The following is a 57,020-nucleotide window of genomic DNA, read 5'->3' on the forward strand; positions in this document are numbered from 1 at the left end:
TCACCGGTCGTCGCAGGTCAACGGCTCAGTGCGCACACAGCGCAGTCACACGGGAGTGCTGTGTCATCAGATGTGTGGAACCGACGGCCCTCTCGCTAATGGTCCGGACGGACCAGGCGAATTCAGGGGCAGAACGGCCGCACGGCCGTCGCGGACCGAGGAGGAACCCATGAGCGTCACGCCCGAGACCCCCGCCACCAGCACCGCCACCACCGCCGGCTCGGCGATCCCGGCTCCGCGGGCCGCCGCGGAGGACACCGTCCTGCCGCCCGTCGCGGCCACCCCGGTCGCGGTCGACCTGTGCCGCTGCGGGCACGAGCGCGACGCCCACGACCACTACCGCGCCGGCACCGACTGCGGTGTCTGCGGCACCGCCTGCCGCGCCTTCCACGCCCGCACCGGCTCCGCCGCCGGCCGCTCGGCCGGTCGCGCCGCCCGCCTCACCTCGGCCCTGCTGCGGCGCCGCTGATCCCTGCCCTCCGTCCCCGGACGGTCCGCCGGGAGACGTTCCACGAACGCCCCTGCCTCCTTCCTTGAGGCGGGGGCGTTCGCGCGTCCACCGTCAGGCCGCGGCGCCGAGCCAGGGCTCCCAGGCGGGCAGTGGCTCCACCGCCAGGACGAGCACGCCCGCGCCGTTCCTGGCGGGCGGCGCCGGGGTGGTCCGCAGGGCCCACCCCAGCTCCTCGATGAGGCGGTCCGCCTTCTTGGAGTTGCAGGCCTTGCAGGCGGCGACACAGTTCTCCCAGCTGTGCGCCCCGCCGCGGCTGCGCGGGATCACGTGGTCGATCGTGTCGGCACGCTTGCTGCAGTACGCGCAGCGCCGGGCGTCCCGGCGGAGCACGCCGGCCCGGGTCATGGGCACCGACCGGCGGTAGGGGACGCGGACGTAGCGGGAGAGCCGCAGCACCGACGGTGCGGGGAGCGCGAGGCTCTCGGAGCGGAACTCCGCCCCCTCGAGCGCCTCCTGCAGACACTCGGCCTTGCCGGAGAGCAGCAGGCAGATGGCGCGCTTGGACGTGACGACGGCCAGCGGTTCGAAGCTGGCGTTGAGGAGCAGGACCCGCGACCCCGACGGGATCCGAGCTGTGGTCGGCAGCTCGTCCCCCGGCGCCGGGACAGGATCGTCGGGAAGCGGGTCGACCGCTCTCAAGTCGCCGGGGACGATCATCTCGACACCATGGGGGACGGGTTGTCGGTACGGCACGCGACCACCTCCGCGAACGCTCGAGGTCCGTGATGTAGTCGACCATACGGAAGCCGGGTTACGCGAGTGTGATGGCGAGGTCGACGTCCGGTGGACGCATCGTGCGGGGCCGGCCGGGGTCAGATGCCGCGAAGGGCTCCCAAGACGTCGGCGAGGAGGTCGTCGGTGTCCTCGACGCCGCAGGACAGCCGCACCAGACCGTCCGGCACGGCGTCGCCCCAGCGGGCCCGCCGGTCCGCGGCGGTGCGCAGCCCACCGAAGCTCGTCGCCGAGTCGACCAGCGTCGCGGCGGCCAGGAAGTCCGAGACGGCGTGGGCGTCGGCCAGGGTGAACCGCAGGATCCCGTTCCAGCGCCGCATCTGGGTCCGGGCGAGCACGTGCGACGGGTCGTCGGCCAGCCCGGGCCAGCGCACGTCGTGCACGCCCGGGGTCTCCCGCAGCGCGACGGCGAGCGCGCGGGCGTTCTCGGCCTGCCGGGCCAGCCGCAGGTCCAGGGTGCCGAGCCCGCGCAGCGCCAGCCAGGTCTCCATCGGCCCGGCGATCGCGCCGCCGCGGGTGCGGAAGGCCCGGACCCGCTCGTGGTGCACCGGGTCGGCCGCGGACACGTGCCCGAGCAGCAGGTCCCCGTGCCCGGACAGCGCCTTGGTGTCGCTGGCGACGACGAGGTCTGCCCCGAGTGCGAGCGGCTGCTGCCCGAGCGGGGTGCACGTGGTGTTGTCGACGGCGACGACCGCCCCGGCCGCGTGTGCGGCGGCGGCGACCGCGGCGACGTCGCAGACCTCCAGGCCGGGGTTCGACGGCGTCTCCAGCATCACCAGCGCGGGCCGGTGCCGGGCGATCGCCGAGTCCCAGTCGCCCGCGGTCGCGCAGTAGGCGACCGGCACCCCGAGCGGGGCGAGCTCCTCGTCGGCGAGCAGACGCGCGACGTAGTAGCCGTCGCTGGGCAGCAGCACGCCGCGCCCGGTGCCGGTGAAGGCGCGCAGGACGGCGGCGACCGCGGCCATCCCGGACGGGAAGACCGTGCACGGCCCGCCGTCGAGCTCACCGACGGCGGCCTCGAACTCCCGCCACGTCGGGTTGTCGGCGCGGGCGTAGAAGTCCGCGCCCTGGTCGGCCTCCTCCGGGCGCCCGAGGTGGTACGTGCTGGTCAGCACCGGCCCGCGGTGCACCGGCTCGCCCACGGCGTGGGCGTCGTGCTCCCCGCCGCGCACGCAGCGGGTGCCGTCTCCGAGCATGGGGTTCACTCCGGCTTCGGGGCCCGGGAGATCAGTTCCTTGGCCATCTGGTGGGCGGTCATGCCCTCGTGGCAGACCCGGCGCACCGCGTCGGCGATGGGCAGCTCCACCCCGGCGCGCTCACCGAGCTCGCAGATCGACAGGCAGGACTTCACGCCCTCGGCGACCTGGCCGTGGTTGGCCTTCTCCGCCTCGGCGAGGCTCGCGCCGCGGCCCAGCTGCTCGCCGAAGGTGCGGTTGCGCGACAGCGGGGAGCTGCACGTCGCCACCAGGTCGCCCATGCCAGCCAGACCGGCGAAGGTCAGCGGCGAGGCACCGAGCGCCATCCCGAGCCGGGACATCTCGGCCAGCCCGCGGGTGATCAGCGAGGCCCGCGAGTTGTCGCCCAGCCCCATCCCGGACGCGACGCCGACGGCCAGCGCGATGACGTTCTTGCCCGCCCCGCCCAGCTCCGCCCCGACGACGTCGGTGTTGGTGTAGGCGCGGAAGTAGCCGGTCGCGCAGGCGGTCTGCAGCGCCACCGCACGGTCGTGGTCCTCGCAGGCGATGACGGTGGCCGTCGGCTGCTCGTGCGCGATCTCCGCGGCCAGGTTCGGCCCGGACACGACGGCGAGCCGGTCCACCCCGACGCCGGTGACGTCGTCGATGACCTCGGTCATCCGCTTGAGCGTCCCCAGCTCGACGCCCTTGGCCAGGCTGGTGAGGGTGACCCCGGCCGGGACCAGGTCGCGCCAGCGCTCCAGGTTGTCGCGCAGCGACTGCGACGGCACCGCGAGGATCACCGCGTCGGCCCCGTCGAGGGCCTCGGCCGCGTCGTGGGTGGCCCGCAGCGTGTCCGGCAGCGCGACGTCGGACAGGTAGTCGGGGTTGCGCCGGTCGGCGTTGATCGCCTCGGCCACCTCGACCCGGCGGGCCCACAGCCGCACGTCGCGGCCGGCGTCGCCGAGGACCTTCGCGAACGCGGTGCCCCAGCTGCCCGCGCCGAGCACGGCGACGCGGTGGATCGAGTGCACGGGCTCGTTGACCGGACGCTCCCCGAACGACGGGGCCGGGGGGACGCTCATCGGCCCGCCTCGCTCTCCGGGCGGCGGCGGTAGAACTCCTCCGGCGCGTCCTCGTCGCGGACCTCGGCGAGCAGCTCCCGCACCCGTCCCATGATCAGGTCGGTGACCTCGCGCAGGACGTGGGCGTCCAGCGGGCGCCCGCGGTAGGCGCTCAGGTCCACCGGGTCCCCCGCGCGCAGCACGACGTCGGTGCGCGGCAGCGGGCGGAACTTCTTCTCGTAGCCGTCCAGGACCTCGCGGGTCCCCCAGTGCACCATCGGGATGACCGGCACGTCCGAGGCCAGCGCCATCCGCGCGACGCCGGTGCGCGAGCGCATCGGCCACCCGTCGGGGTCGCGGGTGATGGTGCCCTCCGGGTAGATGATGACGATCTTGCCGTCGGCCAGGGCCTGCGTCCCGGCGGCCAGGCTCTGCTGGGCGTCGGCGGAGTCGCGGTAGACCGGGATCTGCCCCGAGCCGCGCAGCACCTGCCCGAGCACCGGCACCTGCCACAGGCTGCTCTTGGCCAGGAACCGGGGCACCCGCCCCGCGCTGTGCACGTAGGTCCCGGTGTGGATCGGGTCCAGGTGGGAGATGTGGTTGCCGACCAGCAGCGCGCCGCCGCGGGCCGGGAGGTGCTCACGGCCCTGGTAGCGCGGCCGGCCGGTGAGCCAGCCGATCGAGTAGAAGAACGGGACGGCGAAACCGACCCAGAATCCGCCCTTCTCGCGTGCCACCGGCGGCCTCCTCCTGCCCGCCTCCGGGGCGGGTCGTGGGGTCGTCGCGGATCGGGATGATCCGGATCTCGTCCGTGGAGTCTCCCCACAGAGGCCCCACGGTGTCACGCGGGGTGCCAGACTGGGGCCTGTGACCCTGCGGGTGGACCTGGTCGTACCGGTGAAACCGCTGCCGCGCGCCAAGACCCGGCTGCGCGGTGCCGCCGACGGCGGGGTGGGTGATCTCGACGCGCACCAGCGGCTCGCGCTGGCCCTGGCCCGCGACACCGTCGCCGCCGCCGTCGCCGCGACCGCGGTCCGGCACGTGCTGGTGATCTCCTCGGACCCGGCGGTGGCGATGGAGGTCGGCGCGCTCGGTGCGGAGGTCGTCACCGACCCCGGCCGGCGGCTCAACGGCGCGCTGCGCCACGGTGCCGCGCTGCTGCGCTCGCGCGACCCGCACGTCGCACTGGGGGCACTGCAGGCCGACCTGCCCGCGCTGCGCCCGGCCGAGCTCGACGACGCCGTCGCCGCGGCCGCCGTGCTGTTCGCCGCCGGCGCGACCCGCGCCTTCCAGCCCGACGCCCCCGGCGAGGGCACCACGCTGCTGCTCGTCGCGCCGGGCCACGACCTCGACCCGCACTTCGGCCGCGGGTCGGCCGCCCGGCACGGCGCCTCCGGGGCACGCCCGCTGCCCGGTGACCGTCCCGGCCTGCGCCGCGACGTCGACACCGCCGCCGACCTCGACGACGCCGTCGCCCTCGGGGTGGGCACATGGACCCGGGCCGTGGTCGACGCCCGGCACGGGCCGCCCGCCGCACCTCACCCACCCGGATGTCCCCCGCCCGGTGACGCCGTCGCCCGACGGTGTGGCACACCACGTACGTGACATCGCCGGACGGGGCCGTGTCCACGTGGACGGTTGCGGAGCGGTACGAAACAATCGCGACGTGAGTGACGACTCGGCGACCCCGGACGGACGGAACGGCACCTCCGCGCACCCGGGAGGCCGTCCCCGTACGGCGGCGCGCCGTGCCCCGCGTCCGGCGTCGCGGCGGCTGCACACCGCGAGCCGCAGCGTCGCCGACCAGGCACCGTCCGCGGACATCCCGGCCCAGCAGCACGTGCCGCCGGGCCCCGCGGCGCCGTCCGCGCCGCCGGCCGCCGCGCCGTCGCAGGTCCAGGGGGCCGCCCCGATCGCGCCGCCCGCGGGGGCGACCACCCCGGCGTCGACGATGGCCGAGCTGCTCCCCGAGGACCGCTACCTCAACCGTGAGCTGTCCTGGCTCGACTTCAACGCCCGGGTGCTGGCCCTGGCCGAGGACTCCAGCCAGCCGCTGCTGGAGCGCGCGAAGTTCCTCGCGATCTTCGCCTCCAACCTCGACGAGTTCTACATGGTCCGGGTCGCGGGCCTGAAGCGCCGCGACGAGACCGGCCTGTCCGTGCGCAGCGCCGACGGCCTGACCCCGCGCCAGCAGCTGGCCCGGATCACCGAGCGGAGCCGCGCGCTGTCGCGGGCGCACGCCGAGGTGTTCATGGACGAGCTGCTCCCCGAGCTCGACGCGGCCGGCGTCCACCTGCGCAGCTGGGAGGACCTGACCGACGCCGAGCGCCTGCGGCTGTCGGACTACTTCACCGAGACGGTGTTCCCGGTGCTCACCCCGCTCGCGGTGGACCCGGCGCACCCGTTCCCCTACATCTCCGGGCTGTCGCTCAACCTCGCGGTGACCGTCCGCGACCCCGAGGGCCGGACCGAGCGGTTCGCCCGGGTCAAGGTGCCGAACAACGTGCCGCGGCTGGTGTCGGTCGACCCGCCGGACACCGACACCCGGGCCGGGAACCGGCAGTGCACGTTCCTGCCGATCGAGGACCTGATCTCCGCACACCTCGGTGACCTGTTCAACGGCATGGAGGTCACCGAGGTCCACCCGTTCCGCGTCACCCGCAACGCCGACCTCGAGGTCGAGGAGGACCGCGACGAGGACCTCCTGCAGGCCCTGGAGCGCGAGCTGGCCCGGCGCCGGTTCGGCCCGCCGGTCCGCCTCGAGGTGCTCGACACCATGTCCGAGCACGTGCTGGAGCTGCTGCTGCGCGAGCTCGACGTCGACCCGAACGACGTCGTCACCGTCCCCGGGCTGCTCGACCTCACCGGTCTGTGGCAGGTGCACGGGGTCAACCGCCCCGACCTGAAGGACGAGCCGTTCCGCCCCGCGACGCACCCGGCGTTCGCCGAGCGGGAGACCCCGCGCAGCGTGTTCGCGACCCTGCGCGAGGGCGACGTGCTGGTGCACCACCCCTACGACTCGTTCTCGACGTCGGTGCAGCGCTTCATCGAGCAGGCCGCCGCCGACCCGAACGTGCTCGCGATCAAGCAGACCCTCTACCGCACCTCCGGCGACTCCCCGATCGTCAACGCCCTGATCGACGCCGCCGAGGCGGGCAAGCAGGTCGTCGCCCTGGTGGAGATCAAGGCCCGGTTCGACGAGCAGGCCAACATCCGCTGGGCACGCGAGCTGGAGAAGGCCGGCGTGCACGTCGTCTACGGCCTGGTGGGGCTCAAGACACACTGCAAGACCTGCCTGGTCGTGCGCCAGGAGGGGTCGGAGATCCGCCGCTACTGCCACATCGGCACCGGCAACTACAACCCGAAGACCGCCCGGCTCTACGAGGACGTCGGCGTGCTCACCGCCGACCCGACCATCGGCGCGGACCTCACCGACCTGTTCAACTCCCTCACCGGCTACTCGCGGCAGACCTCCTACCGGAGCCTGCTCGTGGCGCCGTACGGGATCCGCCGCGGCATCGTCCGCCGCATCGACGACGAGATCGAGGCGCACCTGTCCGGCGAGTCCGGCGCGCGGGTGCAGATCAAGGCGAACTCGCTGGTCGACGAGGCCATCATCGACGCCTGCTACCGGGCGTCGCAGGCGGGCGTGCCGGTCGACATCGTGGTGCGCGGCATCTGCGCGATCGTCCCCGGGCGGCCGGGACTCAGCGAGAACATCACCGTCCGGTCGATCCTCGGGCCGTTCCTGGAGCACTCCCGGGTGCTGCACTTCGGCTCGGCCGACGAGTACTGGATCGGCTCGGCGGACATGATGCACCGCAACCTGGACCGCCGGGTCGAGGTCATGCTGCGGGTCGCCGACCCGAAGCTGGCCGACCAGCTCGGCGCGATGTTCGACTCCTGCCTGGACCCGGCGACGCGCTGCTGGACGCTCGGGCCGGACGGGACCTGGTCGCCGTCGCCCGCGCCGGGCTCGGAGAACATCCGGGTCCGCGACCACCAGGTCGAGATGATGAACTCCCGCCGCGGCAGCAGCGAGGACTGATGCTGTCCGCACAGCTCCGGACCGACGGCGCCGAGGTCGACCCGGCGGGGATCGCCGACGTCGTCGCGGCCGGGACGGTGCCGTGGCGCCGCGCGGACGACGGCACCGTCGAGGTGGCGCTGGTCCACCGCCCCCGCTACGACGACTGGTCCTGGCCCAAGGGCCATCAGGACCCGGGCGAGGCGCTGACCCTCACCGCGCTGCGCGAGACGGCCGAGGAGGCGCACCTGGGGTGCCGCCTCGGCGCCCGGCTCGGCCACACGGCGTACAGCGTGCCCGGCAAGGGCCACAAGGTCGTGCACTACTGGGCCGCCGAGGCGGTCCGCGACCACGGCTTCACCGTCACCGACGAGACCGACGACCTGCGCTGGCTGCCCCGCGACGAGGCCGCCGCGCTGCTCACCCGCCCGACCGACGCCGACCTGCTGGACCGGCTCGACCGGGTGGGGCCGCCGTCGTCGACGGTGGTGCTCGTGCGGCACGCCAAGGCGGGCAGCCGGACCGCCTGGGAGGGCGACGACGACCTGCGCCCCCTGTCCGGCACCGGGTTCACCCAGGCCGACCGGCTCGCGGACTTCCTCGGCCGCTTCGGCCCGGACCGGCTCGCGACCGCCCCGCCGCTGCGCTGCGGCCAGACGATCGAGCCCTACGCCCACGCGTCCGGCGCGGGCGAACCGGACGTGGAGCCGCTGCTCGGCGAGCACGGCTACTGGGTCTCCCCCGCCAACGGCCTGGCCCGCTTCCGCACCCTCGCGGCGCAGCCCGGCGTGACGCTGCTGTGCAGCCAGGGCGGGGTCATCCCGGACGTCGTCGGGCACCTGCTCGCCGCCGCGGGCCGGTCCCCCGACCCCGACCTGCCCTCGCACAAGGCCAGCACCTGGGTCCTGGGCTTCGGCGACGACGGCGCCCTGCTGTCGGCCGACTACTACCGCCGCCCGCCCTCCTGACCCGCCGCGCCGTCCCGGACCCGGCGGCCCCGGGTCCGGGCCGCTCGTCGATCAGTACCCGAGTGCTGTCCGACCCCGGGCGGGCAGCACTGGTGCACTGATCGACCGGGTCCCGGAAGCCCGCTCCCGGCGACGGCGTGTGCGATCGCGAACGGGCGCACCGGTTCCGGCCCGCCGGGCGTGGGCCGGGGTGCAGGGTGCGCGGGTGGAGGAGCCGTTCCGGGGGTCGGAGGCCGTCGCGCGTGGGACCGTCACGCCGGGGCGGCTGCGCGGGCCACGGTTCGTGCGCCTGTTCCCCGACGTGTACGTCTCCGCCGTGGTCCCCGTGACGCCGCTGCTCCGGGCCCGGGCCGCATCGATCCACGCCGGGCCCCTCGACGCGCTCGCCGCCCGGAGACGGGACCGGCCGGTGTTCGTCGCGGTGCGGGGCACACCGGCCCCCGAGCAACGGACGCTGTCCCGGATGACGGCGCCGTGCCCCGGCTTCGACCCCGCCGACCTGCTGGTCCGGCGGTCGCTCCACCCGCACGTGCGGGGCTCGGCCCGGCTGGACAGGGTCGTCGCGCTCGCCGACCCGCGCGCGGAGTCCCCGCCCGAGACCCGGCTACGGCTGTTGCTCGTGCTCTCCGGGCTCCCCGTCCCCCAGGTCCGGTTCCCGCTGTACGACGGCCGGAGCCGCCCCTGGTTGCGGTTCGACCTCGCCTACCCCGACGCCCTGCTCGCGATCGAGTACGACGGCGCCCACCACGACGACCCGCTCGACCGCATCCGCGACACCCGCACCGCGGCGCTGGGATGGCAGACCCTCCGGATCACCGCCGACGGCCTCACCCGCAACGCCGGTCGCACCGTCGGGACGGTCCGCGCCCTGCTCGCCCGACGGACCCGCCTCGCGCCCTACCGACCCCGACCGCACCCGGCTGCGTCACCGATGCCGCGATCCCCGTCGATCAGTACATGAGTGCTGTCCGCACCCGCTCGAACAGCACTCATGTACTGATCGACGCGCCCGCAGGCAGCGCCGGGCGGCGCGACGCGGGCAGCGCGGAACACCGTGGCGCAGCGCGGGGCGGCGCCGACCGGGGGCAGTGCGGTGGCGCGGCTACTTCTCCGCAGCGGCCTTCCGCCGGGCCGGCTTCTTCGCCGACGCGGCCGCCTTCTTCGGGGCAGCCGCCTTCTTCGCCGGTGCCGCCGCGGCGGCCGGAGCGCCCGCGGTCTCCGGCGGGATCGTCTTGCGGGTCGCGGTGGTGCGACCGTTGCCCGTCGCGGCCCGCTCGGTACGGCGGGGGGCGCTGGTCGCGTTCGCGGCGGCGGCCTCGCTGGCGGCCACCCGTTCCTTGAAGGCGGCGCCGGGCCGGAACGACGGCACCACGGTCTCCCCGACGGGCACCGTCTCCCCGGTCCGCGGGTTGCGGGCGGTGCGCGGTGCACGTCGTCGCGGCTCGAAGACCCCGAACCCGGTCAGGGTGACGGTCTCACCACGCCCGACGGCGTCCACGATCACCTCGACCATCGCGTCGACGGCCGATGTGGCGGCACGACGGTCTCCGAGCCGGGCGGTCAGCGCATCGACGAGCTGAGCCTTGTTCATGGTCACGAAAGGTAAGGCTGCGCCCCTGCCCCGCACCAGATCCCGACGCGAGTCCAGGTCGCATACCATCCATCAGTACAGGTCCGAACGGGTGATCACCACGACATCTGTCGGAGCATGGTGACCACCCGTGTTCGGATCAGGCCAGAGTGCGTGGCATCCGGGCGGGCCGGGTTCCCTCGAACGCGGTGATGTCGGCCTCGTGCCGCAGGGTGAGTCCGATGTCGTCGAGACCCTCCAGCAGCCGCCACCGGGCGTAGTCGTCGATCTCGAACGGCACGGTCAGGTCGCCGGCCTGCACGGTCTTCTCACCCAGGTCCACGGTGATCTCCGTGCCGGGCTCGGTCTCGAGCTTCTTCCAGATCAGCTCGACGTCGGGCTGGGCGACCTCGGCGGCCACCAGACCCGCCTTCGCCGAGTTGCCGCGGAAGATGTCGGCGAACCGCGACGAGATGACGACCCGGAAGCCGTAGTCCATCAGCGCCCAGACCGCGTGCTCACGCGAGGAGCCGGTACCGAAGTCCGGGCCCGCGACGAGCACCGACCCCCGGTCGAAGGGCTCGTTGTTGAGCACGAAGGACGGGTCGTCGCGCCAGGCGGAGAACAGGCCGTCCTCGAAGCCGGTGCGGGTGACCCGCTTGAGGTAGACGGCCGGGATGATCTGGTCGGTGTCCACGTTGGACCAGCGCAGCGGCACGCCGATCCCGGTGTGGGTGTCGAACTTCTCCATCAGTCCAGGTCCTCCGGGCTGCTCAGCGTGCCGCGCACGGCGGTCGCGGCGGCGACCAGCGGCGACACCAGGTGGGTACGGCCGCCCTTGCCCTGCCGCCCCTCGAAGTTGCGGTTCGAGGTGGACGCGCAGCGCTCACCGGGCGCGAGCTGGTCGGGGTTCATGCCCAGGCACATCGAACAGCCCGCGGAGCGCCACTCGGCACCGGCGGAGGTGAAGACCTTGTCCAGGCCCTCCTCCTCGGCCTGGAAACGCACCCGCATCGACCCCGGGACGACGAGCATCCGCACGCCCTTCGCGACCGAGCGCCCGTCGAGCACCTCCGCGACCGAGCGCAGGTCCTCGATCCGGCCGTTGGTGCAGGAGCCGACGAACACCGCGTCGACGGGCACCTCCCGCAGCGGGGTCCCACCGGTGAGGCCCATGTAGGACAGCGCCTTCTCCACGGCGGCGCGCTCGCCGTCGTCGGAGATGGCCTCGGGGTCGGGCACGGACTCGCCCAGCGGCAGGCCCTGGCCGGGGTTGGTGCCCCAGGTGACGAACGGGGTGAGCTCGTCGGCGTCGATCCGCACGACCCGGTCGAACTCGGCGCCGTCGTCGGTGCGCAGGGACCGCCAGTCGGCGACGGCGGCGTCCCAGTCGTCGCCGACCGGGGCGTGGTCGCGGCCCTTGAGGTAGGCGAAGGTCGTCTCGTCCGGGGCGATCATGCCCGCGCGGGCACCGGCCTCGATCGACATGTTGCAGACCGTCATCCGGGCCTCCATCGAGAGGTTCTCGATGACGTTGCCCCGGTACTCCAGCACGTGGCCCTGCCCGCCGCCGGTCCCGATCCGCGCGATCACGGCGAGGATGACGTCCTTGGAGGTGACGCCCGGGCGCAGCGTGCCGTCGGCACTGGTCACCTCGATCGCCATCGTCCGGAACGGCTTGAGCGGCAGCGTCTGGGTGGCGAGCACGTGCTCGACCTCGGAGGTGCCGATGCCGAACGCCATCGCGCCGAACGCGCCGTGGGTGGAGGTGTGGGAGTCCCCGCAGACCACCGTGGTGCCGGGCTGGGTCAGCCCCAGCTGCGGTCCGACCACGTGCACGATCCCCTGCTCGGGGTCGTTCATCGGGTGCAGGCGGACGCCGAACTCCTCGCAGTTGCGACGTAGGGTCTCCACCTGGGTCCGCGAGACCTCGTCCGCGATCGGGGCGAGGACGTCGAGGGTCGGGACGTTGTGGTCCTCGGTGGCGATGGTGAGGTCCGGACGGCGCACCGGACGGCCCGCGAGCCGGAGCCCGTCGAACGCCTGCGGGCTCGTGACCTCGTGCACCAGGTGCAGGTCGATGTAGAGCAGGTCGGGCTCGTCGCCCTCGCCCTTGCGGACGAGGTGCCGGTCCCAGACCTTCTCGGCCAGCGTGCGCGGCTTCTCTGCGGTGGTCACGCCCGCCTCCTCTGTGATCTGATCGCGGTGGACTTCCCAGATCGTGGGAAGTTAGTATCGGAACGTGGGACAGTCTAGCGGGATCGGCGTGCTCGACAAGGCCGTGGGGGTTCTCCGGGCGACGGCGGAGGGGCCGTGCGGCCTGGCGGAGCTCTGTGAGCGCACCGGCCTGCCCCGGGCGACGGCCCACCGGCTCGCCGTCGGGCTCGAGGCGCACGGGATGCTGCTGCGCACACCGGACGGGCGCTGGCACCCCGGCCCGACCCTCGGCCAGCTCGCGGGCGGACGGCCGGACCCGCTGCTCGACGCCGCGGCCGCCGTGCTGCCCCGGCTGCGCGACATCACCGGCGAGAGCGTCCAGCTCTACCGGCGCGACGGGATCCACCGGATCTGCATCGCACACGCCGAGCCGCCGTCCGGCCTGCGGGACACCGTGCCCGTCGGCTCCCGGCTGCCGATGACCGCGGGCTCCGGGGCGAAGGTGCTCGCCGCCTGGTGCGACCCGGCCACGCAGCGGCTCATCCTCGCCGACGCGAGCTTCTCCGAGCGCGTGCTCGTCGACGTCCGCCGCCGCGGCTGGGCACAGAGCGTCGCCGAACGCGAGGCCGGGGTGGCGTCGGTGTCGGCCCCGGTGCGCGACGCGGCGGGCCAGGTCGTCGCCGCCGTCTCGGTGTCCGGGCCGGTGGACCGGATCGGGCGCCGTCCGGGGGTCCGCTGGGCCGCCGACCTGCTCGCCGCGGCCGACGCGCTGCAGCACCGGCTCACCTGATCGGCCCCTGCCTGCGGTACCGACGCGACTGAGGTGACGGTTCCGGGCTCCACTACCGTGTGGAGGTCCGGCACCGGGCCGGACCCTTCGGACATGGTCGGCACACCGGGGAGACGATGGGTTACCTGCTGGGCATCGACGTCGGCACCACCCGCACCGCGGCTGCGGTCATCGGCTCCGGCACCGTCGAGATGGTCACGCTCGGTGACCACTCGGTCGACATCCCGTCCGTGGTCTACGTGGCGCCCGACGGCGGTCTGCTGTTCGGCGAGGCCGCCGAGCGCCGCGCGCTGACCGAGCCGGACCGCGTCGCCCGCGAGTTCAAGCGGCGCATCGGCGACCCCACGCCGATCCCGCTGGGCGAGCAGTCCTTCGCCCCCGAGCAGCTGTCCGCGCTGCTGGCCGAGCACGTCGTCGACGTCGTCGCGCGCACCGAGGGCGGCGCGCCCGAGCGCATCGCGGTGACCCACCCGGCGTCCTGGGGCACGCACAAGTGCGACCTGTTCGCCGCGGCCCTGGCCGAGCGCGGCCTGACCGTCACCTTCCTCACCGAGCCGCAGGCCGCCGCGCTGCACTACGCGACGAACGAGCGGGTCGAGCCCGGCGCGACCGTCGCCGTCTACGACCTGGGCGGCGGGACCTTCGACGCCGCCGTGGTGCGCAAGGAGGCCGCGGGCGGCGGGTTCACGCTGCTCGGCAGGCCCGAGGGCGTCGAGCAGCTCGGTGGCGCCGACTTCGACCAGGCCGTCGTCGACCACGTGCGCGACGCCGTCCCGGCCGCCTTCGAGGGGCTCGACGAGACCGACCCGAACGTCCTGTCCGCGATGGCCCGGCTGCGCCGCGACTGCCGCGAGGCCAAGGAGGGCCTGTCGGCCGACACCGAGGTCTCGATCCCGGTGTGGCTCGGCGAGGTCCGCACGACGGTGCGCCTGCACCGCAGCGACTTCGAGGAGCGCATCCGGCCCCGGCTGGAGGAGTCGGTCGAGGCGCTGCAGCGCGCGATCGCCTCGGCCGGGCTGGCCGCGTCCGGGCCGTCGGTGGTGCTGCTCGTGGGCGGGTCCTCGCGGGTCCCGCTGGTCGCCGAGCTGGTCTCCACCGGGCTCGGGCGTCCCGTGCAGGTCGACGCGGATCCGAAGAACACCATCGCGAAGGGCGCCGTCGTCGCGCTCGGGCCGGCCGACCCCGTGCCCGGCACCGGCTCGGGCGGGTTCGGCGCGGTGTCGGCGAGCAGCGGTCTCGCCCTGGCCCCCGACCCCGGCCCGCTGCCCTGGGAGAACCCGGACCCGGTCACCGACCGGATGCCGACCGGCGGCACGACCCAGCTCGACGGCGACCGCACCGCCTACCTCGAGGGCGCCCGCGCCGACCCGCCCACCGACCGCTTCCCCGTCGTGCCGCCGATGGGCTACGACCAGACCGCCGTGCACGGCTACGGCGGGTACGACGGCTACGACGACGGCGAGACCACCGTCGCCCCCGGGCCCGCACCCGTCCGCCGCTCCCCCGCGCTGCTCATCGGCGCCGGCGGGGTCGTCGCGGCGCTGGCCGTGCTGGGCACGGTGTTCCTCTGGCCGCAGGACCACTCGATCGGCAACGCGATCCCCAACCTCCCCGCGACGCCGACGACCACCGAGGCCCCGCCCCCGACGACGGTCGAGGAGCAGCCGGTCCGTCAGCCGGAGCGGACCCGGGAACGCACCACCGAGGCCGTCCCGACGACGACCGACGCCCCGATCCCCGTGCCGCCGCCGGTCGTGACCACGACGACGACCGCCCCGCCGCCGCAGAGCTCGACGTCCTCGTCGTCCTCGACGCCGCCTCCGCCGGACAGCTCGACGCCCAACCCGCCGGAGGGGAACCCGGTCCCGCCGGGCACCTGAGGCAGCCGACAGATCGACAGTCCGGATTGATGAATCCGGACTGTCGACATATCGTGGGTTGCATGCCGCAACCGAGCACGGGGACCGCCGCCGCCACCACCGCCCGCGCGGTCCGGATCGGCGTCGGCCGGCTGCGCCGCCGCATGCGCGAGCACTACGACCGCGACCAGCTGACGGCGTCGCAGACCGCGCTGCTCGGCCGCCTCGACCGCGGCGGCCCCAGCACCGCCGCCGCGCTCGCCGCCGCCGAGGGCGTCCGCCCGCAGTCGGTCGCGATGTCGATCGCCGCCCTGGAGGAGCGCGGCCTGGTCGAGCGCCGCCCGGACCCCTCCGACGGGCGCCGTCAGATCGTCTCGGTCACCGACCCCGGCCGCCGGTTCACCGCCGACGCCCGGTCCGCCGGGGAGGACTGGCTCGCCGGGGTGCTCGCCGACCGGCTCTCCCGGGACGAGCTGCGCACCGTCGACGAGGCGATGCGGCTGCTGGAACGGGTGACCGAGCCGTGATGCTGCACCGGAGCCGCCGTACCGGCCCGCCCACGTTCGACCGCCGGCTGCTCGTGCCCATGATCGGCGGGGCCGTGCTGAACCCGGTGAACTCGTCGCTGATCGCGGTCGCGCTGGTGCCGATCGGGCTCGCCCTCGGCGCCCCCGCGACCGAGACCGCCTGGCTGGTGTCCGGCCTCTACCTCGCGACGGCGGTCGGCCAGCCCGTCACCGGGCGCCTGGTCGACCTGTACGGGCCACGCCCGCTCTACCTGGCCGGCGCCGTGCTGGTCGGCGTCGGCGGGGCCCTGGGTGCGCTCGCCCCGGACGTCTGGTGGCTGGTCGCGGCGCGGGTCGTCATCGGGCTCGGGACCTGCGCGGGCTACCCGGCGGCGATGGCGCTGATCCGCGGCGAGGCCGACCGCACCGGCACCGACAGCCCGGAGGGCGTGCTGACGGTGCTGTCGATCGCGACGTCGACGATCGCCGTCGTCGGGCCGAGCCTGGGTGGGCTGCTCCTCGGGGTCGCGGGCTGGCGGGCGGTGTTCGTGGTGAACATCCCACTGGCCCTGCTGTGCCTGGCGCTCGGTGCGCTGCGGCTCCCCCGCACCCCGGTCGCCCAGCGGGGCGTGCGGGCCGCACTGCGCCGGGTCGACCCGCCGGGGATCGTGCTGTTCGCGGTCACCGTCGTCGCGCTGCTGCTCGCCCTGCTGCACCCCGACGCCGGCGCGGTCGCCCCCGCGGTGGTGGCTGTCGCCGCCGGGGCGGGGCTGGTGGTGCGCGAGCTGCGGACCCCCGAGCCGTTCCTGGACCTGCGGGTGCTCGGCGGGAACGTGCCGCTGCTGCTGACCTTCGTCCGCGCGGTGCTCACCGCGACCGTCTCCTACTGCGTGCTGTACGGCTTCACCCAGTGGCTGGAGCAGGGCCGCGGGCTCACCCCGGCGACGGCCGGACTGGTCCTGCTGCCGATCTTCGTCACCGGGATCGGGGTGACCGCGCTGACCGGCAGGCGGCGCGCGGTCCGGGGCAAACTGCTCGTCGGCGGCGCGGCCCAGGTGCTGCTCGCCGCACTGCTGTTCACCCTCGGGCCCGCCAGCCCGGTCTGGGTCATCGTCGTCGTCGCACTGCTCGCCGGGCTGCCGCAGGGCCTGAACAACCTCGCCGTGCAGAACGCGGTCTACCGGCAGGCCGACCCGGAGCGGGTCGCGTCCTCGGCCGGGCTGATGCGCACGTTCTTCTACCTGGGCGCCATCGCCGCCTCGGCCGCGGGCGGGATCGCCTTCGGCGGCGGTACGGCGGGCGACGGCCTGCCCGTCCTCGCCGCGGTGATGCTCGTCGCCTCGACGCTGTTCGTCCTGCTCACCCTCGCCGACCGTTCACTGGCCCGGCTCGCCGGACCGGAAGGAGCACCCTCGTGACCGACCAGCTCGATCCCACCCGCACCGTGGTGCTCGTCATGGACTACCAGCGCTCGATCGTCGACGCGGCGGCCGAGCGCACCGGGCACCCCGCGCCGGTCGACGCCGCCGCGCGCGCCGTCGCCACCGCCCGGGCCGCGGGCGCCCTGGTGGGGCACGTGCGCGTCGCCCTCACCGACGAGGAGGTCGCCGCGGCCCCCGCACACAGCCTGTTCGGCCGGGCGATCGCCGCGCGGCCCGCCGGGTCGATGCACCCCGACCACCCCGGCACCGCCTTCGACGAGCGGGTCGCCCCGGAGCCCGGGGACGTCGTGGTCCGCAAGTCGCGGGTGGGGGCGTTCTCCACCACCTACCTCGACGCGCGGCTGCGCGCGGCGGGCGTCACCACCGTGGTGCTCGCCGGGCTGTCGACCAGCGGGGTGGTGCTCACCACGGTGCGCGAGGCCGCGGACCGGGACTTCCGCGTCGTCGTCCTCGGCGACGCCTGCGCGGACCCGCGGGCCGACGTCCACGACGTCCTGCTGTCCGCGGTGTTCCCCACCCAGGCCCTGGTCACCACGACCGACCGGCTCCCCGGGCTGCTCGGCGCGACCTGACCCGGGCACGACGAAGGCCCCGCTCCGTGGAGCGGGGCCTTCGTGGAGTAGTCCCGACGGGATTTGAACCCGCGCTACCGCCTTGAGAGGGCGGCGTCCTAGGCCGCTAGACGACGGGACCAGGACATTCGGCTCGATCTCGATTGCGGACCCCCTGCGAGGGAGTCCGTGGTAGTCCCGACGGGATTTGAACCCGCGCTACCGCCTTGAGAGGGCGGCGTCCTAGGCCGCTAGACGACGGGACCTTGGACGAGACCGTGCCGATTGTCAGAAATCATCATTCCGGAGAATTCGTGATTTCCGCTGGGGTACCAGGACTCGAACCTAGACTAACTGAACCAGAATCAGTCGTGCTGCCAATTACACCATACCCCATCGAAAAGCGGGCCCCGTTCCGGAGCGAGGCCCGCTCTCCGTTGATGTAGGTACTCTAACCCATGCCCTGGGAGCGTCTGACACCGGCCCCCAGGCGGGCGAGCGACCGCTCGCGGCCCAGCAGCTCCATGCTCTCGTAGAGCGGCGGGGACACCGTGCGCCCGCTGATGGCGACGCGGACGGGGGCGAACGCCTTCCGCGGCTTGAGCTCCAGACCGTCCACGAGCGAGGTCTTGAGCGACTCCTCGATCGCGGCGGCCGACCACTCCGGCAGGTCCGTGAGCCCGGCGACGGCGGCCTCCAGCACCGGGGCCGCGTCGGCGCCCAGGTTCTTCGCGGCGGCGTCGTCGTCGGGGGTGAAGGTGTCCTCGTCGCGGAAGAGGAAGGCCAGCATCCGGGCCGCGTCGGACAGCACCTGGCTGCGCTCCTGCACCAGCGGCGCGGCGGCGGCGAGCACCGAGCGGTCGGGGTCGGTGATCCCCTCGGCGGCGAGGTACGGCACGACGCGCGCGGCGAAGTCGTCGGGGGCGAGCAGGCGCAGGTGCGCGGCGTTGATCGCCTCGGCCTTCTTCAGGTCGAAGCGGGCGGCGTTGCTCGACACCCGGGACACGTCGAAGGCGGCGACCATCTCGTCGAGGGAGAACACGTCGCGGTCCTCGGCGATCGACCAGCCGAGCAGCGCGAGGTAGTTGAGCAGCCCCTCCGGCACGAACCCGCGGTCGCGGTAGTGGAACAGGTTCGACTGCGGGTCCCGCTTGGACAGCTTGCGGTTGCCCTCACCGGTGACCAGCGGGAGGTGGGCGTAGGTGAAGGGGCCATGGCCGATGCCGACCCGGGCCAGCGCCTCCAGCAGCGCGATCTGCCGCGGGGTGGAGGCCAGCAGGTCCTCCCCTCGCAGGACGTGCGTGATCTCCATCAGCGCGTCGTCGACCGGGTTGGTCAGCGGGTACAGCGGGGTGCCGTCGCCGCGGGCCAGCACGAAGTCGGGCACCTGCCCGGCCCGGAACGTGATCTCGCCGCGGACGAGGTCGGTGAAGGTGATGTCGTGGTCGGGCATGCGCAGCCGGTAGACCGGGGCGCGGCCCTCGGCCCGGAACGCGGCGCGCTGGTCCTCGGTGAGGTCGCGGTCGGCGTTGTCGTAGCCGAGCTTGGGGTCGCGGCCCGCGGCGCGGTGCCGGGCCTCGATCTCCTCGGCGCTGGAGAACGACTCGTAGACCTCGCCGGCGTCGATCAGCCGGCGCAGGGCGTCGGCGTAGACCTCGCCGCGTTCGCTCTGCCGGTACGGCCCGTGCGGGCCGCCCTTCTCGACGCCCTCGTCCCAGTCGAGGCCGAGCCACTCCAGCGCGTCGAGCAGGGCCCGGTAGGACTCGTCGGAGTCGCGGGAGGCGTCGGTGTCCTCGATCCGGAACACCAGGGCCCCGCCGTGATGGCGGGCGTGGGCCCAGTTGAACAGGGCGGTGCGGATGAGGCCGACGTGCGGGGTACCGGTGGGCGACGGGGAGAACCGCACCCGGACCTGGGCTGGAGTACTCATGGTCGGTCCAGCGTATCGACCCCGTACGGAGGGGTGGTGCACGCGGGCGCCGGATGGACCATGGTGGAGGCAGTCGCGGCGCACCGGAGCGCCGTGCGACGCGAGGAGGGAACCCCGTGTTCCAGTTGACCGCTCTCTACAACCACCCCGAGGACGTCGCCGCGTTCGACACGCACTACGACACGGTGCACGCGCCGCTGGCACGGAAGATCCCCGGCCTGGCGCGGTTCACGGTCTCCCGGCCCGCGCCGGGTCCGGACGGGGCGAAGCCGGCGTACCACCTGGTGGCCGTGCTGGAGTTCCCGGACGCGGCCGCGTTCCAGGCCGGCATGGGCGGCGAGGAGGGGCAGGCGGCCGTCGCCGACCTCGAGAACTTCGCCGGCGCCGGGGTGTCCCTGCTGACCGGGCCGTCGAACCAGATCTGAGCCGGTGGGTGGCCGCCGGGCTCCGGCGGCCACCCGTACCGCGTCAGTTGGTGGCGACCTCGCGGCTCGACACGAGCGCGGCGAGCCGGTCCCCGATCGACGAGGTGTTGCCCGTCGCCGCGTGGTCCCGAGTGGCCAGGTCGAACGCGACCGCGGCCTCGATGCGGCGGGCCGAGTCACGCTGGCCCATGTGGTCGAGCAGCAGCGCGACCGACAGCACGGCGGCCGTCGGGTCGGCGATGCCCTGGCCCGCGATGTCCGGAGCGGAGCCGTGCACCGGCTCGAACATCGACGGGTTGGTACGGCTGGCGTCGATGTTGCCGCTGGCCGCCAGGCCGATGCCGCCGGTGACCGCCGCCGCCAGGTCGGTGAGGATGTCGCCGAACAGGTTGTCGGTGACGATCACGTCGTACCGGCCCGGGTCGGTGACCAGGTGGATCGTGGTCGAATCGACGTGCTGGTAGGCCACCGACACCTCGGGGTACTCCAGCGACACCTCCTCGACGATCCGCGACCACAGCGCACCGGCGAAGGTCAGGACGTTGGTCTTGTGGACCAGCGTCAGGTGCTTCTTCGGCCGACGCTGGGCGCGGGCGAACGCGTCGCGCACGACGCGGTCGATGCCGAACGCCGTGTTCTGGCTGACCTCGGTCGCGATCTCGTGCGGGGTGTCCTTGCGGAGCAGGCCGCCGGTGCCGACGTACGGACCCTCGGTCCCCTCGCGCACGACCACCAGGTCGATCTCCGGGTTGCCGGCCAGCGGGCCGCGCACCCCCGGGTAGAGCCGCGCGGGGCGCAGGTTCACGTGGTGGTCCAGCTCGAAGCGCAGACGCAGGAGCAGGCCGCGCTCGAGGATGCCGCTGGGCACCGACGGGTCGCCGACCGCGCCCAGCAGGATCGCGTCGTGCTGCTTGATCTCGGTCAGCACCGTCTCCGGGAGCAGCTCGCCCGTGGAGTGCCAGCGGGCGGCACCGAGGTCGTACTCGGTCGTCTCCACGTCGCGGGCGACCTCGCCCAGGACCTTGAGTGCCTCGTTGATCACTTCCGGGCCGATGCCGTCACCGGGGATGACCGCAAGGCGCATGACCTCGTCCTCTCGTCGTACTGCTGGCCGCACGCTACCGCCTGCCGACGCAGGGTCATCGTTCGGCCACCCGGTGGGGTGGTCCCGTCCGGGTGACGCGTGCGCCGCACGCGGTCGGAGTACCCGCGACACGCGGCCGTTCCGGGGACTCCGGCCCGTTCCGAGGGGTGGGACGCCCGCCGCGGCCGTCACCCGTCCGGATGGTAGTGGGGAAGAAGCGCGACGACGGCGTCGTTGCCCCGGACGTGCCCACGCCCGACCGCCCGCTGCGTCGCCTCGGCTTCCTCACCATCGGTTCCTTCGACGGCGACGACCCCCGCCCCGGCCACGAGACGACCCTGGAGATGATCGCCCTCGGCGAGCGTCTGGGCTTCGACTCGGCCTTCGTCCGGCACCGTCACCTGCAGTTCGGCATCTCCTCGCCGGTCGCGGTGCTCGCCGCGGCGAGCCAGCGGACCTCGCGGATCGAGCTCGGGACGGCCGTGGTCCCGCTGGGCTGGGAGAACCCGCTGCGCCTCGCCGAGGACCTCGCGACGGTCGACGTGCTCTCCGGCGGCCGGCTGAACCCGGGCGTCTCTGTCGGGCCGCCGATGCAGTGGGAGCACGTGCGGGACGCGCTCTACCCGGACACCGCCGACGTCGAGGACTTCGGCCGCGAGCGGGTGTCGCGGCTGCTGCGCCTGGTGCGCGGGGAGCGGGCGAGCACCTTCTCCGGGACGGTCGGGATCGAGTCGTTCTCCGAGCGGGTGCAGCCGCACTCCCCCGGTCTGGCCGGGCGGATGTGGTACGGCGCGGGCAGCGACTCCTCCGCCGTCTGGGCCGCGGGGCAGGGCCTGAACCTGCTGACGAGCAACGTGGTGCGCTCCGGCGGGGAGACCGACTTCGCCGCGATCCAGTCCCGGCAGATCCGGGCGTACCGCGAGGCGAACCCCGCCGGGCGCGTGTCGCAGGGCCTGGTCGTCGTCCCGACCGACTCGGCGACGCCCGCCCAGCGCGAGCGCTACGCCGCCTACGCCCGCGAGCGCGACGCCCGGGTCGGCGTCCCGCAGGGCCCGGCCGGGCTGCTGTTCGCCCGCGACCTGGTCGGCACCTCCGCCGAGATCGCCGAGCGGCTGTGGGCCGACGCCGGGTTCCGCGAGGTCGACGAGGCGGTGTTCGCGCTGCCGTTCGGCTTCCCGCACGACGACTACGTCCAGATCGTCACCGACATCGCCGGCGCGCTCGGACCGGCGCTGGGCTGGGCGCCGCGCGGCTGACCCGGCGGCCGCGGCACGGCCGCCCCGGGCTCAGTGCCCGGCGCGCGGCAGCGCTCGGCGGGCCCGCACCCGGCCAGGGGCCTCGATCATCGCGACGAGCGCGGCGAGGACCACGAGCATGCCGGGGCCGATCGTCATCGTCGCCGACGGCGGCCCGGTCACGATCGCCATCACCGACACGACGTAGGGCACCGTCAGCGACAGCCCGGTGACGAAGCCGACGCCGAGCAGCACCAGGCACCCCACACCGACCGCCGTGCCCGCCAGTACCAGTGCCCGCAGCCAGCTCACCGGGTCCCCCTCCGCTCGTGGCGAGCAGACACGATCCCACGACCGACCGGGTCCGCGCAGCCGTTTCCCGCAGTGCGGGACGGGGCCCGGTCGCTCAGTCGTCGAAGGAGATGAGCCGGATCGTCCGGGCGCCGACCGAGGCGCCGATCGGCTCCAGCACCGCCGGGTCGATCTGGCGGTCCACCCGCAGCAGCATGACGGCGTCGGTGCCGTCGGTGGTCTGCGAGATCTGGGCGGCCTCGATGTTGACCGCGGCCTCCCCCAGCAGCGACCCGACCCGGCCCATCACGCCGGGCCGGTCGGCGTACTCCAGCAGCACGACCTCGCCCTCGGCGCGCAGGTCGAAGTGCCGTCCGTTGATCTCGACGAGCTTCTCGACCTCGGCGCGGCCCGTCAGGGTGCCGGAGACGGTGACCTTCTCGCCGTCGGGCATGGCGCCGCGCAGCTGCACGACGCTGCGGTGGTTGGCGCTCTCCGGGCTGGTGGTGATCTCCACGGTGACCCCGCGCTCCTCGGCGAGCTGCGGCACGTTCACGAACGTCACCTGGTCCTCGACGACGTGGGTGAACACCCCGCGCAGCGCGGCCAGGCCGAGGACCTGGACGTCCTCGGTGGCCAGCTCGCCCGCGACGTCGACGGTGACCGAGGTCGGGGTGCGCCCGGCGACGGCGTGCAGGGTGGTGCCGAGCTTCTGCACCAGCGGCAGCCAGGGCCGGACCTCCTCGCCGACGGCGCCGTGGATCTGCACGTTGACCGCGTCCGGTACGAACTCCCCGGCCAGGGCCAGCTGCACCGAGCGGGCCACATCGGTGCCGGCCCGGTCCTGCGCCTCGGCGGTGGAGGCGCCCAGGTGCGGGGTGACGACGACGTTCTCCAGCTCGAACAGCGGGCTCGACGTGGTCGGCTCGGTGACGTAGACGTCGATCCCGGCGCCGCCGACGTGCCCGGAGCGGACCGCCTCGGCCAGGGCGTCCTCGTCGATCAGGCCACCGCGGGCGGCGTTGACGACGAGCACCCCCGGCCTGGTCAGCGCGAGCTGGTCCTTGCCGATCAGCCCGAGGGTTTCCGGGGTCTTCGGCAGGTGCACGGTGATCATGTCCGCGGTGCGGAGCAGGTCGTCGAGGCTCATCAGCTCGATGCCGAGCTGCGCGGCCCGCGACGGCGCGATGTAGGGGTCGTAGGCGACCAGCGTCATGCCGAACGCGGCGAGGCGCTGCGCGACGAGCTGCCCGATCTTGCCGAGCCCGACGATGCCGACGGTCTTGCCGTTGAGCTCGACGCCGCCGTAGGACGAGCGCTTCCACGCCCCGGAGCGCAGCGCGGCGTCCGCCGGCGGGATGTGGCGCGCGGTCGCGAGCAGCAGCGCGATGGCGTGCTCGGCGGCGGAGACGATGTTCGAGGTCGGGGCGTTGACGACCATCACCCCGCGCGCGGTGGCGGCGGGGACGTCGACGTTGTCCAGGCCGACCCCGGCGCGTGCGACGACCTTGAGGCGGCCGGCCGCGGCCAGCGCCTCGGCGTCGACCCGGGTGGCGGACCGGACCAGCAGCGCGTCGGCGTCAGCGAGCGCCGCCAGCAGGGCGGGGCGGTCGGTGCCGTCGACGTGGCGGATCTCGACGCCGTCCCCGAGCAGCTCGACGGCGGAGGGCGCGAGCGTCTCCGCGAGCAGGACGACGGGACGGTGGTCGGTGGCTGCGGTGCTCACGGTGTGCGGATGCTCCCGGGTCGGACGGGCCTGGCCTCGGCTCATCCTAGGACGGCGCGACGGTCCGGCGGCGATGCGCGCACCACGACTTGGGCGGCTCCGGACGGAACTGCACGTGGGCACCCCGTCACTCTGCGGGACAGCGGGGTGGCTGTCGCCGCCCCGCGACCGTCGGCCCGGGTGCACACTGTGCACGAGGGGGTGGCCGTGCATCCGTCGATCGAACGCGTCCGGTCCGAGATCGAGGCTCTGTGCCGCCGGCTCGGCATCCGCAGCCTGGAGCTGTTCGGGTCCGCTGCCGGCCCGGGCTTCGACCCCGACCGCAGTGACGTCGACGTCCTCGTCGACCTCGGTCCACGGGCCACCGACCGCTTCGGCCTCTACTTCGAGCTCAAGGAAGAGCTCGAACGGCTGCTCGGCCGAACGGTCGACCTCGTCGTGGACGACGCCGTCGTCAACCCGTACCTCCGACGGTCGATCGACGAGCAGCGTGTCGCCCTCTACGCCGCGTGACCCGCGCGCGTTCCTCTGGGACGCGCGACGTGCCGCGGGTCTCGTCGAACGGTTCGTCGCCGACCGGAGTCTCGACGACTACCTGTCGGACGTGTTGCTCCGTTCAGCGGTGGAGCGCCAGTTCGAGATCGTGGGCGAGGCGCTCAACCGGCTCTCGCGGGCGGACCCGGAACTCGCTCTCCACGTTCCGACCTGCCCAGGCTCGTGTCGTTCCGCAACATCCTGATCCACGGCTACGCCGTGGTCGACGACGAGATCGTGTGGGACGCCGCGACGAACCGGCTCCCCGACCTGCTCTCTGTCCTCGACCGGCTGCTCGCCGACAGCCCCTGAACGCGCGGAACCCCCGCCCGGTGTCGCCGGTACGGGGGTTCCACGTCGCCTGGTCCGGATGGGTGCGTCCGGGCCCGGGCATCCGCGGGCCGTCTGGGGCCCGCGAGATTCATCCTGCCGGACGCATCCGGCAGTGGATCACTTGGCCTTCTCGCCGACCCAGCTCATCAGGCCGCGGAGCTTCTCGCCGACCTGCTCGATCGGGTGCTCGGCGCCCTGCTGCTGCAGCTTGGTGTAGTTGCCGCGGCCGGCCTCGTCCTCGGCCACCCACTCGCGGGCGAAGGTGCCGTCCTGGATCTCGCCCAGGATCTTCTGCATCTCGGCCTTGACCGCGGGCGTGATGACGCGCGGGCCGCGGGTGAGGTCGCCGTACTCGGCGGTGTCGGAGATGGAGAAGCGCTCGTTGGCGATGCCGCCCTCGTACATGAGGTCGACGATCAGCTTGAGCTCGTGCAGGCACTCGAAGTAGGCGATCTCCGGGGCGTAGCCCGCCTCGGTCAGCACCTCGAAGCCGGTCTGGACCAGCGCGGCGGCACCGCCGCAGAGGACGGCCTGCTCACCGAACAGGTCGGTCTCGGTCTCCTCCTTGAAGGTGGTCTCGATGACGCCCGCGCGGGCGCCGCCGATCCCGGCCGCGTAGGAGAGCGCGAGCGCCTTGGCGTTGCCCGAGGCGTCCTGCTCGACGGCGATCAGGGCGGGGACGCCCTTGCCGTCGACGAACTGGCGGCGGACCAGGTGGCCCGGGCCCTTCGGCGCGACCATGGCCACGTCGACGTTCGCCGGGGGCTTGATCAGCTCGAAGCGGATGTTGAAGCCGTGGCCGAAGAACAGCGCGTCGCCGTCCTTCAGGTTCGGCTCGATGTCCTGGGTGTAAATGAAGCGCTGCTTGGTGTCGGGCGCCAGGACCATGATCACGTCGGCCCAGGCGGAGACCTCGGCCGGCGTGCCGACCTCGAGGCCCTCGTCGGCGGCCTTCTGCCGGGACTTGGAGCCCTCGGGCAGACCGATCTTCACCTCGACCCCGGAGTCACGCAGGGACAGCGAGTGCGCGTGCCCCTGGGAGCCGTAGCCGATCACGGCGACCTTGCGGCCCTGGATGATCGGCAGGTCGGCGTCGGCGTCGTAGTAGATGTTGACACTCATGGCTCTGGGACGGTTCCTCTCGGAGGTTGTGTAGCGACGACTGTCTAGCGGACGGCCGCGGCGGTGATGGACCGGGGGCCGCGGCCGACGGCCACCATCCCGGACTTCACCATCTCGCGGATCCCGTAGGGCTCCAGCATGCGCAGGAGCGCGTTGAGCTTGTCGGCCGACCCGGTGGCCTCGACCGTGACCGCCTCCGGGGAGACGTCGACGACCTTGGCGCGGAACAGCTGCACGGTCTCGACGACCTGGCTGCGCACCGTGGCGTCGGCCCGGACCTTGACCAGCAGCAGCTCGCGCTGCACCGAGGCGTCCGGCTCCAGCTCGACGATCTTGATGACGTGCACCAGCTTGTTGAGCTGCTTGGTGACCTGCTCCATCGGGAGCTCGTCCACCTCGACGACGATCGTCATGCGGGAGACGTCGGGGTGCTCGGTCGGGCCGACCGCGAGCGAGTTGATGTTGAACCCGCGCCGCGAGAACAGCCCGGAGACCCGGGCCAGGACACCCGGCTTGTCCTCGACCAGGACCGAGAGGGTGTGGAGCTCGCTCACTTCTCGCCCTCCAGGGCCTGCTCGGTGACGTCGGCGACCGCGTCGACCGACGCGGCCAGCTCGTCGTGCTCGAACTCCGGCCGGATGTCGCGCCGGACGTTGATCTCGTCGTTGCTCGTGCCCGCGGCGACCATCGGCCACACCTGGGCGTCGGCACCGACGACGAACTCCACGACGACCGGCCGGTCGTTGATCTCCATGGCCTGGTGGATGACCCGGTCGACGTCCTCCTTGGACTCGACCCGCAGCCCCTCGCAGCCCATCGCCTGCGCGAGCATCGGGAAGTCCGGGATGCGCAGCTTGTGGGTGTTGAGGTCGGTGTTGGAGTACCGCTCGCCGTAGAACAGGTTCTGCCACTGGCGGACCATGCCGAGGTTGCCGTTGTTGATGACGGCGACCTTGATCGGGATGCCCTCGATCGCGCAGGTGGCGAGCTCCTGGTTGGTCATCTGGAAGCAGCCGTCGCCGTCGATGCACCAGACGACGGCGTCCGGCTCGCCGACCTTGGCGCCCATCGCGGCCGGGACCGCGTAGCCCATGGTCCCGAGCCCGCCGGAGTTCAGCCAGGTCCGCGGCTTCTCGTACTTGACGAACTGCGCGGCCCACATCTGGTGCTGGCCGACGCCCGCGGTGTAGATCGCGTCCGGCCCGGCGATCGCGCCGATCCGCTCGATCACGTACTGCGGCGAGAGCGCCCCGTCGGTCGGCTCGTCGTAGCCGAGCGGGTAGCGGTCGCGCAGCCCGCCGACCTGCTTCCACCAGGCCGACAGGTCCGGCTCACCGTGCTCGGCGCGGTCCGCACGGACGGCCTCGACCAGGTCGGCCAGGACCTCCTTGCAGTCCCCGACGATCGGCACGTCGGCGCGCCGGTTCTTGGAGATCTCGGCCGGGTCGATGTCGGCGTGGATGATCTTCGCCCCGGGGGCGAAGCTCTCCAGCTTGCCGGTGACCCGGTCGTCGAACCGGGAGCCGAGCGCGACCAGCAGGTCGGACCGCTGCATCGCCGCGACCGCGGCGACGGTGCCGTGCATCCCGGGCATGCCCAGGTGCAGCGGGTGGCTGTCGGGGAACACACCGCGCGCCATCAGGGTGGTGACGACGGGCGCCCCGGTCAGCTCGGCCAGCTCCCTGAGCTCCTCGGCGGCCTCCGCCTTGAGGACACCGCCGCCGACGTAGAGCACCGGCTTGGCCGACTCGCGGATGAGCCGGGCGGCCTCGCGGATCTGCTTGCCGTGCGGCCGGGTCGTCGGCCGGTAGCCGGGCAGCTGCAGCTCCGGGGGCCAGGAGAACGTGGTCTGCTCCTGCAGCACGTCCTTCGGGATGTCCACCAGGACCGGGCCGGGCCGGCCGGTGGACGCCAGGTGGAAGGCCTCGGCGATCGCGCGCGGGATCTCCGTCGCGTCGGTCACCAGCATGTTGTGCTTGGTCACCGGCATGGTGATGCCGGTGATGTCGGCCTCCTGGAAGGCGTCGGTGCCGATCAGCGGCCGGGTCTGCTGACCCGTGATGGCCACCAGCGGCACCGAGTCCATGTGGGCGTCCGCGATCGGGGTGACCAGGTTCGTGGCCCCCGGCCCGGACGTCGCCATGCAGACCCCGACCCGGCCGGTGGCCTGCGCGTAGCCGGTCGCCGCGTGTCCGGCGCCCTGCTCGTGGCGGACGAGGATGTGACGCACCTTCGTCGAGTCCAGGAGCGGGTCGTACGCGGGCAGGATCGTCCCGCCGGGCAGCCCGAAGACGACCTCGCAGCCGATCTCCTCGAGCGAACGCACCAGGGACTGGGCGCCGGTCATGGGCTCGTCCACGACGCGCGGGCCGGGCACGGTGGTCTCACCGGGTGCCGGGGCCGCGCTGCGGGACGTGCCGGAGGCCGCGGACCGGCCGGGCGGCGGGCCCGGCTTCGGGCCGGGCGAGCCGGGCTTGGCGGGGACGGTGGTCATCTGGGTCTGCCTCGCTGGAGATCGTGTCGATCAGATGCCGGACATGGGCTGGACTCGGAGCTGGACATGAAAAAACCCCCGCCGCCCGGTACTCCGGGCGCTGCGAGGGTGAGCGCGTCGTCGTTCGAGAAGGTCGAACTCAGGCGACGACGCGCCCAAGAAGTACGAGAATTCGAACGGCGAACATGCATCGACGCTAGCACGCGTCCCACGGACGGAGTCAAACGACCCCACCCGTCCGGGCCGTGGGGTCACGGTCCGGATTTGTCACACTGGGGTCGTGAGCAGCACCGACGACCGCGCCGTCCCCGCCGACCCCACCTCCGCCGAGCCGCAGCCGGCCCCGGGGGCGTCCCAGCAGGTGGACAGCGAGCTGGCGTGGACCCCCCGGGTCCGCGACGAGGGCCGCAAGCTCCGCGTGGGCTCGCGCGCGCTGGTGTTCAAGCCGAGCCGGCTGACCATCTTCGCCATCCTGGTCGCGGTCGTCGGGTCGACGCCGCTGGTGTTCAGCCTGCCGTGGTTCTGGGTCGTGCTGCTGGCCCCGGCCGCGGCAATCGCCTGGATCCTGCGGGTCCGCACCACCGTGGACCCGGAGACGCTGACCGTCCGCGGCGCGTTCTCCTCCCGCACCGTGGACTGGGACGACGTGCGCGGTCTGCGGATCGGCTCGCGCTCGCGGGTCAGCGCGGTGCTGGGCGAGGACGACGCCCTCGTCCTGCCCGCGGTGCACGCGCGCGACCTGCCCGCGCTCTCGGTCGCCAGCGGCGGCCGGTTCGCCGACCCGGCCGCGGTGACCGACCCGGAGGATCCGGCCGAGGGTCACTGACGCCCGTCGCGGGGCGTACGGTTGCGGGCGATCGGCCCGCCGGCCGGCGGGACGCGACCCGCCCCGCCGCCGTCGCGCCGCACCCCCGGGCGGCTCGTGCCCACGCTCCGCGACGCGCCCACCGGGGTCCCTCACGAACCACCACGGAAGACCCGGCTGGAGAAGACCGATGCCCGCCCTGCGTTCCCGCGTCACCACCCACGGTCGCAACGCCGCCGGAGCGCGTTCGCTCTGGCGCGCGACCGGCATGGGCGACGACGACTTCGGCAAGCCGATCGTCGCGATCGCCAACTCCTACACCCAGTTCGTGCCCGGCCACGTGCACCTCAAGGACATGGGTGACCTCGTCGCGGGCGCGATCAAGGAGGCGGGCGGGGTCGCCAAGGAGTTCAACACGATCGCCGTCGACGACGGCATCGCGATGGGCCACGGCGGGATGCTCTACTCCCTGCCCAGCCGCGAGATCATCGCCGACGCGGTCGAGTACATGGTCAACGGCCACGCGGCCGACGCCCTGGTGTGCATCTCCAACTGCGACAAGATCACGCCGGGCATGCTGAACGCCGCGATGCGGCTGAACATCCCGACCGTGTTCGTCTCCGGCGGGCCGATGGAGGCCGGCAAGGCGGTCGTCGTCGGCGGGGTCGCGCAGGCACCCACCGACCTGATCACCGCGATCTCGGCGTCCGCGTCGTCCGAGGTGGACGAGGCCGGCCTGGCCGAGGTCGAGCGCTCGGCCTGCCCGACCTGCGGGTCCTGCTCCGGCATGTTCACCGCGAACTCGATGAACTGCCTCACCGAGGCGCTCGGGCTCTCGCTGCCGGGCAACGGCTCCACCCTGGCCACGCACGCCGCGCGCCGCGAGCTGTTCCTGAACGCCGGGCGCACCGTGATGGACCTGGCGACCCGCTGGTACCGCGACGACGACGCGTCCGCGCTGCCCCGCAACATCGCCACCCGCGAGGCGTTCGAGAACGCGATGGCGCTCGACGTCGCGATGGGCGGCTCCACCAACACGGTGCTGCACATCCTGGCCGCCGCCCAGGAGGGCGAGATCGACTTCGACCTCGCCGCGATCGACGCGATCTCCCGGCGCGTGCCGTGCCTGAGCAAGGTCGCGCCGAACTCGGACTACCACATGGAGGACGTCCACCGGGCCGGTGGCATCCCCGCCCTGCTGGGCGAGCTGTGGCGGGCCGGGCTGCTCAACACCGGGGTGCACACCGTGCACTCCCCCACGCTGGAGCAGTGGCTCACCGAGTGGGACATCCGGTCGTCGGCCCCGTCGGAGACCGCGGTCGAGCTCTACCACGCCGCGCCGGGCGGGGTCCGGACCACGCAGGCGTTCTCGACGGAGAACCGCTGGTCCTCCCTCGACACCGACGCGGCGGGCGGGTGCATCCGCGACCTCGAGCACGCCTACTCCGCCGACGGCGGCCTGGCCGTGCTGCGCGGGAACCTCTCGGTCGACGGCGCCGTGATCAAGACCGCGGGCATCCCCGAGGACATCTGGGAGTTCGAGGGCCCGGCCGTGGTGCTGGAGAGCCAGGAGGACGCCGTCTCGGCGATCCTCAAGAAGGAGATCAAGCCCGGCGACGTGCTGGTCATCCGCTACGAGGGCCCCTCGGGCGGGCCGGGCATGCAGGAGATGCTGCACCCGACCGCGTTCCTCAAGGGTGCCGGGCTGGGCAAGGTCTGCGCCCTGATCACCGACGGCCGATTCTCCGGCGGCTCGTCGGGCATCTCGGTCGGCCACGTCTCCCCCGAGGCCGCCGCCGGCGGCACGATCGGGCTGGTGGAGAACGGCGACCGGGTCCGGCTCGACGTCCGCGCCCGGTCCCTGGAGCTGCTCGTCGACGCCGAGGTGCTCGCCGACCGGCGCGCCAAGATGGAGTCCTCCGAGCGGCCGTGGCAGCCCGTCGACCGGCAGCGCGTCGTGTCGAAGGCCCTGCGCGCCTACGCCCACATGGCGACCAGCGCCGACACCGGGGCGGTCCGCCGCATCCCCTGATCCCGCACGTCCCGACGGCCCCGGTCCGCGCCCTGCGGACCGGGGCCGTTCGCGTCTAGGTTGGTTGGCATGGCTACCGGAATGCGCCTCGGCACCCGCCGTCTCGGCGACCTGACCGTCTCCGCCCAGGGCCTGGGCTGCATGGGCATGAGCGCGGCCTACGGCGACACCTCCGACCGCGCCGAGTCGATCGCGACGATCCACCGCGCCCTGGACCTGGGCGTCACCCTGCTCGACACCGCGAACGTCTACGGCGACGGCGCCAACGAGGAGCTCGTGGGCGCCGCGATCGCCGACCGCCGCGACCGCGTGGTCCTGGCGACGAAGTTCGGCATCGTCCGCGACGCCGCGGGCAACCAGGGCGCGCAGGGCGACCCGGCCTACGTGCGGCGGTGCGCCGAGGAGTCGCTGCGCCGCCTCGGCGTCGACCACATCGACCTCTACTACCAGCACCGCGTCGACCCGGACACGCCGATCGAGGAGACCGTCGGCGCGCTCGCCGGGCTGATCGAGGAGGGGAAGATCCGCCACTACGGGCTCTCCGAGTGCGGCGCGGACACCGTCCGCCGCGCCCACGCCGTGCACCCGCCCGCCGCGGTGCAGTCGGAGTGGTCGCTGTGGACGCGCGGCATCGAGGAGTCGGTCGCGCCGACGTGTGCCGAGCTGGGCATCGGCGTCGTGCCGTTCTCCCCGCTCGGACGCGGCTTCCTGACCGGTGCGATCACCTCGACCGGCCAGCTCGGCGAGGGCGACATGCGCCGCGGCCTGCCCCGCTTCTCCGACGAGAACATGGCCGCGAACCTCGCGATCGTCGAGTCGCTCACCGCCATCGCGCAGCGCCGCGGGGTCACCGCCGGGCAGCTCGCGCTGGCCTGGGTGCAGAGCCGCGGGGAGCACGTCGTGCCGATCCCGGGGACCAAGCGGCGGACCTACCTGGAGCAGAACGTCGAGGCCGCCGTGCTGGAGCTGTCGGCGGACGAGCTGGCCGAGATCGAGGCGGCCGCCCCGTCGTCGGCGGTGGCCGGGGAGCGCTACCCGGCGCACCTGCAGCGCAACGTCGGCCGCTGAGCCGGGCGCCCGGCCGCCGTCTCAGCCGGAGGCGGCGGCCGCGGCGCGGCGCTGTCCCGCGGCCTGCGCCCGCCGGGCGTACAGCACGGTCCAGCCGATCAGCACGCCCAGCACCGCGAGCGGCACGACGGCGTTCACCACCACCATCGTCGCGACCGGGAGCCGGTAGGTCAGCACGATCCGCACGACCGCCTCGGCGACCAGCACCACGCCCCACACCGCGGTGAGCACGCGCTGGGTGCGGCGGAAGCCGGCGTACTGCCAGAGCCCGTCCCACCAGGCCACCCGCGCCGGGTCACCGCCGGTGGCGAAGCGACGGCCGAACCAGAACATCAGCGGGCGCGGGAGCAGCACCAGCGAGCCCAGCAGGAGCAGGCCGAGCACGCCCGTCGTCGCGGACTCCTTGAGCAGCAGGATCCGCGGGTCGGAGAACACCAGCCCGACGACGGCGCCGACCACCAGGAACACCAGCACGAGCACGCCGAACTCGTCGATCCGGCGGCTGCGCAGCCAGGTGATGCCGATGTCGAGCAGCGGCCCGATGCTCCCGGCGAGCAGGGCGGGGACCGGGCCGACCCCGCGGTCGGTGAGGACGTCGTAGACCACCACGGGCACCGCGATGCTCAGCACGATCATCTGCGCCCAGGACAGTGCCTGCCCCATTCCGTTCCGGCCCGCTGCCTCTACCATCGGTTCCCCCGAACTGGACGGAATGGTTCACGACCGTGAGCAGAAGTGTAGAGCTGGGAGCGCTCGTGGCAAGGCGCAACCCGACGAGCGGTGTGGTCGCGTCGCTGCTGCGCGTCGCCGGTCGTGACGAGCTGCCCGCCGCCGTGCTCGTCGGGCTGCTGGGCGATCTCGGCATGCGCGAGCCCGCCGCGCGACGGCTGCTGGCCCGGATGCGCGAGGACGGCCAGCTCGCGGGCCGGCGCGACGGGCGCGCCGTGCACCTGCGCCTCGACGGCCCGTTCGGGGCGGCGGTCCGGCGCCTCGGCGACGACCTCGGCGCCCGCCCCCCGGAGTGGACGGGCTCGTTCCGGGCACTGCTGCACGCCGTCCCGGAGCAGGAGCGGGCCTACCGCGACCGGCTGCGGCGCACCGCCGTGCTCGCCGGGTACGGGGTGCTGCAGCCGGGCGTGCTCATCGCGGTGGCCGACCGCGGCGCCGACCTCGCCGAGGTGCTGGCCGACGCCCCGCCCGGTGCCCGGGTGACCGTGGCCGGGCTCGCGGTGGACACCGCCGAGGCCGCCCGCGTCGCGGTCGGGGCGTGGGACCTCGACGGGGTCGCGGCCGTCCTGGCCGGTCACGCCGACCGCCTGGCCGCCGCCGCGGCGTCGCCGCCCGGGGACGGTGCCGGGTGCCTGCGCCGCCTCGTCGAGCTGACCAACCCGGTGTTCGTCGACCTGGTCCGGGCGCCGGCGCTGCCCACGGTCCTGCTGCCGCCGGGCTGGCCCGCCGCACGTCTGGTCGACGAGCTGCGCGGCGTGCTGGACCGCTGCGTCCCACCGGCACACGCCCACGTCCGGGCCCGGCTGGAGGCGGCAGGCGTGGGGTGACGAGGCGGACCCGATGTTTGCCGGTCCCCCCGCAGCGGACATCCGTCGGATAGGAGCGCGACCCGCGCCACCCCACGACGGAAGGGCACCATGACCGCCTACGTGACCACGAACCCCGCCACCGGGAAGACCGAGAAGACGTTCCCCGAGCTCGACGACGCGGCGGTCTCCGACGTCCTGGGCCGCGTCACCGACGCCTACCCCGGGTGGCGCGCGACCCCGGCCGCCGACCGGGCACGGATCCTGGTCCGGGTGGCCGAGGCCTACGAGGCCCGCAGCGACGAGCTGGCCGCGCTGATCGCGACCGAGATGGGCAAGCCCGTCAAGGAGGCCGCGGGCGAGGTCGCACTGGCCGCGTCGATCTACCGCTGGTACGCCGAGCACGGCCCGGACCTGCTGAGCAGGGAGCCCCTGGACCCGCAGGGCGCGCAGGAGTCGGTGGTACAGACCGAGCCGATCGGGCCGCTGGTCGGGGTCATGCCGTGGAACTTCCCCTACTACCAGGTGGCGCGGTTCGTCGCGCCGAACCTGGTCGTCGGGAACACGATCGTCCTCAAGCACGCCCCGATCTGTGCCGCCTCGGCCGAGGTGATGGACGAGATCTTCCACACCGCGGGCGTCCCGGCCGACGTCTACGTCAACGTCTACGCGACCAACGAGCAGATCGCCGACATGATCGCCGACCCGCGGATCCAGGGGATCTCGCTGACCGGCAGCGAGCGGGCCGGTGCCTCGGTCGCCGAGACGGCGGGGCGCAACCTGAAGAAGGCCGTCCTGGAGCTGGGCGGGTCGGACGCGTTCATCGTCCTCGACGACGCCGACGTCGCCCGCACCGCGAAGGTCGCCGCCCGGGCCCGCCTGATGAACGGCGGCCAGGCCTGCAACTCCCCGAAGCGGATGATCGTGCCGACCGACAAGGTCGAGGAGTTCGTGTCGGTGCTGGTCTCGACGTTCGAGGCCACCGAGCACGGCGACCCGACCGACTCCGGCACCCGGCTCGGCCCGCTGTCCTCGGTCGCGGCGCGCGACGGCGTCGCCGAGCAGGTGCGCCGCGCCGTCGAGCAGGGCGCCACCCTGCACACCGGCGGCGAGGTGCCCGACGGCGACGGCGCGTTCCTCCGCCCGGCCGTGCTGACCGGCGTCACGAAGGACATGGACGCCTACTCCGAGGAGATCTTCGGACCGGTCGCCGTGGTCTACGGCGTCGACTCGGTCGACGAGGCGGTCACGCTGGCCAACGACGTGAGCTACGGGCTCAGCGGGTCGGTGTGGAGTGGTGACATCGAGCGCGCGCAGGAGATCGCCGACCGGCTCGAGGTGGGCATGGCCTACGTCAACGAGCACGGCACGACGCTGCCCGGGCTGCCCTTCGGCGGGGTGAAGCGCTCCGGCTTCGGCCGTGAGCTGGGCCGCTGGGGCATGGGCGAGTTCGTCAACACCCGGCTGCGTCGCACGGCCAAGCCGAAGGGCTGAGCCGGGATCAGCCGCGGCGGGCGGTGACGAGCAGGTCGCCCAGCTCGTCGAGGGCCGCGGCGGCGACCCGGACCATCGAGGTGACCCGGTCGGGGTCCTGGTGGTCGGCGGCGAACGGCAGGTACTGCACGTGCGCCGCCGCCCGCGCCCACGCCGTCTCCACCGCGACCATCGCGGGCGGGTCCGGCGCGCCGAGCGCGGTGTGCAGGGTGTCCCGGTAGAGCGCGGGCACCGGCGACGACGGCGCGTCGGCCGGGCCGTCGGACGGGGGCGCGGCCAGCACCACGACGTCGAGCGACCCCACCGCGACGCGGGCGTTGCCCCAGTCCAGCAGCACCGCACCGGCCGGACCGGCGACGACGTTGCCGCGGTGGGCGTCGCCGTGGCACAGGGTGCGGGGCAGGGCGCGCAGCGCGGTGCGGGCGCGGTCGTCCCCGGCCCAGGCCACGACGGACGCGGCCGCGGTGTCGTGCCCGGCCGCCGTCAGCCGGTCCGCGGCGTGCCCGCACAGCCGCGCCCACCAGGCGTCGTCGACGACGGGGACGCCGCGCGGCCGGTTGCGCCGCCAGTGCGCGTGGACCAGCGCGAGGGTGCGCCACACCTCGTCGGGTACCGGGGCCCCGGCCGGCAGCGGCGCGCCGGGCTCGTGGTCGAGCAGCACCCAGCCGTCGCCGGAGCCGAGCATCCGCGGCAGCCGGACGGGCCCGTTCACCACCGCGACGGCGCGCAGCGCGGCCGTCTCCACCGCCCCGGTGTGCTTGAGGACGACCGCGGTGCCGTCGTCGAGGTCGATCCGCTCGGCCCCGCCGGAGGCGTACCCGCCGGTCAGCGGGGTCCGGGCCCGCACCGCGAGGTCGCGACGGCGGCGCCGGGCGAGCGGGCGCAGCCACGCGTTGTCGGCAGGGGTCACCGGCGCAGCACGAACAGGACCAGCAGCGACACCGCGACCGCGACCAGCAGCGACAGCACCGACCACGGCAGCGGGCGTCGCTGATAGGTGCGCCCGGCGTCGAGGGCGATCCGCCCGGCCCCGGCGAACACCAGCGCCGCGGCCCCGGCGCCGAGCAGCAGGTCCAGCTCCAGGGAGTTCGCGCCGTCCGAGGCGAACAGCGGCACCGACAGGGCCGGCACCAGCGCCACCACCACGGCGACGACCTTCGTCGCGAGCAGGCCCGCCGCGGCGAAGGGCGTCAGCAGCCCCAGCACGAGCAGCACGCCGAGGACCAGCTGACCGACCGCGAGCACCCAGGCCAGCGGGCCGGCGAAGGACGTGAACCCGGCGTCGGCGAGCGCGGTCGCGCTGGCGTCGAGGCCGATCCCGCCCGCGACGCCGAACAGCTTGCGTGCCCCCGCCGCGGCGAAGGACGCCCCGACGACCAGCCGCAGCACGAGCAGCCCGATGTCGGAGGAGAGGTGGGCGGGGACCGGCATGCGCTCCGGGCGGGTCTTCTCCGCCGGTTCGTCGCCGGAGATGTTGCCCCAGTCGTACTGCTGCGTGGGCCCGCTCATGGTCGGCGACAGTACCGGCGCGCGCCTAGTAGGCGCCGGTCACGAGGTTCGGCGGCGCGTCACCGGCGGCGAACGCCGCGAGCTGCTCGGCCGCGACGCCGTAGGCGCGGCGCATCGCCAGCGGCACGCTGCCGCCGACGTGCGGGGTGAGCAGCAGTCCGGGCGCCGACCACAGCGGGTGGCCCGCGGGGAGCGGCTCGGGGTCGGTGACGTCGACGGCGGCCCGGATCCGCCCCGAGGTCAGCTCCGCGACCAGCGCGTCGGTGTCCACCACCGGCCCGCGCGCGCCGTTGACGAGCAGCGACCCGTCGGGCATGGCGGCCAGGAAGCCGGCGTCGACCATGCCGCGGGTCTCGTCGGTGAGCGGGACGATCAGCACGGTCGCGTCGTAGTGCGGCAGCAGCGCGGGCAGCTCGTCCCAGCCGTGGACGCCGTCGCGGGCGGTGCGCCCGACCAGCGCGGTCTCCACCTCGAAGGGCTCCAGACGGGCCCGGGTCTTCTGCCCGACGTCGCCCGCGCCGACGATGAGGATCTTCTTGCCGGCCAGCTCCTCGGTCTGGTGGTAGTCCCACTCGCCGCGGTCCTGGGCACGCACGAATCGGTCCAGGTGCCGGTAGACGGCCAGCAGCACCGACACCACCCACTCGGCGGTGGCCCCGCCGTGCGCGCCGCGCCCGTCGGAGAGGCCGACGCCCTCGGGCAGCCGCCCGATCCACGTCTCGGCGCCCGCGGTGAGCAGCTGCACCAGCTCCAGGTTCGGGACCTGCTCGATGATCCCGACCGCGTCGGAGCCCGCCAGGAACGGCGCGACCAGCACGCGGGCGTGGGCGGCCTCGTCGGGCAGCGGCTTCTCCGGGTCGTAGACGACCGGATCCAGGCCGTCCACACCGGACAGGATCTCGGCTCCGACGGTGTGCGGCACCAGGACGGTCACGGGGCTGCTCATGACGCCCGACCGTACTCACCGGGCACTCACCTCGCGGGGCCTAGCCTGGTTCCTCGTGACCGCCCGGCTGCTGCTGATCGTCGCGACGCTCGTCGTGCTGCTGAGCGGCTGCGCCACCTTCCCCGACGCGGGCTCCCGCGGCTGGCGCCCGCAGGCCGAGGGCGAGGGCGAGCTCGGCGGGCCGCCCCGGGTGGCCCCGGAGGAGCAGGCACCGCCGTCGAGCCAGGCCCCGTCGCCGCAGCAGCAGGGGGCCGCGCCGGCGCCGCAGCCGTGCGTCGACCCGGACCCGCAGGTCGTCGCGGCCTGCCTGGGACCGGTCGGGGCGGTGGCGGTGCTCCCGCAGGGCGACCGCGCACTCGTCGCCGAGCGGCGGACCGGGCGCGTGCTGGAGGTCCGCCGCAACGCCACCCCGCAGCCGGTCGCGACCGTGCCGGTCGACCCGGCGGGCGGGCTGACCGGGCTGGTCCTGTCCCCCGGCTACGCCGAGGACCGCCTGCTCTACGCCCTGTCCGAGGGCCGGGTCTGGCGGATCGCACCCGGTGAGGCACCGAAGCCGGTGCTGGAGGGGCTGCCGCCGGGCGGGGCGCTGGCCGTCGACGCCGACGGCTCCTCGCTGGTCGTCGCCACGCCCGCCGGGGCGGGCCCGCTCGCCGGGTCGGTGCTGCGGATCGACACCCTGGGCCGTCCGGCCCCGGGCAACCCCGACCGCGCCTCGCCGGTCCTGGCCCGCGGGCTCACCGCCCCGGGCGGGGTGTGCGTCGACCCCGCGGCGCGGACCACCTGGGTCACCGACCGCACCGCGGGGCGCGACGTCCTGCACCGCGTCACGCCGGGCACGCTCGGTGCGCCCGCCTGGACCTGGCCGGACCGCCCGGGCGTCGCCGGGTGCACGGTTCTGCCGGGCGCGGTCGTCGTCGCACAGAGCACCGGCAAAGCGCTGTTCGTGCTCAACCCGGGCGCGGAGGGCACCTTCACCGGCGACCCGAAGCCGGTCCTGGAGGGCACCTACGGCCGGATCGGCCCGGTCACCCTCGCCCCGGACGGCCTGCTGTGGCTGGGGACGGTCAACCGCGACGGCGGCTCCCCCGGCGCCACCGACGACCGGGTCGTGCGCATCCAGCCGCCGACCGGCGGCGGCGCCAGCGCCATCTGACACCGCCCGGTACCGATCCTGCGTCCACCTGTCGGCCGCTGTTGCGCGGCCTAATATATCAATGTTAGAACAGGCGCCGCACCGCAGGCCGGGACGTCCCGGCACGCGCTCGGACGGCGAAGGGGCCACATGATCGAGAAGCCGCGCAGGAGCCGTCGCCGGGCCCTCGACACCGCGGTCGCGGAGGAGGCCACCGTCCGCCGGGCCGCCACCGCGGCGTCGGTGGGCAACGTCGCCGAGTGGTACGACTTCGGGATCTACTCCTACCTGGCCGCGGTGGTGCTGAACCGGGTGCTCTTCCCGGACGCGGGCCGGTGGTCGCTGGTGCTGACCCTCGCCGCGTTCGCGGCGGCGTTCGTCGCCCGCCCGTTCGGCGGGTTCGTGTTCGGCCACCTCGGCGACCGGGTGGGCAGGCCGCGGGTGCTGGCCGCCACGGTGCTGCTGATGACCGTCGCGACGGTGCTGCTCGGGCTCGTCCCGTCGCACGGCACGATCGGCGTCGCGGCGCCGGTGCTGGTCGTGCTCATCCGGATGCTGCAGGGCTTCTCCGCGGGCGGCGAGTACACCGGCGCGCTCACGCTGGTCGCCGAGTACGCCCCCGACCGGCGGCGCGGCTTCTTCGGCAGCTGGCTGGAGTTCGGCACGATCGTCGGCTACTCGCTCGGCGCGGGCGTCACCGCGGCGCTGGTGACCCTGATGCCCGACGACGACCTGCTCGCCTGGGGCTGGCGGATCCCGTTCCTGCTGGCGCTCCCGCTCGGCATCGCCGGGGTCTACCTGCGGCTGCGCCTGGAGGACACGCCCGCGTTCCGCCAGCTCATGGAGCGCTCCCCCGCGCTGGTCACGATGACCCACGGCCGCGCGTTCGGGATCCTGGTGAAGCGCTACCGCTCCGCGGCGCTGGTCACCGCCGGCCTGGTGATCGCCTGGAACGTCACCAACTACGTACTGACCGCGTACGTGCCGACCTACCTCACCGGCACCCTGCCCCGCTCCGGCGCGGCGGGCACCAGCCGGGAGGTCGCGACCCTGCTGCAGGTCGGGGTCACCGTGCTCGCGCTGGCCGCGGTGGTCGTCGTCGGACACTGGAGCGACCGGATCGGACGGCGCCCGCTACTGGCGGCCGGGAGCATCGGACTGGTCGTGCTCGGCCTGCCGATCGTGTGGCTGCTCCAGCTCGGGCTCGCCGGGCAGGCCACCGGCCTGGTCCTGCTGGCCGCGATCCTGGTCTGCTTCGCGGGCGTCTGCCCGTCGACGCTGCCCGCCCAGTTCCCCACCCTGGTCCGCTATGCCGGTCTCGGGCTGACGTTCAACCTGGCGGTGTCACTGTTCGCCGGGACGGCGCCCGCGGTGATCGAGGCCGCGGTGACCGCCACCGGGAACCTGGACTGGCCGGGCTACTACCTGATCGGCGCCGGACTGATCGGGCTGGTCAGCGTGTGGTTCCTCGTCGAGCCCGCCGGGAAGCCGCTGCCGGGTGCCGCGCCGCTGGAGTTCCGCGAGGACGCCACCGACGCCACCGACGGCTCCGGCGCGACGGCGTCCCGCCCCTGAGGGCGAGCGGTTCCGGTGCCGGACCACACGGGTCCGGCGCCGGGGGATCCGCTCAGCCGAGCAGGGCGAACAGCGCGTCGAGGTCGCGGGCGACCTGCATGGCGCTGTAGACGCTGCCGTAGTTGACGTTGCCCGCGGTCTCGACGACCCGGCCCGCCCGCACCGCGGGCAGCTCCCGCCACACCGGGACGTCGGCCATGGTCGCCAGCGACCGCTCGGTGCCGGTGTTCTGCAGGTAGAAGCCGTCGGCGTCGCGGAACTCGCTCATCGTCTCCAGCGGCACCTCCTGGTCGGCCGCGTAGGCCCGCTCGGAGCCGAACAGCGACCCGCCCAGGTCGGTGAGCACCTGCTGCTGCAGCCGGCCGGCGGTGTTGACGACGAACGTGCCCGCCTCCGGCCGCCACTGGGCGATGACGACGCGCTTCGTCGCCAGCGCGGCACGGTGGCGCTCGCGGACCCCGGCGGCGACCGCGTCGTACTCGGCCAGCACCCGGTCCAGCGCGTCGCGCCGGTCGAGCTGGGTGGCGATCGCAGTCAGGTCGGCGCGCCACGGCACGTCGAACGAGGTCGGGACGACCGGCGCGATCCGCTGCAGCCGGGCGGTCGGCCAGTACTCGCCGTCGTCCTCCGCCGAGCAGACGATCAGGTCCGGGCCCAGCGCGAGGACCTCCTCGTCGACGATCGGACCCTTGAGGACCGGCAGCCCGGGCGGGGCCGGGACCCACGCGGCCGGGGGACGCAGGCTGGTCGCCGACACCGGCAGGCCGAGCGCGACGGCGGTCTCCAGGTCGACCCGCGAGTCGACGGCGAGCACCGAGACCGGGGCGACGGGCACGTCGTAGGTGCCCAGCGCGGTCGTGACGCTGCGGGTGCGCCCGGCGGGGGCGCCGACGGTCGCCGCGGGGCGGCCGCACGCGGCGAGCAGGCCCGCCGTGCCGACCGCGGCGAGGAGCTGGCGGCGGGTGGCGATCTCGACGACGGGACGCTCGAGCAGGGCTGTGGACACGGGTCCTCCGGGGGACGATACGGACTCTGCCGATGAACTTAGCCTCACCTCACTTCGCGGTCGCCTGTCGCGCACCACGCGTCGACCGGACTCTTGTGGTCATTTCTTCCATCGTTTTTACTAACTGCGGCACCGTCGCCCACCGGCTGGAGAGTTCGTGCACGACCGGACCCGTTTCGTCGTCGACCGCCTGCGTCGCTTCCGCTCCGAGCACCTGGAGCGGTCCCGGTACCGGGACGCCCGGCCGCTGGAGGTCGCCGCCTGGGAGGTCCCGGGCGAGCCCGTCGGGTTCGCCGAGGCCGCCGGGCAGGCTTACGCCCCGTTCCCGGTGGGCCGCGGTCACCTCTCGGCGTGGGGGCGTCCGTGGAGCACCGTGTGGTTCCGCGCCACCGGCGCCGTGCCCGCGGACTGGCGGGACGCACCGGGGACGCGCGTGGAGGCCGTCGTCGACCTGGGGTTCGGCACCGAGAACCCGGGCTTCCAGGCCGAGGGCACCGTCTGGAGCCCGGACGGTCGCATCGTCAAGGGCATCGAGCCGCGCAACGCCTGGGTGCCCGTCACCGGTGACACCGTCGACCTGTTCGTCGAGGCCGCCGCGAACCCGCACATCGCCGAGCACGGCTGGTTCGTCCCGACCCCGCTCGGCGACCCGGCGACCGCGGGCTCCGACCCGCTCTACACGCTGCGCCGGGTCGACGTGGCGCTGCTGGACGAGACCGTCTGGGAGCTCGACCAGGACCTGACCGTGCTGCAGGGCTGGCTGGACCGGCTCGACCCGGACACCGCGCGGCACGCGCTGATCGTGTCCGCCGTCGAGGACGCCCTGGACGTGATCGACCCGCGCGACCTCACGACGACCGCGGGGCCGGCCCGCGAGCGGCTCGCCCCCGCCCTCGCCGCACCCGCGCACGCCAGCGCGCACCGCGTCGTCGCGACCGGGCACGCGCACATCGACTCGGCGTGGCTCTGGCCGACGCGCGAGACCGTCCGCAAGTGCGCACGCACCTTCTCCAACGTGCTGACCCTCGCCGAGACCGACCCCGGGCTGCGGTTCTCCTGCTCCTCGGCACAGCAGTACCGGTGGGTCCGCGACACCTACCCCGAGCTGTACGCCCGGCTGCGCGACGCCGTCGCCGCCGGGACATTCGTGCCGGTCGGCGGCATGTGGGTGGAGTCGGACACCAACATGCCCGGTGGCGAGGCCCTGGCCCGCCAGCTGGTCGAGGGCAAGCGGTTCTTCCTCGACGAGTTCGGCGTCGAGCCGCTCGAGGTGTGGCTGCCGGACTCGTTCGGCTACACCGCCGCGCTGCCGCAGCTGGTCCGCGCGGCCGGGTCGCGCTGGTTCCTCACCCAGAAGATCTCCTGGAACGACACCAACCGGATGCCGCACCACACGTTCCTGTGGGAGGGCCTCGACGGCAGCCGGGTGTTCACCCACTTCCCGCCGGTCGACACCTACAACTCCGAGCTGACCGCCGACGAGCTCGACCGCGCCCAGCGCCAGTACCGGGAGAAGGGCCGCGCCGGCGTCTCGCTGGTGCCCTTCGGCCACGGCGACGGCGGCGGCGGCCCCACCCGGGAGATGCTCGCCCTGGCCCGCCGCCAGGCCGACCTGGAGGGCGCGCCGCGGGTGCGGATCGGCACCTCGGAGGAGTTCTTCACCGAGGCCGAGGCGGACTACCCGGACCCGCCGGTGTGGTCCGGCGAGCTGTACCTGGAGTACCACCGCGGCACCTACACCTCGCAGGCCCGCACCAAGCAGGGCAACCGGCGCAACGAGCACCTGCTCCGCGAGGCGGAGCTGTGGGCCACCACCGCCACCGTCCGCACCGGCGCCCCCTACCCGGCCGAGGACCTGCGCCGGCTGTGGCAGAAGGTCCTGCTGCTGCAGTTCCACGACATCCTGCCGGGCAGCTCCATCGCCTGGGTCCACCACGACGCCGAACGCGACCACGCCGCGGTCACCGCCGAGCTGGAGACGATCGTCGACGGCGCGCTGGCCGCACTGGCCGGGGACGGCGACGTCGTGCTGCGGGCCAACGCGGGCCCCTACCCGCTGCACGGCGCACCCGCGCTGGGCATCGGCCCGGCCGCGGCGCCGGACGGCCCGGAGGTGACCGTCGAGCGGGTCGACGGCGGCCACCGCATCGGCAACGGACGGCTGTCGGTGCTGGTCGGCGACGACGGCCGGGTGCACGCCCTCGACGACCTCGACGCCGGCCGGGCGGTCCTCGCCCCCGGCGCGACCGCGGGCCTGCAGCTGTTCCAGGACATCCCCAACGAGTGGGACGCCTGGGACGTCGACCGGCACTACCGCCGCGTCGAGACCGGGCTGCCGCAGTCCTCGTCGGCCGAGCCGGTCCCGGGTGGGGTGCGCACCGTCGTCGTGGCCGGGGACAGCACGGTCACCACCGACTGGACCCTCGCCCCCGGCGGTCGCGCCCTGGAGGTGCGGGTGCACGCGGACTGGCAGGAGCGCCAGAAGCTGCTCAAGCTCGCGTTCCCGCTCGACGTGCACGCCGAGCGCGCCACCTCGGAGATCCAGTTCGGGCACCTGCACCGGCCGCTGCACACCAACACCTCGTGGGACGCAGCCCGGTTCGAGACCTGCGCGCACCGGTTCGTGCACGTCGGCGAGCCCGGCTACGGCGTCACCGTCGCGAACGAGGCCACCTACGGCCACGACATCACCCGCGACACCCGGCCCGGGCCGGACGGCACCGCCGCCGGGACGACCACGCTGCTGCGGCTGTCGCTGCTGCGGGCCCCGCAGTTCCCGGACCCGCACGCCGACTCCGGCGAGCACGTCCTGCGGTGCACGCTCACCCCCGGCACGGAGATCCCCGACGCCGTCCGCGAGGGCTACCGGGTGGCACTGGGCACCCGGGAGATCACCGGGTCCGGCCCGGTCGAGCCGCTGGTGACCGTCGACGACGGCGGCACCGGCGCCGTCGTCGTCGAGGCGGTCAAGCTCGCCGACGACGGCTCCGGCGACGTGGTCGTGCGGCTCTACGAGGCGCACGGCGGCCGGGCCCGCGCGGTGCTGCGCCCCGGCTTCGACTGCACCGGCGCGGTCGAGACCGACCTGCTCGAACGCACGCTCGACACCCCGCGCGCACTGGGCGGGGACCTCCGGCTGGAGCTGCGCGCGTTCCAGATCGCCACGGTGCGTCTGACCCGCGCCTGACCCCTCCCGCCCCGCCCTCGCAACGACGCGAAAGGACGGTCCGCCCGATGACCCCTCCCCCTGCCCGCGGGTTCTCCCGGCGCGCGCTCCTCGCGGCGGGCGGCGCCCTGCTCGCCGCCCCGGCGCTCGGCGCGTGCGGCGCCGACGCCCGGGCTCCGGGACACCTGCGGGTGACCTACCAGCAGTGGGGCTCGGCCCGGGCCGTCGGGGACTACATCGAGGGCGCCGCAGCGGAGTTCATGGCGGCCCGCCCCGGTACCTCGGTGGAGGTGGTCCCGCTGGTCGCGGCGGAGAACGACTTCTTCACCAAGAACGAGCTGATGATGGCCTCGGCCCGGACCACACCGGACATCGCCTACGAGGACACCTTCATCCTCAAGGCCGACATCGCCGCCGGCTACCTGCGACCGCTGGACGACTACGTCTCGCGCTGGCCCCTGTGGGACACCTACGTCGACGTCGCGAAGGACGCCGTCACCGGCGAGGACGGGAAGGTCTACGGCATCCCGGGACCGACCGACACCCGTGGGATCTGGTACCACCGCGGCGTCCTGGCGGCCGCCGGGATCGCCGCGCCCTTCCGGCCCCGGACCTGGGACGACCTGCTCACGGCGGCGCGGGCGATCCGCGACCGGGTCCCCGACGTCGTCCCCCTCGTCCTCTACTCCGGCAAGGCGCAGGGCGAGAAGGCCAGCATGCAGGGCCTGCAGATGCTGTTCAACGGCACCGACTCGGTCCTGTACGACGAGGCCACCCGGCGCTGGACGACCGGCGCCGCCGGGATGCGGGAGTCGCTGGGGTTCCTGCACACCGTCTTCGGTGAGGGCCTCGGCCCGCCGCTGCAGGCCGCACTCGACCCGAACCTCACCGAGACCGTCTACACGTCGTGGATGCCGGAGGGGAGGGTCGGCATGGTCGTCGACGGCAACTGGATCGCCCAGAACTGGGACCCGGGCGCGTCCGGGGCCTGGCCGGAGTGGTCGCGGACGATGGACCTGGCCCGGATGCCCACCCGGCGCGGGCAGGGCCGGGGGTTCGTGACCCTGTCCGGTGGCTGGGCGTGGTCGCTGCCGCGCCTGGCCCCCGATCCGGACCTGGCCTGGGGGCTGCTGGAGACGCTGATGTCCACCGAGAACGCCCTGCGGTGGACCGTCGCCGAGGCCAAGCTGGCCAACCGCAGCGACGTCATGGAGCACCCCGGGTACGACGGCTACTCCCCCGCCTCCCCCTTCTTCACCGACCTCGTCCCCTACGCCGACTACCGCCCCGCGACGGCGCCGTACCCGCAGATCTCCTCGGCGATCCAGGCGGCGACCGAGGACGTCATGACCGGGCGGCTGGGCCCCGACGCCGCGGCCGACGCCTACGACGCCGCGCTGGTCGACATCGTCGGCGTCGAGCAGACCGCGCCGGAGGTGCGCGCATGACCGCCCTCGCCGGGCGGCAGGCCACCGACCGCGGCCCCGCGCCGCTGCGCCGCACCCTGCTGCGGGGCGGGCCGATCGTGCCGGCCGTCGTCCTGCTGGTGCTGTTCCTCGCCGGGCCGGTGCTCTACAGCGTCTACCTGGCCTTCACCAACCGGGCGCTGCGCGGGGACGGTGCGGACACCACGTCGTTCGTCGGGCTCGGCAACTTCACCGACGCGCTCACCTCGGCGGAGTTCTGGAACTCCGCCGGTCTCACCCTGGTCTTCACCGTGGTGTCGGCGATCATCGGGCAGAACCTGCTGGGGCTGGCGCTGGCCCTGCTGATGCGCAACGCGTCGAAGCCGGTGAGCGCGGTGACCGGGGCGATCGTGGTCGGGGCGTGGATCCTGCCCGAGGTCGTCGTCGGCTACCTCTGGTACACCTTCCTCGCCGGGGACGGCTCGCTGAACGCCCTGCTCGGGCTGGTCGGGCTGCCCGAGCAGGAGCTGCTCGTCGCGTTGCCGATCGTCGCGGTGTCCTTCGCCAACATCTGGCGCGGGACGGCGTTCACCATGCTCGTCTACACCGCCGCACTCGCCGAGATCCCGCGCGAGGTCGAGGAGGCGGCGATGATCGACGGCGCCCGCCCGGTGCAGCGCTTCTTCTCCCTGACCCTGCCGCTGATCCGCCGCGCCGTGGCGACGAACCTGATGCTGATCACGCTGCAGACGCTGTCGGTGTTCGGCCTCATCTACGTCATGACCGGCGGCGGCCCCGGCACCTCCAGCCAGACGCTGCCGCTGCACATGTACGAGCAGGCCTTCTCCTACGGGCAGCTCGGTTACGGCACCGCGGTGGCCCTGCTCCTGCTGCTGCTCGGCGGGATCGCCTCGATCGCCTACCTGCGCCTGCTCGCCAAGGAGGACGCATGACCGCCACCGCGCACCGTCCACCGCCGGTCGACCCGGCCGTCCCGTCCCCCGCGCCGGACGCCGCACGGCGCCGGCGCGGACCCCGCCCCGCCGACCTCGTCCTGGTGGCGGTCGCGGTGTTCTTCTGCATCCCGCTGGCCTGGGTGGTCCTCGCTTCGTTCGACGCGGAGGCCTCGCTCGCCGTGGCGTGGCCCGCGGAACCGACCCTGGACAACTACGCCGCCGTGCTCGACACCGAGACGACGTTCCGCCCGATGTGGAACTCGGTCGTGCTCTGCGGCGGCGCCACGCTGGTCACCGTGGTCTGCGCGGTGCTCGCCGCCTACCCGCTCTCGCGCTACCGCAGCCGGGCGAGCCGACCGTTCCTGCTGACGATCGTCTTCGCCACCGGGCTGCCGATCACCGCGATCATGATCCCGGTCTACGCGCTGTTCGTGCAGGTCAACCTCATCGACTCGATGCCGGCGGCGGTGCTGTTCCTGGCCACGTCGGCGCTGCCGTACGCGATCTTCCTGACCAAGGGCTTCATGGACGGCGTTCCGGTCGAGATCGAGGAGGCCGCCTGGGTCGACGGCGCCACCATGCTGCGCACGCTGTGGGAGGTCGTGCTGCCGATGATGCGCCCGGGCGTCGCCGTCGTCGCGATCTTCACGCTGGTCCAGACGTGGGGGAACTTCTTCGTCCCGTTCATGCTGCTGCTCTCGCCGGACAAGCTGCCCGCCGCGGTCAGCCTGTTCACCTTCTCCTCGCAGTACGGCCAGGTCGCCTACGGCCAGCTCGCCGCCTTCTCGATCCTCTACTCGGCCCCGGTGGTGGTGCTCTACCTCGTGTTGGGACGCCGGCTCGGGTCCGGGTTCGCGGCGGCGGGCGGGCTGAAGGGCTAGGCGGTGTCGCGCCGCCCGGCACGGTCGACGCCGGTCCAGGCCAGCGCGACCGCGCCGTCGAGCAGCGCCCGTTCCGCGTCGGGACCCACGCAGTGCGCCGCGAACTCGCGCTGATGGTTCGTGGCGGGCAGCGACCCGATCCCGATGTAGGGGTGGATGGCCGGCACGACCTGGGACACGTTGCCCATGTCGGTCGACGCCCGGTTCATCCGGCCCGCCGGGCCGTCGGGGGCGAACTCCCGCCCCAGCTCGACGGCGTTGACGCGGTAGTGCGCCAGGGCGGTGGGATCGGCGCGGAACTCGGCGTAGGGCCTGCTCTCCGGCTCGATCTCCAGCGTGCACCCGGTGGCCAAGGCACCGGCCTCGAAGCAGCGTCGCACCCTCGGCTCGATCTCGGCCAGCTCGGCGAGGGTCTCCGCGCGCACGTACCAGCGTCCCGACGAGTCCTCGGGGATCGCGTTGGGCGCCGTCCCCGCGGCGGTGACGATGCCGTGCACCCGCGCGCTGTGCGGGAGCTGCTGTCGCAGCAGCCCGATCGCGACCTGGGCGACGGTGAACGCGTCCGCGGCGTTGACCCCCTCCTCGGGGTAGGCCGCCGCGTGCGCGGCCCGGCCCCGGTAGGAGACCCGGGAGTGGCTGACGGCGAACGGACGCGCCTCGGCGACGTCGACCGGGCCGGGGTGCACCATCATCGCCAGGTCGACGTCGCGGAACGCGCCGCGGTCCAGCATCTCGATCTTGCCGCCGCCGCCCTCCTCGGCCGGGGTGCCGTAGACCTCGACGGTCAGCCCCAGCTCGTCGGCGACCTCGGCCAGGCCCAGCGCGGCCCCGACCGACGACGCGGCGATCAGGTTGTGCCCGCAGGCGTGCCCGAGCCCGGGCAGGGCGTCGTACTCGGCGCACAACGCGATCCGCAGCGGTCCGGACCCGTACCGGGCGTGGAACGCGGTCTCCAGCCCCAGGTACGACGGCGTCACCGCGAACCCGCGGCGGTCCAGCAGCTCCGGCACCACGGTCGCGGCCCGGTGCTCCTCCCAGGCCGTCTCGGGGTGGGCGTGCAGCTCGGCCGACAGCGCGACCAGCCCGTCCGCCGCCCGATCGACGGCGGCCCGGGCGGCCGCCTTCGCCCCGGTCACCGGTCGCCCGGGACGCCGTAGGACGGCGCGGTCGCCGGGGCCAGCCCGCGGCGGACGTAGTCGTCGCGCTGCGGCAGCCAGACCTCCATCGCCTCGGCCAGCCGGTCGACCGGGTCCTCGGCCCAGTCGACCCGCAGGTCGGTCACCCGCCACTCGACGTCGGCGACGACGGCCAGCCCGGCCGAGTGCACCGGGCCCTCCTCCCCACCGGCGGCGAGGCCGGCACGCAGGGCGGCGAGCAGCCGTTCCTCGAGCTCGCCGGTCGCGGACTCGAAGGCGTCGACCAGGACCGCGGGCAGCCCGGCGTCGGCCAGCATGTTGCCCGCGGCCACCGCGTCCGCACCGGCGGCGGCGCCGTGCGTGCCCAGCGTCCGCTCCCCGCTGAACCAGGCGGGCGGGCCGGTCCGGCCCAGCGCGGTGAGCTGGCGGTACTCCGGGTCGACGGCGTCGGCGCCGACCTCACGCACCGCCCGGACGGCGTCGTCGTGGGCGGCCAGCCGGTCCAGCAGGCGCCCGCCGAGCCGCGGGTCGGTGACGTTCTGCGACGCGGCGACGCCGACCCCCGGGCGCAGGTGCAGGCAGCGCGCGGCTACCGCCGGGCTGGAGGAGCTGACGGCCATGCCGAACCGGCCGTCCTGGCGGGCCGCGATCGAGAAGGTCACCGCCCGTCCTCCGGGATCACGGCGATGGCGTCGATCTCGCACAGCCACTCCGGGCGGGCGAGCGCGGACACCACGACGCCGGTCGAGATGGGGTGGACGCCCGTCGTCCAGCGTCCGACGGTCCGGTAGACGGCCTCCCGGTAGCGGGGGTCGACCAGGTAGATCGTCAGCTTGACCAGGTGCTCCATCCGGCTGCCCGCCTCGCGCAGGAGCTGGTCGATGTTCGCCATCGCCTGCTCGGCCTGCGCCGCGACGTCGCCGATGCCGACGGACTCGCTGGTGTCGAGGTCCTGCCCGATCTGGCCGCGGACGTAGACGGTGTTCCCGGCGACGACGGCCTGGCACAGGTCGTTGTCGAGGTTCTGCTCCGGGTAGGTGTCGCGGGTGTTGAACGGCCGGATGCGGGTGTGGGTCGGCTGTGCCGGCTGTGCGGTCATCGGGGGGCTCCGCTCGTGGTGACGGTGGGCTCGGGGAGGTGGGCGAGGTAGCCGCGCTGGATCGCGATGTGGTCGGCGACGTGGGCGGCGTCGTGCCACACGCCCCAGATGAAGCTGGACCCACGCCGCGACTGCCAGGGCAGGCCGAGGAAGTAGATGCCGGGCTCGGTGGAGATCCCGCGGGAGTGCCGCGGGCGGCCGTCGTCGTCGAGGGCGCCGGCGGGCAGCCAGCCGTAGTCGGAGCTGTAGCCGGTGGCCCAGACGATCGAGGCGATCCCGGCCCGCGCGAGGTCCAGCTCGGTGACCGGGTCGGTCACGCAGTCCGGGGCGGGCCCGAGGACGCGGGCGGCGGGCTCCTCGGGCAGGTCGAGCCCGTTGCGCACGACGTAGGCGTCGGCCTCGTCGAGCATCGCCAGGTAGTGGGCGTCCCCCGCGGCGACGGTGTCGGCCAGGTCCGGGGCGAACCGCAGCCGGCCGTCGGCGAAGGACCGGGTCATCCCGACCAGGGTGATGCCGGTGGCCGCCAGCTCACGGAAGTCGACGGTGTGCCCGCCCCGGGCCCCGCTGACCGCGATCGTGACGTGCGCGGCCCCCTGTGGCGGCGCCGCCGCGTCCCACTTGTCCAGCACGCCGAGCCACCAGCAGAAGTCCTGCCCGCGGTAGCGGCGCGGGGGCCGCTCGTGCGGGCCCACCGACAGGTGCACCGCGCGCCCGGAGCGCCGGAGCTCGTCGGCGATCTGCACGCCCGACGACCCCGCCCCCACGACCAGCACGCCGCCGTCGGGTAGCTGACCGGGACGCCGGTAGTCGCTGGAGTGGATCTGGGTCACTCCGGCGTCGGCGGGCACGACGGGCGGGACGACCGGCGTCTGGAACGGACCGGTCGCGGCCACGACCCGCTGCGCGTCGACGGTGCCCGCGGAGGTCTCCACCCGGAAGCCGGGCCGCCCCTCGTGCCGGTGCACACCGAGCACCTCGACCCCGCAGCGGACCGGGGCGTCGATCTTCTCTGCGTAGGCGGAGAAGTAGTCGGCCACCTGGTCCTTCGACGCGAACCCGTCCGGTGCCACCCCGTCGAACTCCAGCCCGGGGAACCGGTCGTGCCACGCCGGGCCGTTCGCCACCAGCGAGTCCCAGCGACGGGTGCGCCAGCTCTCGGCGATCCGGTCGCGTTCGAGCACCAGGTGGTCGATCCCGCGGGCGCCCAGGTGCTCGCTGGCGGCCACCCCGGCCTGCCCCGCACCGACGACCAGTACCTCGGTCACGACGTCGGCCATCCCGTACTCCGTTCCACGGTTCCGTCCGCTGTGCCCGCTCACGAGCCGACCCGGTCCGCGACGGGTGCCGGCTGCGCGGCCGGCGTCGGTGCGGGCAGGCCCGCGAGGTCCTGGTCGTGCAGCAGGCTCGTCCCGGCCGTCTCGCGCATGCTCAGGGCGGCGACGAGACCGATCGCCGCGGCGGCCATCAGGTACGGGCCGGGGACGAGCAGGCTCCCGGTGGTCGCGATGAGCACGGTCATGAGGAACGGGACCGTGCCGGCGAACAGCGCGGCGCTGACGTTGTAGGCGATGGACAGACCGCCCTGGCGGGTGCGGGTCGGGAGGGTCTCGACCGACCACACCGCGTAGGTCCCGAGGATCGCCGAGAGGATCACCGCCAGGCCGAGCGCGGCGACCACGGTGCCGACCATGCCGGTCTGCATCAGCAGGTAGGCCGGCGTCGCCGTCACCAGCAGGACGACCGCGGCCGTCACCAGCACCGGCTTGCGGCCGGTCCGGTCCGACAGCCTGCCGAACACCGGCACCAGGACCAGTCCGAGCAGCGACGCGCAGGTCGACAGCAGCGCCGCGCTCTCGGCCGAGTGGCCCAGGTGGTCGGTCTGGTAGGTCACCAGGTAGGTCAGCACCGAGTAGAACAGGACGTGCATCATCGTCATCAGCCCGGCGACCTGCAGCAGCTGGCGCCAGTTGCTGCGGAACAGCTCCCGCGCGGGGCGGCGAGAGACCGAGTCGGTCGCCTCCAGCGCCCGGTACTCCGGGGTGTCCTCGATCTTCGCCCGGATGACGTACCCGATGACGCCCATCGGCGCGGCGATCAGGAACGGGATCCGCCAGCCCCAGGCGGTGATCTCCTCCGCGGTCAGCGACACCGAGAGCAGGTAGAAGGTGAACGAGCCGCCGAGGAAGCCGAGCAGCGCGCCGACCTCGAGCCAGCTCGTCCCGAACCCGCGGCGGCGCCGCGGCGCGGACTCGGCGAGGAAGCTCGCCGCGCTGCCGAACTCGCCACCGGCGGCGAAGCCCTGCACCAGCCGGATCGCGACCAGCAGGATCGGGGCGGCGATGCCGATCGTCGCGTAGCCGGGGAGCAGGCCGATCGCCAGCGTCGCCACCGACATGATCACGATGACGATCGACAGCGTGCGGCGCCGCCCGATGCGGTCGCCGAGCGGCCCGAACACCAGCGCGCCGATCGGCCGGATCCCGAACGAGACCGCGAACACCGCGAACACCGACAGGACGCCGGCGACGTGGTTCTCCGCGGGGAAGAACACCACGGCCAGGGTCGTGGCCAGGTAGGCGTAGACGGCCCAGTCGAACCAGTGGACGAAGACGCCGACGGCGCCGGCGACGACGCTGCGGCGCATGGTGGCCGGGTCGGGCCGGCCCGCGGCGTCGAGCGCGGCCTCGGCCGCGGAGCGGGCGGTGGGTTCGGACACGGATCCCCCAGCGGGTCTCGTCGTGGACCACGGCCGGAACCCGGGGGAACGGGCCGTGAGCAGCGGCGGGAACATCCACGGCCGCGTGGGGGACGACGCTAGGCAACGGAGGGAAAGTCGATCAAACAGTGAAATGCGGTCCGCTGCATCGGTTCGATCGATGCAGTTGCGTCCGTGTATCACCCCTGTCACGGCCCCGTGACCACGGCCGGTGGAGGGCTCAGTCGTCGCCGTCGTCCACCGACGGGTCACCGGCCGCCACCCGGTGCCGGTGGGCGACCTCACGGGCGGCGTCGGTGACGGCGCGGGCGCGGGCCGTCCGGCGCGCCGACTCCATCCAGGCGACGACGACCGACAGCGCCGGGACGTCGTCGGCGATCGGCCGGCTCTCGACCGTGCCCCCGGTGTAGGTGTCGCCGTGCGTGGGCCGCTGGTTGAGCACCGAGAAGCCGAGCCCGCGCGCGACCATCCCGCGGACGGCCTCCACGCTGTGCGAGCGGTACGCGACCGGCGGGGTCACCCCGGCCGTGGCCAGCACGTCGCGGAAGTACTCCCGGCTGTGCGGCAGGTCCAGCAGCACCATCGGCTCGTCGGCCAGGTCGATCAGGCGCACCTGCGCCGCGCCGGCCAGCCGGTGCCCCGGCGGGAGGATCACGTACGGCGGGGCGTGCGCGACCACCTCGCGGGTCACCCCCGGCCCGAGCCCCAGGTCGTAGGTGACGGCGACCTCGACGGTGCCGCTGCGCAGCGCGGCGCTCACCGCGGCCGCCTCGAGCTCCAGCACCTCGACCGCCAGCCCCGGGCAGTGCTCGCTCAGCTCGGCGAGCAGCGACGGCAGCAGGAACGGGACGAGGGTGACCATGCAGGCCAGCGTGATCCGGCCCCGGACCTCGTCCCCGCGGCCGCGTGCCGCGTCCAGCACCTCGCCGAGGTGGTCGAGCAGCCCGCGCACGTCGCGCAGGAACGCCTCGCCGGCCGCGGTCAGCACGAGCCCGCGGGCGTGCCTGCGCAGGAACAGCGGGGTCCCGACCTGCTTCTCCAGCTGGGCGATCGACGCCGAGACCGCCGACTGCGCGACGCGGAGCTCCTCCGCGGCTCGCGTCATGCTCAACGTCGACGCGGCCTCGACGAAGTAGCGCAGCTGGGTGAGCGTGACGTCCGGCCGGCGGCTCACGACGCCCGGTCCGACACCGACATGACCCCTCCCGTCCCGGGCTCCGACCGTGACCACGGATCCCGTGCCCGGAGTCTCCCGGGCAGGGAGGATCGGCACAATCGATGCAACACCCCGCGAGCCCCGCCGGGACCGATGCGACACCCGCGGCCGGTGGTCAACGGATGAGCAGCGTCGCCGGGCGCGCGGAGAAGGCGTGTTCGAGCACGAGACAGGCGGCGCCGACGACGGCGGCGTCGTCGCCGAGGGCGCTGCCGCGCACGTCGACCTCGTGCACCCGCCGGGCCTCGGTGGTGGCGGTGACGACGTCGCGCACGATCGGCAGGAACACCGGCGCGGTCCGCGACCACGCCGGCCCGCCGAGGACGACGGCGCCGACGTCAAGCGCGTTGCACAGGGTGACCGCGGCGCGGGCGATCCGCCCGGCGCTGCGGGCGAGGATGCCGTGCGCGACCGGGTCGTCGGCGGCCCGCGCGCAGAGCGTGCTGAACGCGGCGTCCACCCGGCGGTCGGTGGCGTCGTGCGGCAGCGGGTCGAGCACCCCGGCCGCGGCGGCCTCGGCCACCAGGGTGCGGGGCATGCCCGACGGGCCGACGCAGCCGGGCTGGCCGCACGGGCAGGGCGGCCCGTCCGGCGCCACCATGAGGTGCCCGATCTCGCCGGCGTTGTCGGTGCTGCCCGGCAGCAGCTCCCCGCCCACCACGAACCCGGCGCCGAGCCCGGTGCCCAGGTAGAGGAACACGAAGTCGGCCGGGTCGGGGTCGTGCCACAGCTCCCCGACCGCGGCTGCGGCGGTGTCCTTGTGCATCACCACCGGCAGCCCGGTCGCGTCCCGGACCAGGGACCGCAGCGCGACCCGGTCCCAGCCGGGCAGCAGCGGCGCACCGACCACGACGCCGGCGCCGGTGTCCACCGGGCCGGGCGTCGCGATGCCCACGCCGAGCACCCGGTCGGGCGGCACCCCCGCGGTCACCTCGGTCACCGCGGCCGCGACCGCGGTGACCAGCTCGTCCGGCGTCGTCGCCGACGCGGCGACGGTGCGACGGGCGGCCACGACCGCCGCGGTGAGGTCGACCAGGACGACCGCGGTCACCGTCGGGTCGACGTGCACCCCGACGGCGTAGCTGCCCGCCGGGTCCAGCCGCAGCGACGCGGCCGGCCGGCCGCGCCCCTGCGACCCGACCGGTTCCCGCTCGTCGACCAGGCCGCGTTCGACCAGCCTGCGGACGATGTTGGTGATCGACTGTGCGGACAGCCCGGTGGCCGTGGACAGCTCCGCCCGGGACAGGTCGTGCCGGGCGCGCCGCAGCGCGTCCAGCACGACCGCCTGGTTGAAGTCGCCGATCCGGGGCAGGTTCGCGCCCCGGCGGGCCCGGGCCCCGGTCAGGTCAGGCCCCGACCCGCTCGACGATCAGCTCGCGGACCCGCTTGGCGTCGGCCTGGCCCTTCGTCGCCTTCATGACCGCACCGACGATCGCCCCGGCCGCCTGGACCTTGCCGCCACGGATCTTCTCCGCGACGTCGGGCTGCTCGGCCAGCGCCGCGTCGACGGCGGCGATCAGCGCGCCCTCGTCGGAGACGACCTTCAGCCCGCGGGCCGCGACGACCTCGTCCGGGCCGCCCTCGCCGTCGAGCACGCCGTCGACGACCTGGCGGGCGAGCTTGTTGGTCAGCTCCCCGGTGGCGACCAGCTCGACCACCCGGGCGACCTGCTCCGGCGTGATCGCGAGGTCGACGAGCTCGACGGAGCGGGTGTTGGCCTGCTGGGCGAGGTAGGACACCCACCACGAGCGGGCCTCCTGCGACGGCGCACCCGCCGCGACGGTGGCCTCGACCAGCTCCAGCGCGCCGCCGTTGACCAGGTCGCGGATCTCCTCGTCGGAGATGCCCCACTCGGTCTGGATGCGCTTGCGGCGCTCCCACGGCAGCTCGGGCAGGGTGCCGCGCAGCTCCTCGACCCACTCGGCCGACGGCGCGATCGGGACCAGGTCGGGCTCCGGGAAGTACCGGTAGTCCTCCGAGGTCTCCTTGCGCCGCCCGGCGCGGGTGTGGCCGGTGGACTCGTCGAAGTGCCGGGTCTCCTGGACGATCTCGCCGCCGGCGTCGAGGACGCCCGCCTGCCGGCCCATCTCGTGCCGGACCGCACGCTCGACCGACCGCAGCGAGTTGACGTTCTTCGTCTCGGTGCGGGTGCCCAGCGCGCCGCCCTTCGGCGACAGCGACAGGTTCACGTCGGCACGCATCGAGCCCTGGTCCATCCGGACGTCGGAGACGCCCAGGGACTGGATCAGGTCGCGCAGCGCGGTGACGTAGGCACGGGCCACCTCCGGGGCGCGGGCCCCGGTGTCCGGGATCATCTTCGTGACGATCTCGATCAGCGGGACGCCCGCCCGGTTGTAGTCGAGCAGCGAGTGGTCCGCGCCGTGGATGCGACCGTCGGAGCCGCCCACGTGCAGCGACTTGCCGGTGTCCTCCTCCATGTGCGCGCGCTCGATGCCGATCCGGACGACCTCGCCGTCGTCCAGGGTCAGGTCCAGGAACCCGTCGACGGCGATCGGCTCGTCGTACTGGGAGGTCTGGAAGTTCTTCGGCATGTCCGGGTAGAAGTAGTTCTTCCGGGCGAACCGGCCCCACGGCGCGATCGAGCAGTTCAGCGCCAGGCCGATCCGGATCGCCGACTCCACCGCGGCCCGGTTGACCACGGGGAGCGCGCCGGGCAGGCCCAGGCAGACCGGGCAGACCTGGGTGTTCGGCTCGGCGCCGAACTCCGTCGGGCAGCCGCAGAACATCTTGGTGTTCGTCGACAGCTCGACGTGCACCTCGATGCCCAGCACCGGGTCGTACCGGGCGACGACGTC

53 protein-coding genes and 3 tRNA genes (1 of these 56 cut by a window edge) are annotated in these 57,020 nt (G+C 74.1%); 26 read left to right on the plus strand and 30 right to left on the minus strand.

The annotated features are described in order from the left end of the window. The first annotated feature begins 169 nt into the window (after positions 1–169). Positions 170–469 (plus strand): hypothetical protein, encoded by a 300-nt coding sequence (locus tag DMP17_RS40175; protein WP_226350235.1) that lies wholly within the window; start codon positions 170–172, stop codon positions 467–469. Between the two features lie 93 nt (positions 470–562). Here DMP17_RS40175 and DMP17_RS40180 read toward each other — a convergent pair whose 3' ends face one another. The 4 genes from DMP17_RS40180 to DMP17_RS40195 all read right to left on the minus strand — a co-directional run bounded on the left by DMP17_RS40180 (position 563) and on the right by DMP17_RS40195 (position 4,219). Further along, positions 563–1,168: an HNH endonuclease gene (locus DMP17_RS40180; RefSeq protein WP_226350234.1), complete on the minus strand. Its 606-nt coding sequence runs from the start codon at positions 1,166–1,168 to the stop codon at positions 563–565. Positions 1,169–1,323: 155 nt separating this feature from the next. After that, the gene (locus DMP17_RS40185; protein ID WP_337832295.1) at positions 1,324–2,439 is read right to left on the minus strand and encodes a cystathionine gamma-lyase; all 1,116 of its coding nucleotides are present in this window, start codon (positions 2,437–2,439) and stop codon (positions 1,324–1,326) included. Between the two features lie 5 nt (positions 2,440–2,444). After that, on the minus strand, positions 2,445–3,503 hold the full coding sequence (locus DMP17_RS40190; protein WP_178376295.1) for an NAD(P)H-dependent glycerol-3-phosphate dehydrogenase: 1,059 nt from the start codon (positions 3,501–3,503) through the stop codon (positions 2,445–2,447). Further along, entirely contained in the window at positions 3,500–4,219 is a 720-nt protein-coding gene (locus DMP17_RS40195) for a lysophospholipid acyltransferase family protein (RefSeq protein WP_337832296.1), read from the minus strand. The genes DMP17_RS40190 and DMP17_RS40195 overlap by 4 nt, the downstream gene beginning before the upstream one ends. A 130-nt stretch (positions 4,220–4,349) precedes the next feature. Between DMP17_RS40195 and cofC the strand changes: the two genes are divergently transcribed. The 4 genes from cofC to DMP17_RS40215 all read left to right on the plus strand — a co-directional run bounded on the left by cofC (position 4,350) and on the right by DMP17_RS40215 (position 9,438). Beyond that, complete coding sequence (cofC, locus tag DMP17_RS40200; protein WP_308016785.1) at positions 4,350–5,087, plus strand: 2-phospho-L-lactate guanylyltransferase; 738 nt, start codon at positions 4,350–4,352, stop codon at positions 5,085–5,087. A gap of 169 nt (positions 5,088–5,256) precedes the next feature. Further along, positions 5,257–7,530: an RNA degradosome polyphosphate kinase gene (locus DMP17_RS40205; protein WP_443217993.1), complete on the plus strand. Its 2,274-nt coding sequence runs from the start codon at positions 5,257–5,259 to the stop codon at positions 7,528–7,530. Continuing rightward, positions 7,530–8,477: an NUDIX hydrolase gene (locus tag DMP17_RS40210; protein ID WP_337832298.1), complete on the plus strand. Its 948-nt coding sequence runs from the start codon at positions 7,530–7,532 to the stop codon at positions 8,475–8,477. Before DMP17_RS40205 ends, DMP17_RS40210 begins: the two co-directional genes overlap by 1 nt. Before the next feature lie 139 nt (positions 8,478–8,616). Beyond that, complete coding sequence (locus tag DMP17_RS40215) at positions 8,617–9,438, plus strand: endonuclease domain-containing protein (RefSeq protein WP_337832299.1); 822 nt, start codon at positions 8,617–8,619, stop codon at positions 9,436–9,438. A gap of 141 nt (positions 9,439–9,579) precedes the next feature. Here the strand turns inward: DMP17_RS40215 and DMP17_RS40220 are convergent, their stop codons facing one another. From DMP17_RS40220 to leuC, 3 genes are all read right to left on the minus strand, one after another. Beyond that, positions 9,580–10,068 carry an HU family DNA-binding protein gene (locus tag DMP17_RS40220; protein ID WP_226350227.1) on the minus strand — a complete coding sequence of 163 codons (489 nt, stop codon included), beginning with the start codon at positions 10,066–10,068 and terminating at the stop codon, positions 9,580–9,582. 139 nt (positions 10,069–10,207) lie between these two features. Next, complete coding sequence (gene leuD, locus DMP17_RS40225) at positions 10,208–10,798, minus strand: 3-isopropylmalate dehydratase small subunit (protein WP_226350226.1); 591 nt, start codon at positions 10,796–10,798, stop codon at positions 10,208–10,210. Continuing rightward, positions 10,798–12,225 (minus strand): 3-isopropylmalate dehydratase large subunit, encoded by a 1,428-nt coding sequence (gene leuC, locus DMP17_RS40230; protein WP_226366740.1) that lies wholly within the window; start codon positions 12,223–12,225, stop codon positions 10,798–10,800. The genes leuD and leuC overlap by 1 nt, the downstream gene beginning before the upstream one ends. A 64-nt stretch (positions 12,226–12,289) precedes the next feature. Here leuC and DMP17_RS40235 point away from each other — a divergent pair, with 64 nt between their 5' ends. The 5 genes from DMP17_RS40235 (at position 12,290) to DMP17_RS40255 (ending at position 17,373) form a co-directional block, all read left to right on the plus strand. Further along, positions 12,290–12,994, plus strand: a complete 705-nt coding sequence (locus tag DMP17_RS40235) for an IclR family transcriptional regulator (RefSeq protein WP_226350224.1) — start codon at positions 12,290–12,292, stop codon at positions 12,992–12,994. A 116-nt stretch (positions 12,995–13,110) separates the two neighbouring features. Then, positions 13,111–14,874 (plus strand): Hsp70 family protein, encoded by a 1,764-nt coding sequence (locus DMP17_RS40240; RefSeq protein ID WP_337832300.1) that lies wholly within the window; start codon positions 13,111–13,113, stop codon positions 14,872–14,874. Positions 14,875–14,936: 62 nt separating this feature from the next. Then, on the plus strand, positions 14,937–15,380 hold the full coding sequence (locus DMP17_RS40245) for a MarR family winged helix-turn-helix transcriptional regulator (protein ID WP_337832301.1): 444 nt from the start codon (positions 14,937–14,939) through the stop codon (positions 15,378–15,380). After that, on the plus strand, positions 15,380–16,777 hold the full coding sequence (locus tag DMP17_RS40250; RefSeq protein ID WP_337832797.1) for an MFS transporter: 1,398 nt from the start codon (positions 15,380–15,382) through the stop codon (positions 16,775–16,777). Before DMP17_RS40245 ends, DMP17_RS40250 begins: the two co-directional genes overlap by 1 nt. Then, positions 16,774–17,373: a cysteine hydrolase gene (locus tag DMP17_RS40255; RefSeq protein ID WP_337832302.1), complete on the plus strand. Its 600-nt coding sequence runs from the start codon at positions 16,774–16,776 to the stop codon at positions 17,371–17,373. Before DMP17_RS40250 ends, DMP17_RS40255 begins: the two co-directional genes overlap by 4 nt. 48 nt (positions 17,374–17,421) lie before the next feature. On the opposite strand, the gene DMP17_RS40260 is transcribed toward DMP17_RS40255, so the two are convergent. The 4 genes from DMP17_RS40260 to gltX form a co-directional block, all read right to left on the minus strand. Then, positions 17,422–17,494, minus strand: a tRNA-Glu gene (locus tag DMP17_RS40260). Between the two features lie 48 nt (positions 17,495–17,542). Continuing rightward, positions 17,543–17,618, minus strand: a tRNA-Glu gene (locus tag DMP17_RS40265). A gap of 58 nt (positions 17,619–17,676) precedes the next feature. Further along, positions 17,677–17,748, minus strand: a tRNA-Gln gene (locus DMP17_RS40270). A gap of 55 nt (positions 17,749–17,803) precedes the next feature. Further along, positions 17,804–19,282 carry a glutamate--tRNA ligase gene (gltX, locus tag DMP17_RS40275; protein WP_226350219.1) on the minus strand — a complete coding sequence of 493 codons (1,479 nt, stop codon included), beginning with the start codon at positions 19,280–19,282 and terminating at the stop codon, positions 17,804–17,806. 116 nt (positions 19,283–19,398) lie between these two features. On the opposite strand from gltX, the gene DMP17_RS40280 reads away from it, so the two are divergent. Further along, positions 19,399–19,707: an EthD family reductase gene (locus tag DMP17_RS40280; protein WP_226350218.1), complete on the plus strand. Its 309-nt coding sequence runs from the start codon at positions 19,399–19,401 to the stop codon at positions 19,705–19,707. A 43-nt stretch (positions 19,708–19,750) separates the two neighbouring features. Here DMP17_RS40280 and DMP17_RS40285 read toward each other — a convergent pair whose 3' ends face one another. Continuing rightward, positions 19,751–20,791: a 3-isopropylmalate dehydrogenase gene (locus DMP17_RS40285; protein ID WP_062397147.1), complete on the minus strand. Its 1,041-nt coding sequence runs from the start codon at positions 20,789–20,791 to the stop codon at positions 19,751–19,753. A 245-nt stretch (positions 20,792–21,036) separates the two neighbouring features. On the opposite strand from DMP17_RS40285, the gene DMP17_RS40290 reads away from it, so the two are divergent. Continuing rightward, positions 21,037–22,047, plus strand: a complete 1,011-nt coding sequence (locus tag DMP17_RS40290) for an LLM class flavin-dependent oxidoreductase (protein WP_226350635.1) — start codon at positions 21,037–21,039, stop codon at positions 22,045–22,047. Positions 22,048–22,077: 30 nt separating this feature from the next. On the opposite strand, the gene DMP17_RS40295 is transcribed toward DMP17_RS40290, so the two are convergent. Further along, complete coding sequence (locus tag DMP17_RS40295; RefSeq protein WP_226350217.1) at positions 22,078–22,338, minus strand: hypothetical protein; 261 nt, start codon at positions 22,336–22,338, stop codon at positions 22,078–22,080. A gap of 94 nt (positions 22,339–22,432) precedes the next feature. After that, positions 22,433–24,043 carry a phosphoglycerate dehydrogenase gene (gene serA, locus DMP17_RS40300; protein ID WP_226350216.1) on the minus strand — a complete coding sequence of 537 codons (1,611 nt, stop codon included), beginning with the start codon at positions 24,041–24,043 and terminating at the stop codon, positions 22,433–22,435. Between the two features lie 180 nt (positions 24,044–24,223). Between serA and DMP17_RS40305 the strand changes: the two genes are divergently transcribed. Genes DMP17_RS40305 through DMP17_RS40315 form a run of 3 tightly spaced genes read left to right on the plus strand, consistent with a single transcriptional unit; the run spans position 24,224 to position 24,889 of the window. Next, positions 24,224–24,556 carry a nucleotidyltransferase family protein gene (locus tag DMP17_RS40305; protein WP_337832303.1) on the plus strand — a complete coding sequence of 111 codons (333 nt, stop codon included), beginning with the start codon at positions 24,224–24,226 and terminating at the stop codon, positions 24,554–24,556. Continuing rightward, on the plus strand, positions 24,534–24,782 hold the full coding sequence (locus DMP17_RS40310; RefSeq protein WP_337832304.1) for a HepT-like ribonuclease domain-containing protein: 249 nt from the start codon (positions 24,534–24,536) through the stop codon (positions 24,780–24,782). Before DMP17_RS40305 ends, DMP17_RS40310 begins: the two co-directional genes overlap by 23 nt. Beyond that, on the plus strand, positions 24,761–24,889 hold the full coding sequence (locus DMP17_RS40315) for a HepT-like ribonuclease domain-containing protein (protein WP_308016750.1): 129 nt from the start codon (positions 24,761–24,763) through the stop codon (positions 24,887–24,889). Before DMP17_RS40310 ends, DMP17_RS40315 begins: the two co-directional genes overlap by 22 nt. Before the next feature lie 138 nt (positions 24,890–25,027). Here DMP17_RS40315 and ilvC read toward each other — a convergent pair whose 3' ends face one another. From ilvC to DMP17_RS40330, 3 genes are read right to left on the minus strand one after another with little or no spacing between them, the layout of a single operon-like run. Continuing rightward, entirely contained in the window at positions 25,028–26,032 is a 1,005-nt protein-coding gene (gene ilvC, locus DMP17_RS40320; protein WP_337832305.1) for a ketol-acid reductoisomerase, read from the minus strand. Positions 26,033–26,076: 44 nt separating this feature from the next. Then, on the minus strand, positions 26,077–26,586 hold the full coding sequence (gene ilvN / locus DMP17_RS40325) for an acetolactate synthase small subunit (RefSeq protein WP_062397155.1): 510 nt from the start codon (positions 26,584–26,586) through the stop codon (positions 26,077–26,079). After that, positions 26,583–28,526: an acetolactate synthase large subunit gene (locus DMP17_RS40330; RefSeq protein ID WP_226350213.1), complete on the minus strand. Its 1,944-nt coding sequence runs from the start codon at positions 28,524–28,526 to the stop codon at positions 26,583–26,585. Before DMP17_RS40330 ends, ilvN begins: the two co-directional genes overlap by 4 nt. A gap of 280 nt (positions 28,527–28,806) precedes the next feature. On the opposite strand from DMP17_RS40330, the gene DMP17_RS40335 reads away from it, so the two are divergent. The 3 genes from DMP17_RS40335 (at position 28,807) to DMP17_RS40345 (ending at position 32,431) form a co-directional block, all read left to right on the plus strand. Then, the gene (locus DMP17_RS40335; RefSeq protein ID WP_337832306.1) at positions 28,807–29,352 is read left to right on the plus strand and encodes a PH domain-containing protein; all 546 of its coding nucleotides are present in this window, start codon (positions 28,807–28,809) and stop codon (positions 29,350–29,352) included. 169 nt (positions 29,353–29,521) lie between these two features. Then, positions 29,522–31,363, plus strand: coding sequence for a dihydroxy-acid dehydratase (gene ilvD, locus DMP17_RS40340; protein ID WP_226364475.1), 1,842 nt, complete (start codon positions 29,522–29,524; stop codon positions 31,361–31,363). Between the two features lie 69 nt (positions 31,364–31,432). Next, positions 31,433–32,431 (plus strand): aldo/keto reductase, encoded by a 999-nt coding sequence (locus DMP17_RS40345; RefSeq protein WP_337832307.1) that lies wholly within the window; start codon positions 31,433–31,435, stop codon positions 32,429–32,431. Positions 32,432–32,452: 21 nt separating this feature from the next. Here the strand turns inward: DMP17_RS40345 and DMP17_RS40350 are convergent, their stop codons facing one another. Continuing rightward, positions 32,453–33,121, minus strand: coding sequence for a VC0807 family protein (locus DMP17_RS40350; protein WP_337832308.1), 669 nt, complete (start codon positions 33,119–33,121; stop codon positions 32,453–32,455). Between the two features lie 35 nt (positions 33,122–33,156). On the opposite strand from DMP17_RS40350, the gene DMP17_RS40355 reads away from it, so the two are divergent. Next, the gene (locus DMP17_RS40355; protein WP_337832309.1) at positions 33,157–33,987 is read left to right on the plus strand and encodes a hypothetical protein; all 831 of its coding nucleotides are present in this window, start codon (positions 33,157–33,159) and stop codon (positions 33,985–33,987) included. A gap of 90 nt (positions 33,988–34,077) precedes the next feature. After that, positions 34,078–35,460 (plus strand): NAD-dependent succinate-semialdehyde dehydrogenase, encoded by a 1,383-nt coding sequence (locus DMP17_RS40360; protein ID WP_337832310.1) that lies wholly within the window; start codon positions 34,078–34,080, stop codon positions 35,458–35,460. 7 nt (positions 35,461–35,467) lie between these two features. On the opposite strand, the gene DMP17_RS40365 is transcribed toward DMP17_RS40360, so the two are convergent. From DMP17_RS40365 to DMP17_RS40375, 3 genes are read right to left on the minus strand one after another with little or no spacing between them, the layout of a single operon-like run. Beyond that, entirely contained in the window at positions 35,468–36,370 is a 903-nt protein-coding gene (locus DMP17_RS40365; RefSeq protein WP_337832311.1) for a phosphotransferase, read from the minus strand. Beyond that, positions 36,367–36,969 carry a DoxX family membrane protein gene (locus DMP17_RS40370; RefSeq protein ID WP_226350205.1) on the minus strand — a complete coding sequence of 201 codons (603 nt, stop codon included), beginning with the start codon at positions 36,967–36,969 and terminating at the stop codon, positions 36,367–36,369. The genes DMP17_RS40365 and DMP17_RS40370 overlap by 4 nt, the downstream gene beginning before the upstream one ends. Positions 36,970–36,994: 25 nt before the next feature. Continuing rightward, positions 36,995–37,915 carry a 2-hydroxyacid dehydrogenase gene (locus tag DMP17_RS40375; RefSeq protein ID WP_226364479.1) on the minus strand — a complete coding sequence of 307 codons (921 nt, stop codon included), beginning with the start codon at positions 37,913–37,915 and terminating at the stop codon, positions 36,995–36,997. A gap of 55 nt (positions 37,916–37,970) precedes the next feature. On the opposite strand from DMP17_RS40375, the gene DMP17_RS40380 reads away from it, so the two are divergent. Both DMP17_RS40380 and DMP17_RS40385 read left to right on the plus strand, forming a co-directional pair. Then, a complete protein-coding gene (locus DMP17_RS40380; protein WP_337832312.1) occupies positions 37,971–39,068 on the plus strand; it encodes a glucose dehydrogenase in 1,098 nt (365 codons plus the stop codon). Positions 39,069–39,197: 129 nt separating this feature from the next. Next, the gene (locus tag DMP17_RS40385) at positions 39,198–40,622 is read left to right on the plus strand and encodes an MFS transporter (protein WP_337832313.1); all 1,425 of its coding nucleotides are present in this window, start codon (positions 39,198–39,200) and stop codon (positions 40,620–40,622) included. A gap of 52 nt (positions 40,623–40,674) precedes the next feature. Here DMP17_RS40385 and DMP17_RS40390 read toward each other — a convergent pair whose 3' ends face one another. Then, entirely contained in the window at positions 40,675–41,628 is a 954-nt protein-coding gene (locus tag DMP17_RS40390) for an ABC transporter substrate-binding protein (protein ID WP_337832314.1), read from the minus strand. A gap of 157 nt (positions 41,629–41,785) precedes the next feature. Between DMP17_RS40390 and DMP17_RS40395 the strand changes: the two genes are divergently transcribed. The 4 genes from DMP17_RS40395 to DMP17_RS40410 are packed head-to-tail and all read left to right on the plus strand — an operon-like array spanning position 41,786 to position 48,037. Beyond that, positions 41,786–44,815 (plus strand): alpha-mannosidase, encoded by a 3,030-nt coding sequence (locus tag DMP17_RS40395; protein WP_337832315.1) that lies wholly within the window; start codon positions 41,786–41,788, stop codon positions 44,813–44,815. Positions 44,816–44,862: 47 nt separating this feature from the next. Further along, positions 44,863–46,242 (plus strand): extracellular solute-binding protein, encoded by a 1,380-nt coding sequence (locus tag DMP17_RS40400; protein ID WP_337832316.1) that lies wholly within the window; start codon positions 44,863–44,865, stop codon positions 46,240–46,242. Beyond that, positions 46,239–47,153, plus strand: a complete 915-nt coding sequence (locus DMP17_RS40405; protein WP_337832317.1) for a carbohydrate ABC transporter permease — start codon at positions 46,239–46,241, stop codon at positions 47,151–47,153. Before DMP17_RS40400 ends, DMP17_RS40405 begins: the two co-directional genes overlap by 4 nt. Continuing rightward, positions 47,150–48,037: a carbohydrate ABC transporter permease gene (locus DMP17_RS40410; protein WP_226350197.1), complete on the plus strand. Its 888-nt coding sequence runs from the start codon at positions 47,150–47,152 to the stop codon at positions 48,035–48,037. Before DMP17_RS40405 ends, DMP17_RS40410 begins: the two co-directional genes overlap by 4 nt. Here DMP17_RS40410 and DMP17_RS40415 read toward each other — a convergent pair. From DMP17_RS40415 to gatB, 8 genes are all read right to left on the minus strand, one after another. Next, on the minus strand, positions 48,034–49,173 hold the full coding sequence (locus DMP17_RS40415; protein ID WP_337832318.1) for a M20 family metallopeptidase: 1,140 nt from the start codon (positions 49,171–49,173) through the stop codon (positions 48,034–48,036). The two genes, DMP17_RS40410 and DMP17_RS40415, sit on opposite strands and share 4 nt — an antisense overlap. Further along, a complete protein-coding gene (locus DMP17_RS40420; RefSeq protein ID WP_337832319.1) occupies positions 49,170–49,835 on the minus strand; it encodes a DUF1028 domain-containing protein in 666 nt (221 codons plus the stop codon). Before DMP17_RS40420 ends, DMP17_RS40415 begins: the two co-directional genes overlap by 4 nt. Further along, entirely contained in the window at positions 49,832–50,272 is a 441-nt protein-coding gene (locus DMP17_RS40425; protein WP_226350194.1) for a RidA family protein, read from the minus strand. Before DMP17_RS40425 ends, DMP17_RS40420 begins: the two co-directional genes overlap by 4 nt. After that, positions 50,269–51,549 (minus strand): flavin-containing monooxygenase, encoded by a 1,281-nt coding sequence (locus DMP17_RS40430; protein ID WP_337832320.1) that lies wholly within the window; start codon positions 51,547–51,549, stop codon positions 50,269–50,271. The genes DMP17_RS40425 and DMP17_RS40430 overlap by 4 nt, the downstream gene beginning before the upstream one ends. Positions 51,550–51,587: 38 nt before the next feature. Then, the gene (locus tag DMP17_RS40435; protein ID WP_226350192.1) at positions 51,588–52,988 is read right to left on the minus strand and encodes an MFS transporter; all 1,401 of its coding nucleotides are present in this window, start codon (positions 52,986–52,988) and stop codon (positions 51,588–51,590) included. 220 nt (positions 52,989–53,208) lie between these two features. Continuing rightward, a complete protein-coding gene (locus DMP17_RS40440; protein WP_226350191.1) occupies positions 53,209–54,162 on the minus strand; it encodes a LysR family transcriptional regulator in 954 nt (317 codons plus the stop codon). A 157-nt stretch (positions 54,163–54,319) separates the two neighbouring features. Then, complete coding sequence (locus DMP17_RS40445; RefSeq protein WP_337832321.1) at positions 54,320–55,483, minus strand: ROK family transcriptional regulator; 1,164 nt, start codon at positions 55,481–55,483, stop codon at positions 54,320–54,322. 67 nt (positions 55,484–55,550) lie between these two features. Beyond that, a protein-coding gene (gene gatB / locus DMP17_RS40450) for an Asp-tRNA(Asn)/Glu-tRNA(Gln) amidotransferase subunit GatB (RefSeq protein WP_062397175.1) crosses the window boundary here: on the minus strand, positions 55,551–57,020 show its 3' portion. Its footprint extends 33 nt past the window's final position; only the last 1,470 of its 1,503 coding nucleotides appear in the window; its start codon lies beyond the right edge, outside the window — the gene reads right to left on this strand; its stop codon occupies positions 55,551–55,553.

This window comes from Pseudonocardia sp. TMWB2A, assembly GCF_017312135.1.

Bases quoted from the DNA above. Each gene is read 5' to 3' on its own strand.
- DMP17_RS40410 (WP_226350197.1), top strand. From the start codon at position 47,150: ATGACCGCCACCGCGCACCGTCCACCGCCGGTCGACCCGGCCGTCCCG.
- DMP17_RS40185 (WP_337832295.1), bottom strand. From the start codon at position 2,439: ATGCTCGGAGACGGCACCCGCTGCGTGCGCGGCGGGGAGCACGACGCC.
- DMP17_RS40250 (WP_337832797.1), top strand. From the start codon at position 15,380: ATGCTGCACCGGAGCCGCCGTACCGGCCCGCCCACGTTCGACCGCCGG.
- DMP17_RS40190 (WP_178376295.1), bottom strand. From the start codon at position 3,503: ATGAGCGTCCCCCCGGCCCCGTCGTTCGGGGAGCGTCCGGTCAACGAG.
- DMP17_RS40180 (WP_226350234.1), bottom strand. From the start codon at position 1,168: ATGATCGTCCCCGGCGACTTGAGAGCGGTCGACCCGCTTCCCGACGAT.
- DMP17_RS40350 (WP_337832308.1), bottom strand. From the start codon at position 33,121: ATGGTAGAGGCAGCGGGCCGGAACGGAATGGGGCAGGCACTGTCCTGG.
- ilvD (WP_226364475.1), top strand. From the start codon at position 29,522: ATGCCCGCCCTGCGTTCCCGCGTCACCACCCACGGTCGCAACGCCGCC.
- DMP17_RS40175 (WP_226350235.1), top strand. From the start codon at position 170: ATGAGCGTCACGCCCGAGACCCCCGCCACCAGCACCGCCACCACCGCC.
- DMP17_RS40430 (WP_337832320.1), bottom strand. From the start codon at position 51,549: ATGGCCGACGTCGTGACCGAGGTACTGGTCGTCGGTGCGGGGCAGGCC.
- DMP17_RS40285 (WP_062397147.1), bottom strand. From the start codon at position 20,791: ATGCGCCTTGCGGTCATCCCCGGTGACGGCATCGGCCCGGAAGTGATC.
- DMP17_RS40330 (WP_226350213.1), bottom strand. From the start codon at position 28,526: ATGACCACCGTCCCCGCCAAGCCCGGCTCGCCCGGCCCGAAGCCGGGC.
- DMP17_RS40385 (WP_337832313.1), top strand. From the start codon at position 39,198: ATGATCGAGAAGCCGCGCAGGAGCCGTCGCCGGGCCCTCGACACCGCG.
- ilvC (WP_337832305.1), bottom strand. From the start codon at position 26,032: ATGAGTGTCAACATCTACTACGACGCCGACGCCGACCTGCCGATCATC.
- DMP17_RS40425 (WP_226350194.1), bottom strand. From the start codon at position 50,272: ATGACCGCACAGCCGGCACAGCCGACCCACACCCGCATCCGGCCGTTC.
- DMP17_RS40240 (WP_337832300.1), top strand. From the start codon at position 13,111: ATGGGTTACCTGCTGGGCATCGACGTCGGCACCACCCGCACCGCGGCT.
- DMP17_RS40245 (WP_337832301.1), top strand. From the start codon at position 14,937: ATGCCGCAACCGAGCACGGGGACCGCCGCCGCCACCACCGCCCGCGCG.
- DMP17_RS40220 (WP_226350227.1), bottom strand. From the start codon at position 10,068: ATGAACAAGGCTCAGCTCGTCGATGCGCTGACCGCCCGGCTCGGAGAC.
- DMP17_RS40400 (WP_337832316.1), top strand. From the start codon at position 44,863: ATGACCCCTCCCCCTGCCCGCGGGTTCTCCCGGCGCGCGCTCCTCGCG.
- DMP17_RS40375 (WP_226364479.1), bottom strand. From the start codon at position 37,915: ATGAGCAGCCCCGTGACCGTCCTGGTGCCGCACACCGTCGGAGCCGAG.
- DMP17_RS40405 (WP_337832317.1), top strand. From the start codon at position 46,239: ATGACCGCCCTCGCCGGGCGGCAGGCCACCGACCGCGGCCCCGCGCCG.
- leuD (WP_226350226.1), bottom strand. From the start codon at position 10,798: ATGGAGAAGTTCGACACCCACACCGGGATCGGCGTGCCGCTGCGCTGG.
- DMP17_RS40360 (WP_337832310.1), top strand. From the start codon at position 34,078: ATGACCGCCTACGTGACCACGAACCCCGCCACCGGGAAGACCGAGAAG.
- DMP17_RS40210 (WP_337832298.1), top strand. From the start codon at position 7,530: ATGCTGTCCGCACAGCTCCGGACCGACGGCGCCGAGGTCGACCCGGCG.
- DMP17_RS40370 (WP_226350205.1), bottom strand. From the start codon at position 36,969: ATGAGCGGGCCCACGCAGCAGTACGACTGGGGCAACATCTCCGGCGAC.
- DMP17_RS40345 (WP_337832307.1), top strand. From the start codon at position 31,433: ATGGCTACCGGAATGCGCCTCGGCACCCGCCGTCTCGGCGACCTGACC.
- gltX (WP_226350219.1), bottom strand. From the start codon at position 19,282: ATGAGTACTCCAGCCCAGGTCCGGGTGCGGTTCTCCCCGTCGCCCACC.